This window comes from Erwinia artemisiae (genome assembly GCF_051400835.1).
In the GTDB taxonomy this organism is placed as follows: Bacteria; Pseudomonadota; Gammaproteobacteria; order Enterobacterales; family Enterobacteriaceae; genus Erwinia; species Erwinia aeris.
In genome coordinates this window covers 1-56,744 of record NZ_JBLFFM010000013.1, presented here as the reverse complement: position 1 = coordinate 56,744, position 56,744 = coordinate 1, and the positions used below count along the sequence as shown (strand labels likewise).

Sequence of the window (56,744 nt, the reverse complement as noted above, 5' to 3'; positions counted from 1 at the left end):
CCACGGCCTGAGCCAGCACGGCGCGTACGTCGTCGTCCTGTTCTGCGGCCAGGCGCCCGGTCAGCAGCGGCAGCTGATCGGCCTGCGCTTCGTTTTGCAGCTCGCGCGCGGCGGCCAGGCGCGTGGCGGCGCTGTCGCTGACCAGCTGATGGGCGGCCAGCGTGGTGGCGACCAGCACGCGCAGCCGGTTGTTCATAAAGAGTTTTTTGGTGCTGCCTTCGGGCGGCGCATCGCCATCAAGCGGCGTCAGCCTGCCGTCAACGCGGCTGAACGGCCGTTTGCTGGCGTCCAGCACCACGTTTTCCTGATGCAGCGCGGTCAGCAGCGCAAGACGCGAGGCGTCCGGCTGGGCTGCCCACTGCTGAAGCAGCGCGACCTGGCCCGGACGGCTGGCGGCGGCGAAATCCGCGGCCGGCCCGGCAAAGGCGGCGGGCAGCAGGCACAGCGTAATAAAGAGCGTTAGCAGTTGACGTAGAATCATCGCGATGCCCATTCAGTGAAAAAAAGATGACCGGGCGGCGGCTGCCATCCCGGCCACGAGGTTACTGCGCTGTTTTTACCGGCCGATCGGACTTTTTATCGTTGCCGGGAAGATAAGGGCTCCACGGCTGCGCGCGCACCGGCTTGTCGGTCTGCCACACCACGTTGAACTGGCCGTTCTCTTCAATCTCGCCAATCATCACCGGCTTGTGCAGATGGTGGTTGGTGGCATCCATGGTCAGCGTAAAGCCGTCCGGCGCGTTAAAGGTTTGATTCGCCATCGCTTCCCGCACCTTGTCCACATCGGTGGTTCCCGCTTTCTCGACCGCCTGCGCCCACATATGAATACCTACGTAGGTGGCCTCCATCGGATCGTTGGTGACGGCGGTCGCGGCGTTCGGCAGATTGTGCGCTTTGGCGTAAGCGCGATAGTCCGCGACAAACTTTTTATTGACCGGATTGTCCACCGACTGGAAGTAGTTCCAGGCGGCCAGGTTGCCGACCAGCGGTTTGGTATCAATGCCGCGCAGCTCCTCTTCGCCAACCGAGAACGCCACTACCGGCACGTCGGTGGCTTTAATGCCCTGATTCGCCAGCTCTTTATAGAAAGGCACGTTAGAGTCGCCGTTGATGGTGGAGATCACCGCCGTTTTTCCGCCCGCAGAGAACTTTTTAATGTTGGCGACGATGGTCTGGTAATCGCTGTAGCCAAACGGCGTATAGACCTCCTCTATATCGCTGTCCTTCACGCCCTTGACGTGCAGGAAAGCGCGCAGGATTTTATTGGTGGTGCGGGGATAGACATAGTCGGTGCCGAGCAGGAAAAAGCGTTTCGCGCCGCCGCCGTCTTCGCTCATCAGATACTCCACCGCCGGGATCGCCTGCTGGTTCGGCGCCGCGCCGGTGTAGAAGACGTTCGGCGACATCTCTTCGCCCTCGTACTGCACCGGATAAAACAGCAGGCCGTTCAGCTCTTCAAATACCGGCAGCACCGACTTGCGGGAAACGGAGGTCCAGCAGCCGAAGACCACGGCGGCTTTGTCCTGCGACAGCAGCTGGCGTGCTTTTTCGGCAAACAGCGGCCAGTTGGACGCCGGATCGACCACCACCGGCTGGAGCTTTTTACCCAGCACGCCGCCTTTGGCATTGATTTCGTCGATGGTCATCAGCGCCACGTCCTTCAGCGGCGTTTCGGAAATCGCCATTGTGCCGGACAGCGACGAGAGGATGCCGACTTTGATCGTCTCCGCCGCCTGCGCGCTCCATGCCGCGCCCATCGCGATGACCGAAGCCGAAAGCACAAAAGCTTTTAATAACGAACGTCTTTTCATCCGGTGAACCTCAAGAGTTAAGTGGATCGGGTAAAGTTCTGGCCTGCTGCAACCGATGCAGCGTTATTTTTCTGACCTCGGCCTTGCTGACGGCAATATGCGCCGTCAGGATGCGCCGGGCCGCTTCGCTTTGCTGCTGAAGTACCGCCAGCAAAATCTGTGCGTGTTCCTGATAAGTCGCGGCAATCCTGTCCTCACGGGTAAAATCGAGGCGGCGGATAATGCGGATTTTCTCGGTCAGCTCGGCATGGATAGCGGCCATTTCGCCGTTGCCCGCCGCCGCCACTATCGCCATATGAAACGCTTCGTCATGCAGCGACACCGCTTTACCGTCGGCCAGCTGCGGCGCCTCCAGCCAGAAGCGCCGCAGCGCGGCCAGCCGCTCGCCGGTCTGCGCCAGCGGCATCGCGCACAGGCGCTTAACGGCTTCGCACTCCAGCACGATGCGCAGATCGTACAGCTCCTCAAAACGGGTAAAGTCGAACTCGCATACCTGCCAGCCGCTGCGGAATTCGACCTCGACATAGCCTTCGCGCGCCAGCCGAAACAGCGCCTGGCGCACCGGCGTGCGGCTCACCGCCATCCGTCCGGCGATCTCGTTTTCGCTGAAGCGATCGCCGGGCATCAGGCGGAAATCGAAAATATCGTTTTTCAGCGTCTGATAGATTTTGTCCGCCAGCGGCAGGGGACGAGGCTTTGGTGTCTGCATCGCGCCGCGCCTTATTCCAGCCACAGCAGCGCGTCACCCGGCCTGACCGGCCGACCCGGCTGGCAGCCGATACGCCTGACGCGGCCCGCCTGCGGCGCGTTGACGGTCAGCTCCATCTTCATCGCCTCCACCACGATCAGCGGCTGGCCGACCACCACTTCGTCGCCCGGCTGCACCAGCACTTTCCAGATATTGCCGTTGAGATCGGCACTGACCAGCAGGCCATCCTCCTCTTCCTGCGGCAGCAGCGTCTCCTCGCTGGTCAGCGGCGCGCCTTCCTCTTCCTGCGCCCACAGCGCGACCTCGGTTTCGAAGGCGCTGGCCTGGCGCTGGCGGAAATCGGCGATATCGGCGGCGTTTTCCTGTAAAAAGCGCGTATGTTCGGCAAAATCAAAGAAGGTTTCTTCGATGGCGATGCGGCCCCGGCCTTCGCGGAAGTCTTCCCGCAGCCTGTCCAGCTCCGTCTCGCTGACCGGATAGAAACGCACCTGGTCGAAGAAGCGCAGCAGCCAGGGTTCATTCGCCGCAAACTGGTCGTTTTTCAGGAATTTGTTCCAGATCGGCAGCGTACGGCCCACCAGCTGATAGCCGCCGGGGGAATCCATGCCGTAGATGCACATATACATGCCGCCGATGCCGACGGTGCCTTCGGCGGTAAAAGTGCGGGCCGGGTTATATTTGGAGCTGAGCAGGCGATGACGCGGATCCACCGGCACGGCGCAGGGCGCGCCCAGATAGACATCGCCCAGCCCCAGGATCAGGTAGCTGGCGTCGAACAGCGTCTGGCGCACCGCCTCGCGCGTCGGTAGCCCGTTGATGCGTTGAATAAAATCAACGTTGTTCGGCAGCCACGGCGCGCTGGCGCGCACCGTTTCTTTGTAGCGTTCGACGGCGCCCAGCGTGGCGCTGTCCTCAAAGGCCATCGGCAGATGCACGATGCGGGAAGGCACCCGCAGCTGGCTGACGTCGCCCAGCTCTTTCTCCACGCGCAGCAGCAGCGCCAGCAGCTGTTTCTGGCTGAGGATGCGGCTGTCGTAGCGGATTTGCAGCGAGCGCACGCCCGGCGACAGCTCCTCCATGCCCGGCTGGCCGGTTTCGCGCAGGGCAATCATCAGCAGATGAACTCGCAGCCGCAGCGCCAGATCCAGCACGTTGTCGCCATACTCCAGCAGAATATAGTTATCGCCCGCCTGCCGATAAACGGCGGCTGGCGTGCTGGTTGTGGCTTCAAGCGCGGCCAGGATAGTGCCCGAACCGTGCGCGGTTTCCGCCAGCGACGGCACGGCAAAGGCGGGCGTGGTTATGTTATGTAGCGTGTTAATCCGCGCCTCCTGCGCTTTCTCCAGCGCCAGCGCCTCGTCAAAACTAATCGGATGGAAACGGATGCGGTCGCCCGGCTTGACCTGACCGACTTTCCACAGCTCCGCTTTGGCGATGGTCACAGGACAGACGAAGCCGCCGAGGCTTGGCCCATCGCGCGTCAGGATCACCGGAAAGTCGCCGGTAAAATTCACCGCGCCGATAGCGTATTCACAGTCGTGCACGTTAGAAGGATGCAGGCCCGCTTCGCCGCCGTTGGGGCGCGCCCAGTCCGGTTTTGGCCCAGCCAGCCGCACGCCAAGCCGGTTGGAGTTGTAGTGAACCTGCCACGACTGCGCGAAGAACTCATCAATGGATCGCTGGGTAAAAAAGTCCGGCGCGCCGTGCGGGCCATAGAGCACGCCGATGCGCCATTCGTCGCCGTAGGTGGGGATCAGCGCGGCGTCAACGGCCTGCGGCTCGCCGACCGGCGCTGGCGTGGTACAGGCGGCAAGCTGCGGCTGCGAAACGGGCAGCATATCAGCCACGCGCAGCGTGCGTCCGGCATGGCCGCCAAACTGGCCAAGGGCAAAGGTCGAACGGCTGCCGAGATAGTCCGGCACGTCAAAACCGTTGCGTACCGCCAGGTAGGTGCGGCAGCCCGTCTGCGCGCGGCCCAGCGTCAGCGTCTGTCCGGCTTTGACCGTCACCGGCTGCCAGTAGCCAACCGGCGCGTCGTCCAGCGTCGCCGGGCAATCCGCGCCGGTTAAGGCGATCACGGCGTCGGTGTGGAAGCGCAGCGTCGGGCCTTGCAGGGTAAACTCCAGGCCCGCCGCTTCTTCTGCGTTGCCAACGATGCGGTTCGCCAGCCGAAAAGCGAAGTCGTCCATCGGGCCGGACGGCGGCACGCCGATGTCCCAGTAGCCGGGACGGCCAGGGTAATCCTGAATGCTGCTCCAGGTGCCGGGTTGGATCACTTCAATGACGTGGGCCACAGGCGTAAAGCTGTCCAGCTGGCGCGTCCACACCTGGCCGCTGCGGAACTCGTCGGTGGCGATAACCTGACGCAGATAGTCGAGATTGGTGGCGATGCCGTGCAGCCGCGTTTCATTCAGCGCCTCGCGCATTTTTGCCAGCGCCGCCTCGCGGTTTTCCGCGTGAACGATCAGCTTGGCAATCATCGGATCGTAAAAGGCGGAAACTTCTGAACCCGTCGTCACGCCGCTGTCCACGCGCACCCCTTCCGGAAAGCAGACGTCCGTCAGCACGCCCGGACTGGGCTGAAAGTTTTTCACCGGATCTTCGGCATAGAGCCGCACTTCAATCGCCGCGCCCTGCGGCGCCTGCGCCATACGCGCCCAGTCCGGCTCCACGCCCGCCGCCACCTGCAACATGCACTCGACCAGATCCAGCCCGGTTACGCATTCAGTGACCGGATGTTCGACCTGTAAACGGGTATTCACTTCCAGAAAGAAGAATTCGTCGCGCTGCGCGTCGTAGATATATTCCACCGTGCCCGCGCTGCGATAGTTGACGCGCTCACCCAGCCGGACAGCTGATTCCAACAGGGCGCGACGCGTTGCTTCCGGCAGATTGGGCGCGGGCGTCTCTTCCACCACTTTCTGATTACGGCGCTGTAGCGAGCAGTCGCGTTCGCCCAGGGCGACGACTTTGCCTTTGCCGTCGCCAAAAATCTGTACTTCCACGTGGCGCGCACGATCGATGCAGCGTTCCAGAAAGACGCCCGCATCGCTGAAGAACTGCTCGCCCAGGCGGCGGACGCTTTCCCAGGCGTCGCGTAGCGCCTGTGCGTCGCCGCAGCGGGTTAAGCCGATGCCGCCGCCGCCCGCAGTACTTTTCAGCATCACCGGATAGCCGATGGCGTCCGCGGCGGTTAAGGCTTCCGCCAGCGAGTTCAGCAGCGGCGTGCCCGGCGTCATCGGCACGCCAGCCTCGGCGGCCAGCTCGCGGGCGCGGTGCTTGAGGCCGAATTCGCCGATTTGCTGCGCCGTGGGGCCGACGAAAACGATGTTCGCAGCTTCACAGGCCGCCGCAAACGGCAGGCTTTCGGAAAGAAAACCGTAGCCGGGCCAGATCGCCTGGGCGCCGCTCTGCTGCGCCGCTGCCAGGATCCTGTCGATACGCAGATAGCTGTCGGCGGCTTTTTCGCCGCCCAGCGCGATGGCGATATCCGCCTCTTTGACATGCTGCGCGTTTTTATCCGCGTCGGAATAGACCGCCACGCCGGTAATGCCCAGCTTTTTCAGCGTGCGCAGGGCGCGGCAGGCGATTTCGCCCCGGTTGGCGACAAGAACGGTATTAAACATGGGAAGCCTCCTTGCGCGCCAGCCAGTTGCGCCAGCCGCCAAACTCGGTGATGTCCCGGGCGTCGGCCAGCGCCGCCGGTTCGCAAATAAAGCCTTTTACCTGACGACCATCCTCCAGCGTCAGCGTGCCGATGCCGAGCGGCGCAGGGATTTCCGCTACGAATTCGCCAAAGCGCGCCAACGGAATGTCCCACAGCTCGACGGTAATGGCTTTGCCGCCGGTCGCTTTCGCCAGCCCCGGCTTGGGCGGCTGGGTGTTGGCCAACGCATAAAGGCGATAGGCGTCGGCGGTGCGGGTTTCTTCCACCAGCACCGCATTGCGGCGGGTTAACTGATGATTCAACGGCATTCCAGTCAGGTGCGCGCCAACGACCGCGACACGAACGTGGTGTGGCGAAGCGGGCAAAGCGGACGGCGCGGCGCAGGCTTTTCCGGTCGCGCCCAGGTCGAGCGCCAGGCTCTGCTGCCAGCGCTGTCCAAAGGTCGCCAGCGCGCGATCGTGCCACGCGGGCGCAATCAGCGTGATCCCGGCGGGCAGCCCGTCCTCACGGAATGGCCCTGGCAGGGCGAGCGCCGAGAGATCGGCCAGGTTAGTAAAGTTGGTATAGGTGCCAAACTGCGAGTTATAGCGCACCGGCTCCTGCCGCATCTCTTCCAGCGTGTGGATGGTCGGCGACGTTGGCACCACCAGCGCGTCAAACTGGGCAAGCGTCTGCTGGATCTGACGGCTCAGCTCCGCGCGCAGGTATTCCGCCTGATAAGCGTCAACCGCGCTGTAGTGCTGGCCGCTGGCGATAATGCCGTACACGGTCGCATCCATCTGTTCCGGATGGTGCAGTATCTCGCCGACGGCCGCGGTACGTTCGGCTACCCAGGGCCCCGAGTAAAGCTGTTCGGCCAGCTGGTGAAACGGCGCAAAATCGACAGGATGCAGCGTGGCGCCGCACGCCTGCAGCGCGGCCAGCGCTTTTTCCCAGGCGGCTTCGGCCTGTGCATCGTCAAAAAAGGTGGGATGAGAAGGAACAGCCAGGCGCGGCGCGGCAGGCAGGGCGGCGGGCGCCAGCGCCGGATTGTCGCGTGAATAGGCGTCGCTGGCGTCATAGCCGCCCGCACAGGTCGCGACCTGGAAAGCATCTTCCACCGTCAGCGCAAACACGGAAAGCGTATCGTTCAGGCGGCAGGCTGGCAGCACGCCGGTGGCCGACAGCCAGCCTTTGGTCGGCTTCAGGCCGACGATATTGTTAAAGCCGGCCGGGACGCGCCCTGAGCCAGCGGTATCGGTGCCCAGCGCAAAGCAGACCAGGCCACGAGCCGTCACGGAAGCCGAACCGGAGCTGGAGCCGCCGCTGACGTAATCCGCATTAAAGCTGTTTTTCACCGCGCCATAGGGCGACCGTGTGCCGACCAGGCCGGTAGCGAACTGATCGAGATTGGTTTTGCCGATGACCACGGCGCCCGCCGCCTTCAGCCTGGCGACCGCAACGGCATCGGTTGCGGCTTCGTGAGCGAAAGCAGGGCAGGCGGCGGTGGTCGGCCAGCCCGCCACGTCGATATTGTCTTTCACCGCAAAGGGCACGCCGAACAGCGGCAGCGACTGCGGATCCTTCTGCCAGGCCGCCAGCAGCGGTTCCGTCTGCGCCCGCAGCTGAGAAGGGGTGGCAAGATAAAGCCAGGCGTTATCTTCCAGGCTCAGCTCCGCCAGCAAAGAGGAAAGGGTAGCGAACAGCTCCTGCGGCTGCTGCTGATGGTAACGCCGCCAGTCATTCAGGGTAAAACCGGTGAAAGCCATAGGTTGAATTCCATCTGGTATACAAGATGGAATAAACAGAGCAAAAGCCGTGCCATACGGGTAACTTGCTGATTATTAACTATTTAAATAAATAATCAGGCGAGGGTGCACGTTATTTGGGCAGCGAATGAACAAAAAAGGGGCGATAAGGAAGCCGGCCGTGCGGGAACGTACAGCACCAGGGGCCGCAGCGAGCGGCGCCCAGGCCGTGCGCTATTATTCTGCCGGATGCCACTGTTTGATGGCGGACTGCTGTCGGCGCCGCGTCAGCATTTTTTCCAGCTCGAATACGGCAAACAGCAGCGCGCCGACGGCCAGCGTAAGCAGCCGGATTTCCTGCGGCAGCGGCACGGTGGCAAACAGGCTTTGCATCACCGGCAGGCCGAACAGAGCCAGCTGCAACAGCGCGAGCAGAGCGCTCGCCAGCCAGAAACCATAATCTTTCAGCAGGCCGGTATTGAGCGAAGATCGCGCCGGTTCGCGGCAGTTCAGCAGCCAGACCCACTGCGCCACGATCAGCGTTTGCAGCAGCACGGCGTGAATAAATTTTGGTTCGTAGCCGCGTGATTGCAGCCACAGCTCGGTTACGAAAGCGCTCAGCATAATGGTTACGCCTGTAAAGCCGAGGTGCCAGAACCGGCAGCCTTGTGCCGACCGGCTCGCTTCGCGCGGCCGGAAACAGACAGGCGTGGACGCTGTTTTTCCGCTGATAAGGCTAACGGCAAGCGTGACCGACGCCGCGACATTTATCCATAAAACCTGAAGAGGCGCGATCGGAATAAATTTTCCTGCCAGCAGGGCAGCGATAAACAGCAGCGTCTGCGCCAGGCAGATTGGCAGCATAAAGCGTCCCGCTTTTTTCAGGCCGTCACGAAGGCGCTGGCCTTCCTGTACGGCGCTGATAAGCGCGGCGAAATGATTATCGGGCAGCACGAGATCGGCGATCGCTTTTGTCGCGCTGCCGTTTGCAGCCTGTGTCGCTATTCCGACATCGGCCTGTTTGAGCGCGGGGATATCCTGAGCGCCGTTGCCGGTGATGCCGACCACTTCGCCCTGGCTTTGCAGCGCGGCGACCAGCCGTTGCCTGTGCGCGGGCGTCATGCCCACAAAGATGTCATAGCGATCCACCACCCGGGCCAGCTCGATATCGCTCATTCGCTCCAGCTGGCGGCCGGTCAACTCGCTATGGCTGCCGCCAATGCCTGTCATTCGACCAATGGCCAGCGCCGTTGCCACAGGGTCGTCGGCCAGCATTTTTACCCGGATCCCGGCACGCTGGCAGTCGGCAATCGCTCTGGCTGCTTCAGGACGCGGTGGATCTATCATGGCCGCTATGCCGCAGAAAACCAGGCCGTTTTGCAAATCGTCGTGGCAAAGCGCGGCCTGGGTTTTATCGGCCGGACGACAGGCGCTGGCAATAAGGTGCAGGCCTTCTGCAGCGTGGTGCGCTATTTGCTGCTGCCACCAGGCAACATCCAGCGCTTCCAGACCCTGTCCGGTCTGCTGGAAGTCGCATATCCGCAGCAGCGCTTCCGGCTCGCCGAGCGCCAGAATATAGCTTTCGCCGTCAACCAGATGGCGCGTTGCCTGATACTTTCTGAGCTCATCAAACGGCAGCTTATCCAGCAGCAGCGCCGCCCGTTCAGGCAGGTGCGCTTTGGCAGCCGCCATCTTAAGCGCGGCCTGCGTCGGCTCGCCGGTGATGCGCCAGTTTTTTCCCTCATCTTTTAGCAGCGTGCTGTCGCTGCACAGATCCATATTTCTTAGCAGGTCGCGGAGCCGGGCGTGTACGGCTGGCGCTATGACGCTACAGTCTTTGTCCTGTAAAAAGCGGCCTGTCGGCTGGTAGCCGTTGCCCTCTACGCGGATCGTTTCTTCGTGCAGGATCAGCGCCCTGACCGTCATTTCGTTCATCGTCAGCGAGTGGGTTTTATCGCAGCAGACGACGCTCAGCGCGCCCAGCGTTTCCGCCGTGGAGAGATGGCGGACGGCAATATTCATTTTCCTCAGGCGCCATATGCTCAACGCCAGCGCCAGCACGATAATCATCGGCAGCCCTGCCGGCACGGCGGCAACCGCCAGACCGGCCAGCGTCTGCATCAGTCCCTGCATCGGCAGGCTGTGCCGCAGCAGCGCATAGAAGAACAGAAAAGCGATCAGCGTGACCATCAGCAGCCAGAAGCCGTTGCCGAGCCTGTCGAACGATCTTAGCTGCGGCGTCCGGCGCGGTCTGACAGAGCACAGGGCCGCCTCGATGCGACCCAGCTGCGTTTTTGCTCCGGTGGCTACCGCAATACCGGTGGCGCAGCCTGAAACCAGCGTGGAGCCGCAAAAAAGCATATTGCTGCGGGCTTCCGCAGGCCGTTCGCCTTCGGTCGCGGCCGTTTGTTTGGCAACGGCGGTTGCTTCTCCCGTTAACATGCTTTCATCCACCCGCAGATTCTGCGCCTCGATCAGGCGAAGATCGGCAGGGACTTTATCGCCCGCGCCCAGCATAATGATGTCGCCCGGCACCAGGCTGCGGGTATCCACCTGCAGAATATTACCCTCGCGCCTGACGCTTGCGCGATCGGGAAAGCCGTCTGCAAGATTTGGCGAGCTTTGCGTGGCGTTTTGCTGTAGCCAGTTAGCCAGCAGGTTAAGCAGAATAACGACAAGGATGACGCCGGTATCCAGCCAATGTTCGGTAACGGCGGTTAACACCGAAGCCAACAGCAGAACGCAGATTGGCGCGGTCAGCAGGCGCATCAGCGGGCACCGACGCCTGCGCGGCGGCAGCGTATTGGGGCCGAGGCCGACCAGACGTTTCTGCGCCTCTTCTGCGGAAAGCCCCGATTCATGACTCTGCATTCTTTTTATTACGCCAGCCGCATCATAACGATACCAGGCAGGCGGCGATTTTAATTTTTGCATCACAGGTAATCCTTGCGGGGAGTGGATAACAGAACCCGCTACCAACGTCATAACATCAGTGAGTCAGATGGCTGTTCTCCGCCAGTCAGGCTAAAGGCGGGTAGCGTTGAGGCGAGCAAGGAAGGCTATGCTGAAGGAAAGCAGGGCAAGGATTGTTGATCGCAATTAACCTTTAGCCAGCCAAAATAGCCTGACGAAGCCCTGTTGACCCGGCGTTTAAAGAAGTCAGGTTAAGTAAATTTGCCGATGCGGCATAGCGGGAGTCGCCAGGCCTGGTTAGCATGTTAAGAGCTTTAATGGTAAGCACAGGACAAAGAGAGGCGTTAACGTGGGAAAAGTCATGGCGGACAAGTGGCGGTTTTGGGCGGCAGGCGTTTGCCTGGCGATAGTAACAGGCACGGCGCACGCGGATTCGCTGGATGCGCAGCGCACGCGCTACCTGCAAATCAAGCAGGCCTGGGACAATAAACAGATGGATCAGGTTGCGCAGCTGATGCCCACGCTGCGCGATTACCCGCTTTATCCCTATCTTGAATATCGCGAGCTGGCGCAAAGCCTCGATCAGCAGAGCAGCTTCGTTATCAACGATTTTATTAAAAAAAACCCGACGCTGCCGCCGGTTCGCGCGCTTTCCTCAAGCTTTATCAACGAGCTGGCGCGACGCGAAGACTGGCGCGGCCTGCTGGTGTTCAGCCCGACCGAACCTAAACCTGTTGCCGCACGCTGCAACTGGTACTACGCCAAATGGGCCACTGGCGAGGAGCAGGTGGCCTGGAAAGGCGCTAAAACGATCTGGCTACGCGGCACCTCGCTGCCGCCGGGCTGCGACAGGCTGTTCAGCGCCTGGCAGGCGGCAGGTGAACAGACGCCGATTACCACGCTGGAGCGTATTCGTCTGGCTATGGTGGCCGGCAACAGTAACCTGGTGAATTTCCTGGCGGATCAGCTTCCTGAGGATTATCAGACCATCGCCAGCGCGGTGAAAGATTTGCAAAACAATCCGCAAAACGTGGAGGCCTTCGCCCGTATCGCCGGCCCGACCGATTTTACCCGCCAGGCCACCGCCATCGCTTTCGCGCGCATGGCGCGTGAAGATGCCGAAAACGCCCGCGCGATGATCCCGACGCTGGTGCGGCTGCAAAAGATGAGCGAGCAGGAAGAGCAGAGCCTGAAAGAGGCGGTCGCGTGGCGATTAATGGGCAGCGACGTGACGACGGAACAGGCGCGCTGGCGCGATGACGTGGTGATGCGCAGCGATTCCGATGCGCTAATCGAGCGCCGCGTCAGGATGTCGCTGGGCAACAACGATCGTCGCGGGCTGAACACCTGGATCGCCCGACTGCCGGTAGAAACCAAGCAGAAAGATGAATGGCAGTACTGGCAGGCCGATCTGCTGCTGGAGCAGGGCCGCAAAGAGGAAGCCGATAAAATTCTGCGCGGCCTGATGCAGGAGCGCGGCTTCTATCCGATGGTCGCCGCCCAGCGTCTTGGCGTTGCCTATCCCCTACAGATTGACGAGGCGCCGTCGGTAGAGCGCAGCCTGACTCAGGGGCCGGAAATCGCCCGCGTGCGTGAACTGATGTACTGGAATATGGATAACCTGGCGCGAACCGAATGGAGCTACCTGGTCGGCAGCAAAAGCCGCAGCCAGCAGCAGCAGCTGGCGCGCTACGCCTACGAGCAGAACTGGTGGGTGCTCAGCGTGCAGGCGACCATTTCCGGCAAGCTGTGGAACAGCCTGAAGGAGCGCTTCCCGCTGGCCTATCAGGAACAGTTTAAGCGCTATACGGAAGGCAAAGCGATCCCTGTCAGCTACGCGATGGCGATTGCCCGCCAGGAGAGTGCCTGGAATCCGAAAGCCCGCTCGCCGGTTGGCGCATCCGGGCTGATGCAGGTCATGCCCGCGACCGCGCAGCATACGGTGAAGGTCTATAGTCTGCCGGGCTACAGCAACAGCAGCCAGCTGCTGGATGCGGAAACCAATATCCAGATCGGCACCCAGTATCTGGAATCGGTCTATCAACAGTTCGGCCAGAACCGCATTTTTTCTTCGGCGGCCTATAACGCCGGGCCGTCGCGGGTCAGAACGTGGCTGGGGAACAGCGCTGGCCGACTGGATGCGGTCGCTTTTATCGAAACCATTCCTTTTTCGGAAACGCGTAACTATGTAAAAAACGTGCTGGCTTACGATGCCTACTATCGTCACTTTATGCGGCAGTCGGACAATATTCTCTCTGACGGCGAGTGGCAGCGACGCTATTGATCCCGCCCGGCCTGTGCTAGACTGCTGTACTAGTTAAAGAGTATGGGCCACCTATGACTGAACCTTCCATTCCCGTAACGATGGAACCGCACAACGAAGAGTGGCAGCGCTTTGTTGTGCTGCTCCAGCACGCTTTTGACAACGGACTGCACCTGCCGCTACTTCAGCTGATGATGACGCCGGACGAACGCGAGGCGCTGGGCACGCGCCTGCGTATTATCGAAGAGCTGATGCGCGGCGAGATGAGCCAGCGCGAGCTGAAAAACGATCTGGGCGTCGGCATCGCTACTATCACCCGTGGCTCGAACAGCCTGAAAAGCGCGCCGCCTGCCCTGAAAACCTGGCTGGAGGCGCAGCTGCTGAACGGTTCAGATAAGATCTGATCCGTCGGCGCTTTGCTGGTATACCGCGTTATGGAAAGGGCAGAGCGCCAGGATCAGCGCCTGATGATAGACGCTGGTGCGGCTGAGCTGCCCGGCGGTAAAGGCGCCGATCGCGCCGCCCTTATGCTTGATGTTTTCAATGCCGGTCAGGCTCGCCATCACTTCGCCCAGTTCGCGTCCGGCCGCAATGCTTTTCAGCACCACCGGCGGCAGCGTAAAGCTGGCGGAGCGTGACTCGCCGCGCTGCTGACGGTTTTCAATCACCATCCAGGCAAACGCGCTTTCGCCTTCAATACCGGCTTCAATCGCCACCCAAAAATCCGCCTGCGGACGCAGCTGACGGGCATTTTGCACGCGCTGGCGTGCGCCAGTTCTCGTTTCTGCATCGGTAAGGGGCTGCAGGGCCACGCCGCTGTCGACCTCGACGCCCTCCATATGGCAGGATCCCTCACCGAAAATATCGCTGAAAGCCTGAGAAATTGCCTTAATTTTTGCCGGATTAATGGTTGCAGCGACAACATGGTACATAATTGTTTGAACCCCTTACGCAAATTTGCCGCAGTATAACGGAAAACAGCAATGTTACAGGTCTATCTTGTTCGCCACGGAGAAACGCTTTGGAATGCAGCGAGACGCATTCAGGGACAGTCGGACAGCGCGCTGACGGCTAAAGGAGAGCAGCAGGCGCAGCAGGTGGGTGAACGGATGAAACATCTGGGCATTACTCACGTCATCGCCAGCGACCTGGGCCGCACCAAACGCACGGCTGAAATCATCGCGGACGCCTGCGGCTGTGAAGTGACGCTGGAGCCGCGTCTGCGCGAGCTGAATATGGGCGTGCTGGAAAAGCGCCCGCTGGATTCGCTGACGCCGGAAGAAGAGAGCTGGCGCGCCACGCTGATCAACGGCACCGAAAACGGTCGTATCCCGAACGGCGAGTCGATGACGGAGCTGGCCGCGCGAATGCACGAGGCGCTGAACGCCTGTCTGAACCTGCCCGCCGGCAGCCGTCCGCTGCTGGTCAGCCACGGTATGGCGCTGGGCGTGCTGGTGAGTACGCTGCTGGGGCTGCCTGCGTGGGCCGAGCGTCGGCTACGGCTGCGCAACTGCTCCATTTCCCGCGTCGATTACCAAAAGAGCGCCTGGCTGGCGTCCGGTTGGGTAGTGGAAACGGCGGGAGACGTGTCGCATCTGGATGCGCCCGCGCTGGACGAGTTGCAACGCTAACGAAGACGCGAAGCCGGGCTGAACCGGCTTACTCCTCAGCCTGGCGGCGGATCGGGATCAGATATTCGCAGCGGATATCTTGTGGCGGTTCCGGCTGCCTTTTGCCGCCGTGCGTGTGGAAACGCTCAATATCCTGCCCGTGGCGGCGCGTCAGCTGTAGCGTCGGCATACAGGTACCGTAAAGCAGCAGGATAAACTCCTGCAGGCTGGTTCTCGGCCCTTCGTAGGTAAACTGCACGTACTCGCCGCCTTCCAGCAGCACCGTTTGCGTTGCCGGGACGGGATGGAAAAGCTTATCGGACGGCACGGCGGTGGTGTAGAGAATTTCCTGCTCGTCATCTTTTTCCACGCTGGGCCGCGACTGGTGCAGGCCGTACAGCACGGGCGGGATGGTGTCCGTTTCCGTCAGGAACTGCCGCCAGAAATGCAGGCGCATCTCATCGCGATAGCTGGAAATCTGCTCCAGCGTGCAGGTATAGCTTTGCGTTTGTCCCACCAGCACCGTTTCCGGCAGGGTGACGTAAGTGGCTTCGGGCAGCTGAAAGTCATCCAGCCGGATCGGCGGACGCAGGCCGAAGGAGTGCCAGTCGGAGGCGCGACGATACCAGGCCGGCGTCTGGTTAAACTGTTTTTTAAACGCGCGCGTAAAGGTCTGCTGCGAGTCGAAGCGATACTGCAGGGCAATATCCAGAATAGGGCGGCTGGTCAGGCGCAGCGCGACCGCGGCTTTTGACAGCCGACGTGCACGAATATAGGCGCCGATAGCATGACCGGTAACTTCTTTAAACATCCTTTGCAAATGCCATTTTGAATAGCCTGCTCTGGCTGCGACGTGATCCAGAGACAGCGGCTGGTCAAGGTGGCCTTCAAGCCAGACTAGCAAGTCGCGAATGATACCGGCTTGATCCATAAAACGTCCTCATCCTGGTTAATATTGGTGCAGCAGCAGTTCTGGGATTGCTGAGAGTGAACTTTCGTTTTGTTAGTCCGGTATGCTATACCGGGGCACGCCAGGTCCGCCAGCGTAAAAGCGCTAAGCGAGGTAACTTACAATGTCATCTATTTTCTATGCAATGGTAACGTTATGACAATGAAAAAAATGTTAATGGTCACGGCAATAATGCTCACCCCTCTTGCGGTGCGCGCCGAAGTGGTCGGCTCGGTCGATACCACCTTTAAAGTGTTTGGGCCCGATCATAAGATTATGGTCGAAGCCTTTGACGATCCCGATGTACAAAACGTGACCTGCTACCTCAGCCGGGCAAAAACCGGCGGGATCAAAGGCGGGTTAGGTCTGGCGGAAGATACGTCGGATGCCGCTATTTCCTGCCAGCAGGTTGGGCCGATAACGCTCAGCGACAAGATTGCCCAAGGGAAAGCAGAAGGTGAAGTGGTGTTTCGTAAGCGCACCTCGCTGGTGTTCAAAAAGCTGCAGGTAGTCCGCTTTTACGACCGCAAACGTAACGCGCTTATTTACCTTAGCTATTCCGACAAGGTGGTGGAAGGCTCGCCTAAAAATGCGCTAAGCGCCGTTCCCATCATGCCCTGGAGCCGCTAAGGCAAGCGAGAGGGGGCCGCGAAAAACGACCCCTCAACGCAGCACCGGCTTACTCCTGCAGGTCGCCGCAGAAACGGTAACCTTCACCATGAATAGTGGCGATAATTTCCGGCGTGTCCGGCGTGGACTCAAAATGTTTACGAATGCGGCGGATGGTGACGTCCACGGTGCGATCGTGCGGCTTCAGCTCGCGGCCGGTCATTTTTTTCAGCAGATCGGCGCGGGTCTGGATTTTGCCCGGATTCTCGCAGAAGTGCAGCATCGCGCGGAATTCGCTACGCGGCAGCTTGTACTGTTCGCCCTGCGGGCCAATCAGCGAGCGGCTGTTGATATCCAGCTCCCAGCCGTTAAAGCGGTAGCTTTCAACCAGCTTGCGCTCCTCGCTGTGCGGCGCCAGATTCATGGTGCGCGACAGCAGATTACGGGCGCGGATAGTTAGCTCACGCGGGTTGAAAGGCTTGGTGATATAGTCATCCGCCCCGATCTCAAGGCCGAGGATCTTATCGACTTCGTTGTCCCTGCCGGTCAGGAACATCAGCGCCACGTTGGCCTGTTCACGCAGTTCGCGCGCCAGCAGCAGGCCGTTTTTGCCGGGAAGGTTTATATCCATGATGACCAGGTTGACGTCGTTCTCTGTCAAAACCTGATGCATTTCTGCACCGTCCGTAGCTTCATAAACCATGTAGCCTTCGGCCTCAAAAATACTTTTGAGAGTATTGCGAGTAACTAATTCGTCTTCAACGATAAGTATGTGCGGGGTCTGCATGTGTTCGCTACCTAAAATTGCCAAAAAACGATATGGGCATACAGCAGTTACCGTATGGGTAATACGCGGGCGCCGATTGACGCGTAACGCGGGCTGTACGGAATATGTTCACAAGCCATTCATGGACCGGAAAATACCAGATAAAAAAGTATATTCCCTGTCTCGGCAAGGTCAAAAATGGCGTATATCCTAACCTCATTAACAGCAACATAACAGCACAAGCCACGACCAACAGCCAATAAATAAAGCTTAATTGACTTATATCAATCCAATTGTAGCACGTTGAGGTGCTGTTGAAAAACGCCCCGCCAAAGGGCGATTTAGCTGGATAAGCGCCGCGCAAAGATGAAAAAATAAACGGCTTTCTTTGCAAAGAGTATAGATAAAATTTAACAATTCTTAATTGCCTGAACTACATGAGATTATCGTCAGATAAATGTTTTTATCGCTAAAATCAGCGGAAAAAAGCCGTAGTTTATAATTATAGCTGGTCAGACAGGTCGTTAGTATGTTGTTGATTTGTTAAAATGATAGCAGAGGTTTCCCGTCCATCTTATGCCACGGGACCCTCAGGATATGTCCACACTGAACTTAAGAAGGCCCTTATGCGTTTTCCCCTGATACTTGTTTCACCTGCCCGACCTGAAAATGTGGGGGCGGCGGCCCGCGCCATGAAAACCATGGGATTTGATGAATTACGGATCGTAAACAGTCAGGCGCATCTGGAAGCGGGCGCACGACGGGTCGCGCATGGCGCAGGCGAGATCCTGGAACAGGCTACGCACTGGCCTTCGCTGGCTGCCGCGCTGGCGGATATCGACTTCAGCATCGCTACCACCGCGCGAAGCCGGGCAAAATTCCGCTATTACGCCACGCCGCAGCAGGTAGAAAGCCAGCTGGCGGAAAAGCAGCAGTGGATCGGCAGCGCGGCGCTGGTGTTTGGGCGTGAGGATACCGGCCTGACGAATGAGGAGTTAGACCAGGTGGATTTGCTGACCGGCATTCCGATGGCGGCGGACTATCCTTCGCTGAATCTTGGGCAGGCGGTGATGGTGTACTGCTATCAGCTGTCGGCGCTGCGTCAGGTCGCCGCCGTGCCGGCCGTCACGGCTGACGGTCAGCAGCTGAAGGCGCTGCGCCAGCGGCTCAGCCAGCTGGTTGAGCGGCTTGAGGTCAGCGACGATCGCAAACTGGTCGACTGGCTGGATCAGCGTCTGGGCACGCTGCAACAGCGCGACACCGCTATGCTGCACCGGCTGCTGCACGACATAGAAAAAAATCTTATAGATAAAAAAACTGGTTAACGCTTTATACATAGCAAGACATGCTAAGGGTAAGCGGCTTTCGCCTTGGTTAAGATCTGTTTTCAGGCCAAATCCCTGGCGGGCGTTTTGTCAGCCGATTTGCGCCTGCGGATAAAAAAATTGACTTAGCCAGGGCTTTGCTTTACTTCTGAAAGCGGACAAATTCAAGACAGACAGTAAAATCTAAAATGCGTACTTACAGCCTGATGACAACAATCATTATTACCACCACCACCATTACCACAGGTAACGGTGCGGGCTGACGCATACAGGAAAAAATAAAAAAAGCCCGCACCTTAAACAGTGCGGGCTTTTTTTTCGGCAAAAATTCAGGAGATGATTATGCGAGTGCTGAAATTCGGTGGAACCTCAGTCGCCAACGCGGAAAGATTTTTGCGCGTGGCGGATATTCTGGAGAGCAATGCTAAGCAGGGACAGGTCGCTACCGTATTGTCCGCGCCGGCCAAAATCACCAACCATCTGGTGGCGATGATTGAAAAAACCATCAGCGGGCAGGATGCGCAGGTAAACCTGCTCGATGCCGAAAAGATTTTTGACGTTTTGCTGCAAGGGCTGGCGGAAGCGGAGCCGAAATTTCCCTACGCCCGTCTGAAAGCCGTGGTGGATGCGGAGTTCGCTCAGCTGAAGCAGGTGCTGCACGGTATCGGCCTGCTCGGCCAGTGCCCGGACAGCGTCAATGCCGCCATTATCTGTCGCGGCGAGAAGCTGTCGATCGCCATTATGGAAGGGCTGCTCCAGGCGCGCGGCTACGGCGTCAGCGTAATCGATCCTGTTGAAAAGCTGCTGGCGGTTGGCCACTATCTTGAGTCCACCGTGGATATTCCTGAATCCACTCGCCGTATCGCCGCCGCGCAGATCCCTGCCGAAAATATGATCCTGATGGCGGGCTTTACTGCCGGAAACGAAAAGGGCGAGCTGGTGGTGCTGGGCCGTAACGGCTCCGACTACTCCGCCGCCGTGCTGGCTGCCTGTCTGCGCGCCGACTGCTGTGAAATCTGGACCGATGTCGATGGCGTTTACACCTGCGATCCGCGTCAGGTGCCGGACGCCCGCCTGCTGAAAACCATGTCCTATCAGGAGGCGATGGAGCTTTCCTACTTCGGCGCTAAAGTGCTGCATCCGCGCACCATCACGCCGATCGCCCAGTTTCAAATTCCCTGCCTGATTAAAAATACCGCCAACCCGCAGGCGCCCGGCACGCTGATCGGCGGCGACAGCGCCAGCGACGATAACCCGGTAAAAGGCATCACCAACCTGAATAACATGGCGATGTTTAACGTCTCCGGGCCCGGCATGAAAGGGATGATCGGCATGGCCGCGCGCGTGTTCGCCGCCATGTCCCGCAGCGGCATCTCCGTGGTGCTGATCACCCAGTCTTCTTCCGAATACAGCATCAGCTTCTGCGTGCCGCAAAGCGATCAGCTGCGCGCCCGTCGCGTGCTGGAAGACGAGTTCTTCCTGGAGCTGAAAGACGGGCTACTGGAGCCGCTGGACGTAATGGAAAATCTGGCCGTGATTTCGGTGGTGGGCGACGGAATGCGTACGCTGCGCGGTATCTCCGCGAAGTTCTTCTCGGCGCTGGCGCGGGCCAATATCAATATCGTGGCCATTGCGCAGGGCTCTTCAGAGCGCTCTATTTCCGTGGTGGTGCATAACGACGACGCCACGACCGGCGTGCGCGTGGTGCATCAGATGCTGTTCGCCACCGACCAGGTGATCGAAGTGTTTGTGATCGGCATCGGCGGCGTGGGCGCCGCGCTGATCGAACAGCTTTCCCGCCAGCAGGCGTGGCTGAAGAACAAGCATATCGATCTGCGCGTCTGCGGCATCGCCAACTCCAAAGCGCTGCTGACCAACGTGCACGGCATTCCGCTGGACAACTGGCAGGCCGCGCTCCAGGAAGCCAAAGAGCCTTTTAACCTGGCGCGCCTGAACCGTCTGGTGAAAGAGTATCATTTGCTTAACCCGGTGATTGTCGACTGTACCTCCAGCCAGGCCGTAGCCGATCAGTATGCGGATTTTCTGGCCGATGGTTTTCACGTGGTCACGCCTAACAAAAAGGCCAATACCTCATCCTGGCAGTACTATCAGCAGATGCGCGCGGCGGCGGCTAAATCGCGCCGCAAGTTCCTGTACGATACCAATGTGGGTGCGGGCCTGCCGGTGATTGAAAATCTGCAAAACCTGCTTAACGCCGGTGATGAGCTGCTGCGTTTCTCCGGCATTCTGTCCGGATCGCTCTCTTATATCTTCGGCAAGCTGGACGAGGGCGTGTCGCTGTCGGAAGCGACCCGTACAGCGCGCGAAATGGGCTTTACCGAGCCGGATCCGCGCGACGATCTCTCCGGGATGGACGTGGCGCGCAAGTTACTGATTCTGGCGCGTGAAGCGGGCTATCAGCTGGAGCTGAGCGATATCGAAATCGAAGCCGTGCTGCCGGAGGCGTTTAACGCGCTGGACGTGGAAACCTTTATGCAGCGGCTGCCGGAGCTGGACGACGCTTTTACCGCCCGCGTACGCCGCGCGGCCGATGAGGACAAAGTGTTGCGCTTTGTCGGCGTGATTGAAGAGGGCGGCCGCTGCCACGTGAAGATCGACGCCGTTGACGGCAACGATCCGCTGTATAAAGTCAAAAACGGCGAAAATGCTTTAGCTTTTTACAGCCGCTATTATCAGCCTATACCGCTGGTGCTGCGCGGTTACGGTGCCGGTAACGACGTGACCGCCGCGGGCGTGTTTGCCGATCTGTTACGCACCTTGTCATGGAAGTTGGGAGTTTAAACATGGTTAAGATCTATGCGCCAGCCTCAATTGGCAACGTCAGCGTCGGCTTCGACGTGCTGGGCGCGGCGGTTTCGCCCTTCGACGGAACGCTGCTGGGCGACTGCGTAACGGTGGAGGCGGCCAGCGAGTTCAGCCTGCGCAACGAGGGACGCTTCGTCAGCAAGCTGCCTGCCGATCCGCAGGAAAATATCGTCTGGCAGTGCTGGGATCGCTTTTGCGAGGCGACAGGCAAACGCGTACCGGTAGCGATGACGCTGGAAAAAAATATGCCGATCGGCTCCGGTCTGGGATCTAGCGCCTGTTCGGTGGTGGCCGGACTGATGGCGATGAACGAACATTGCGGCAGGCCGCTTGACGACAACCAGCTGCTGACGCTGATGGGCGAGCTGGAAGGCCGGGTTTCCGGCAGCGTCCACTTTGATAACGTGGCACCCTGTTTCCTGGGCGGCCTGCAGCTGATGCTGGAAGAGAACGGCGCGATCAGCCAGCCGGTGCCATGCTTTGATGACTGGCTGTGGGTGATGGCCTATCCCGGCATCAAGGTTTCCACCGCCGAGGCGCGGGCGATCCTGCCTGCGCAATATCGCAAAGAAGATATCATCAAACACGGCCGCTATCTGGGCGGCTTTATTCACGCCTGCCACACTCAGCAGCCGGAACTGGCGGCGAAGCTGATGCGCGACGTGATCGCCGAACCCTACCGCACTAAACTGTTACCGGGCTTCGCCAATGCCCGCCAGGCCGCCCAGGATATCGGCGCGCTGGCCTGCGGCATTTCCGGCTCCGGGCCGACGCTGTTCGCCGTCTGTAATCAGGCCGACACGGCGCAGCGCATGGCAGACTGGCTTCGCCAGCACTACCTGCAAAACGAGGAAGGCTTCGTCCATATTTGCCGCTTAGACACGGCTGGCGCACGTAAACTGGGATAACGCATGAAACTTTATAATCTGAAAGATCACAACGAGCAGGTCAGCTTTTCACAGGCGGTTAAACAGGGTCTGGGCAGCCAGCAGGGGCTGTTTTTCCCGCTGGAGCTGCCGGAGTTTGAGCTGACCGATATCGACGCCATGCTGGAGATGGATTTCGTCAGCCGCAGCAGCAAAATTCTCTCTGCTTTTATCGGCGACGAAATCGACGCGCATCATCTGCACGAGCGCGTGAAAAACGCGTTTGCGTTCCCCGCGCCGGTAGCGAGAGTCACCGACGATATTTCTGCGCTGGAGCTGTTTCACGGCCCGACGCTGGCTTTTAAAGACTTCGGCGGCCGCTTTATGGCGCAGATGCTCTCTTACGTCAGCGGCGCGGACGAGAAGATCACCATCCTGACCGCCACTTCTGGCGATACCGGTGCGGCCGTAGCCCATGCGTTTTACGGCATGGACAACGTGCGCGTGGTGATCCTCTATCCGCAGGGCAAAATTAGCCCGTTGCAGGAGAAGCTGTTCTGTACGCTGGGAGGCAATATCCAGACGATCGCTATCGACGGCGATTTCGATACCTGTCAGTCGCTGGTCAAGCAGGCCTTCGACGACGAGCTGCTGAAGAAGGCCATCGGCCTGAACTCGGCGAACTCGATCAATATCAGCCGCCTGCTGGCGCAGATTTGCTACTACTTTGAAGCGGTGGCGCAGCTGCCGCAGGAAAAACGCAATCAGCTGGTGGTGTCGGTGCCGAGCGGTAACTTCGGCGATCTGACGGCGGGCCTGCTGGCGAAATCACTGGGCCTGCCGGTGAAGCGTTTTATTGCCGCCACCAATGCCAACGACACCGTGCCGCGCTTCCTGAAAGGCGGTGAATGGCTGCCTGCCGCTACCGTTTCCACGTTGTCGAACGCCATGGACGTCAGCCAGCCGAACAACTGGCCGCGCGTTGAGGAGCTGTTCCGCCGTAAAACCTGGCGTCTGACCGACCTGGGCTTTGGCGCGGTAGATGATGAAACCACCCGCGCTACCATGCGCGAGCTGGCGGATCTGGGCTATATCTCCGAGCCGCACGCCGCTATCGCTTACCGACTGCTGCGCGATCAGCTACAGGAAGGCGAGTTCGGGCTGTTCCTGGGGACGGCGCATCCGGCCAAGTTCAAGGAGAGCGTGGAAGAAATCCTGGGCCAGACGCTGCCGCTGCCGCAGGAGCTGGCGGATCGCGCCGATCTGCCGCTGCTGTCGCACAAGATGGCCGCCGATTTCGCCGAGCTGCGCGACTTCCTGCTTTACAAATAACGCCTGCGGCCCTTATTCATAAGGGCCTGAGATTGTTGACACACTCATCCTCTGTCATCAAGTCGCATTGGGGCCGGTGGAAAGCAGCGGAGGCAGATCGGAACACGGACACGCCGTGAATACGTCCATGTAGGCTCGTTTCGCGCGTCCATGCGCGAAAACGGTCCGCTTATCCGCTCAGCCTCTGCCGCTGTGAAGCGGTTGTGTCGCTATCAAAAACGACAGTGTAGAGTCGCAGGCTTTTAAGTCTGTCATCAAACATTGGCCCTTACCCGTAAGGGTCTTTTCCTGCCTGTTATGCCGTCCCGCTGGTGGAGGGCTCTCCTGAGTTTCCGGTTGATTGTGGTGACCCTGAAGGCTGAATAGCGGCCGTTTGCTGCCCGGAAGGCGGCGCGGCTATCGTCTGCTGGCTACGGCTATCCGCTGCCGGATTCGGCTGTCCGGCAGCGGTGATATTCACCGGCCCGCTGGTGGCAGCTGCTACGGCGGCGCGCACTTTACTGTGCGCCTGATAGATCTGGTTCACCATCTTGTAGGTCAGGCCAAACGCGGCTGCGGTGCCGCCGTTGTTCAGCAGGCTGGAGAGCTGCGGCGACAGCGAGCCTTTGGTCGCCGCATTCAGCACCTGCTGCGCGGCCAGGGTGCTGGCATTGGCGAAGTTATTCCAGCTCAGGCGGGCAATGGAGTGATCCAGCAGGCGGCCATAATCTTTCATCGGCAGGGAAGGGGAGAACTTCTGCGAGTCGCCCGCGCGTTTGGCGTCATAATGCTTGCCCAGAAAGGCGTCGCCCGTCTCAATCACGGTGTTGCAGGCTGCCCGGATGCCGGAAACCAGCGCCGCCATCGCGTGCAGCTCTTTCCCGCTGAGCCGCTGCCCGGCCGCATCGCGAATTTCAGGGCCGGAAACGGTATAGCCCTGCGGCAGCGCTTTCTGGATCAGACCGTCCTGCAACATGCCCATCGCCAGCGTATTCAGCGTGTACCAGGCACCGTTGGTGCGCATATCGCCATCGCTGACGCCGTGGCTTGGTTTGCCGTCGCGCGAGGCCACCATGCTGCCGGTCGCCTGCAAAGATTCGCGCGAGGCCGCGTAAAGCACGTTGCGCAGCTGGGTGCTGAGCACGCGGGTGGTTAAGCCAGGGTTGCCGGTCAGCACGCCAGCCGCCGACATGCCTATATTCATCAGTTCGGCGGCGACCTGCTGCCCGGTTACGCGCTGTGAGTCCTGCTGGTGTTTGTCCGTCATATTTTGCCATTCCTGCGGCTTATCGCGCTGGATCACGTCTGCCTGGCCCGGACTCAGGCCAAACTGACCGCGCACGGCAACGGCATTGTTTTGCGGATCGCGTGCCAGACGCGGCTCCCTTATATGGTGATGCGCGGCGATGTTTGCCAGCGACACCGCGACCTGAAGCCCCACGGCGGCGGCCGGATGCTTCTCGGCCAGATGCGGCAGCATCATGTTATAGGCCTCGATAAATGCCTCTTCGCGCATCAGCGTCGGCAGCCCGCAGGTCACCATCTGCTGTAGCGCATGGCCGCCCAGCGCGCCCCAGGCTTTGTTTTGCAGCGGCGCAGAGGCGAATTTCCCCAGGGTGACGGCGGAGTGTTTGGTTTCGTTCCAGCCCGCTTTTCCGGCAATTTTTGCGCCTTTCCAGCTTTGATTACCAACATACTTCGTGCCCTGCCAGCCCGCTTTGCCCGCTACCGTCATTTTGTCGGCGGCGTAGCTGCCGCCGGTTTTTAAGCCGCCCCATGCCGCGTTGCCAACGGTTTGCAGGCCGCCCGAGGTCGTCTGTAACCCTTTTCTGGCGCCCTCCGCCAGGCCGGAAAAAAACTGGCCTGCCGCGTGGCTCGCCCTGGCCGCGCGCGCTGGCCCCGTGGGCAGCGGGCCGCTTTCAATATCGCCCCGGCTGTTCTGCACGGTCATCTGCTGTAGGGCGGGCGCGCGCTGGATTGAATCAGTCATAAGTCGCCTCTCTGTGTATCGCTACTGAAAGCCATGGTCAGGGTCATCAGATTTGCCAGCCATTCGGCTAAATCAAGGCCGTCCAGCCCCAGGGAATCCCAGCGGCAGAGCAGGCTGACCTCTTCCTGATAAAGCCCCAGCGAGCAGTGCGTCAGCGGCTGTAAATCCCCGTTGGCGACCAGCAGCCGACGGGCGTCATCCTTCTTCAGCTCAAGCGGCGTGGAAAGGAAAAGGTGGCGGCCGTCACCGTCGGCGGTAATGGCTATCTCACGCTCGGGAAAGCGTAGCGAACAGAGGCAGCCGTTGAGCTGGTATTGCGTTGCGGGCAGTTCTAACGCGGCGACAGCCTGCTGCACCAGCGGGTAGTGCCACCGGGCGGCCAGCGCCTGTGCCGCCAGCGCATCGATTTTTAAAGCCGTCTGCTGCTGCCAGCCCATGACCCAGCCGGGCAGTGCTGGCGTTTTGTCTGCTTGCTGCGTTGCCTCTGGCTGGCCGAGAGACAGCAGTAAATCGATCAGGCTGGCGGCAAGGGCGTCGATATCGTTAAGGATGGCCGCCAGCGCCAGCGCATCATCAACGGCGTCAAAAGCCAGGCGTCTGGTCAGCAGCGTCGTACCCTGTTCATCCAGCGAGAGGCTGATGCCGTTCATCGCCATCGCCACGCCGTTAGCGCGCAGCAACAGCTGCTGCCAGGTTTCAGAATGGATTGCCTGGGGCGTGCGCAAATAGCCAACGGCGAGCCACAGCGGGACGGGATCTTCGCTTTGGCAAATCATAACTACATGCAGCACGTCCAGGCGGAGCAGGCCGGTTGTGGCAAATTGCTGCTGCGCCTTTTCGTCTACGCCAAACTGCGCCGCTGCCGCTTGCAGCCAGGCATGCGAGCCAACGGGCAGCGGATTTTGCAGCGTGGGCGCGGCGGCGTTTACGGTGGGAGGATGCGTGGCGTGCCAGGCCCTGTCAGTGACGGTTTTAAGAAGCGCTTGCCGATCCATAATTACCTCAAGGCTGATGCAGATAAACCTTGAGTAGAGCGATCGGCGGCGCGGTTCGGCACCATAACAAAACGCTATGGCTGGATCTGAAAAGGCGGCTCGCCCGCGAAAGCGGTATCAGGCGATTTCGTGACGTTTAAACACCAGCTCGCGCTCGCTGCTTTCGTCAGCCACGAAAAAGTAGCCGTCAACGTCGAACGCTTTCAGCTGTTCCGGCTGCGTCAGGCGGCGCTCGATAATATAACGGCTCATCAGGCCACGGGCCTTTTTGGCGTAGAAGCTGATAACCTTAAACTTGCCGTTCTTCTCGTCCAGGAACACCGGCTTGACGATGCGGCCTTGCAGCTTCGCTGGCTTCACCGTTTTAAAATACTCATCGGAAGCCAGGTTGATCAGCACGTCGTCGCCCTGTTCCGCCAGCGCCGCGTTCAGCGCTTCGGTCAGCCTGTCGCCCCAAAAGGCATAAAGATCTTTGCCGGCAGGGTTGGTCAGCTTAGTGCCCATCTCCAGACGGTAAGGCTGCATCAGATCCAGCGGCCGCAGCAGGCCGTAAAGCCCGGAAAGCATGCGCAGATGCTGCTGGGCAAAGGTGAAGTCGTCTTCGCTGAAGGTCTCCGCCTGAAGTCCGGCGTAAACGTCGCCCTTAAAAGCCAGAATGGCCTGGCGCGCGTTATCCGGCGTAAAAGGCGTTTGCCATGCCTGAAAACGACCGGCGTTTAAATCGGCCAGCTTGTCGCTGATGCTCATCAGTGAGCCGATCTGCGCGGGCGTCAAGTCGCGCGCCACGTCAATCAGCTTTTTGGCATCATTCAGCAGCGCGGGCTGCGTAAAGCGGGCGGTCGCCAGCGGGCTTGCGAAATCCAGCGTCTTGGCCGGGGAGATCACCATCAACATGACAGAATCCTTATGTAATACGCCATCGGAGGGCAAAAAAAAGCGCAGGCAGTGTAGCAAAAAAGCGCCGTGGCACGACAAATCACTGCTATCGGCCCGGACAAATTAGCTAAATAAAGGGCGCGATTTAGCACTCAGTGGCCTGGCCGCAAGCTTACCTTGCATGGTCGGTCTCGCGTGATATTATCCGTGGCAGACAGTTTCAAGAACCCGATAACTCTTCTGAGAGAATGACAACCATGACGGACAAACTGACTTCCCTGCGCCAGCTCACCACCGTTGTTGCCGATACCGGCGACATCGCAGCGATGAAGCTGTATCAACCGCAAGACGCTACCACTAACCCTTCACTGATCCTGAATGCCTCACAGATCCCGGAATACCGTAAGCTGATCGATGAAGCCGTAACGTGGGCGCGCGAGCAGACCAGCAACAAAGAAGAGCAGATCCAGTACGCGGCAGATATGCTGAACGTCAAAATTGGTCTGGAGATCCTGAAGCTGGTGCCGGGTCGTATCTCTACGGAAGTCGATGCGCGTCTCTCTTACGACACCGAAGGCAGCATCAATAAAGCGCGCGCGCTGATCAAGCTCTATAACGATGCCGGTATCAGCAACGACCGCATCCTGATCAAGCTGGCCTCCACCTGGCAGGGCATTCGTGCCGCCGAGCAGCTGGAAAAAGAAGGCATCAACTGTAACCTGACGCTGCTGTTCTCCTTCGCTCAGGCCCGCGCCTGCGCCGAAGCGGGCGTCTACCTGATCTCTCCTTTCGTTGGCCGTATTCTGGACTGGTACAAAGCCAATACCGACAAGAAAGAGTACGCGCCGCATGAAGATCCGGGCGTGGTTTCCGTGTCTGAAATCTACCAGTACTACAAGCAGCACGGTTACGAAACCGTGGTTATGGGCGCAAGCTTCCGCAACGTAGGCGAGATCGTTGAGCTGGCCGGCTGCGACCGTCTGACCATCTCCCCGGCGCTGCTGAAAGAGCTGGCGGAAAGCGAAGGCACGCTGGAGCGTAAGCTCTCCTACACCGGCGAAGTCAAAGCGCGTCCCGCTAAAATGACCGAAGCGGAATTCCTGTGGGAGCACAACCAGGATCCAATGGCGGTTGATAAGCTGGCGCAGGGCATTCGCAACTTCGCGCTTGACCAGGCCAAGCTGGATAAGATGCTCGCCGAACTGCTGTAATTCCCTCACGCGGTCGGTTCGCCGGCCGCGTCCTGTACATCAAGCGTGGCAATGTTTATCCTTCCCCTGTTCCCCTTATAAAACCGCGCCCTCCCGCGGCCGGCCTCACAGTGACGACACAATGAATACTTTACGCATAGGATTGATCTCCGTTTCCGATCGCGCGGCTAACGGCATCTATCAGGACGAAGGCTTACCGGCGCTGGAAGCCTGGCTTTCTACGGCGCTGGCGACGCCTTTTACCGTTGAGAAACGGCTGGTGCCCGACGAGCAGCCGATGATTGAGCACGCCATTTGCGAGCTGGTGGACGAGCTGTTTTGCCATCTGGTGTTGACTACCGGCGGAACCGGGCCGGCCAGACGCGACGTGACGCCGGACGCCACGCTGGCTATCGCGGATCGCGAAATGCCGGGCTTTGGCGAACAGATGCGTCAGATCAGCCTGAATTTTGTGCCGACCGCTATCCTTTCGCGCCAGGTTGGCGTGATCCGCAAGCAGTCACTGGTGATTAATCTGCCGGGGCAGCCAAAATCGATCAAAGAGACGCTGGAAGGCTTAAAGGACGCGGACGGCAAAGCGAAAGTGCACGGTATTTTCGCCAGCGTGCCCTACTGCATCCAGCTGCTGGATGGCCCTTATGTGGAAACGCATGAGGCGGTAGTAGCAGCATTTCGTCCTAAAAGCGCCAGACGCGAAACAAACAGCTAAAAATTTCCGGATTCAGGCATAAAGTTCAGCGCTGCTGGTGTAGCGGAAAATGAACGGTATAGTCATGCTGGCTTTACACGCTCTTATTCCCTCACTTCTGGCTGCGCGACGATTATGCACAATAACAGCACTCGCCGATTGAACCGGCAGGATTACAAAACCCTCTCTCTGGCCGCCCTGGGCGGCGCGCTGGAGTTCTATGATTTTATCATCTTTGTTTTTTTCGCGGCGGTCATAGGCGAACGCTTCTTTCCGGCTGATATCCCCGACTGGCTAAGACAGATGCAGACCTTCGGCATCTTTGCCGCAGGCTATCTGGCGCGGCCGCTTGGCGGCATTATCATGGCCCATTTTGGCGACAGCAGGGGAAGGAAGAAAATGTTCAGCCTGAGCATCCTGCTGATGGCCCTGCCGACGCTGGCGATGGGGCTGCTGCCTGACTATGCGTCGCTGGGCGTGGCGGCACCCGTACTGCTGCTGCTGCTGCGCCTGTTACAGGGCGCGGCCATCGGCGGCGAAGTGCCCGGTGCCTGGGTTTTTGTGGCGGAGCACGTGCCGGAAAAACGGATCGGTTTCGCCTGCGGCACGCTGACCGCCGGACTGACGGCGGGTATTTTATTGGGATCGCTGGTTGCCACGCTGATCGCCACCACGCTGTCGGCCCAAAGCATCGCGACATTCGGCTGGCGCATTCCTTTTTTTCTGGGCGGGATTTTTGGCCTGATCGCGCTTTATCTGCGCCGCTGGCTGCATGAAACGCCGGTCTTTACGGAAATGCAGGCACGCAAGGCGCTGGCGCAGGAGCTGCCGCTGAAAACCATCGTCAGGGCGCATCGTCGGAGTGTGATCGTTTCCATGCTGCTTACCTGGCTGCTTTCCGCCTGCATTGTGGTGGTCATTTTGATGGCACCCGCGCTGCTGCAAAAAACCTATGGGCTACCGGCGGCGCAAACTTTACAGGCCAATAGCCTGGCGACCGTTATGCTACTTATCGGCTGCGTGGTGGCGGGCGCGGCGGCAGATCGTTTCGGCGCGGGTAAGACGTTGATGGTCGGCAGCCTGCTGCTGGCGGGCGGCAGCGCCTGCTTTTTTTACGTGGCCGCGGCTGCGCCACAGTATCTTTATGCCGCCTATGCGCTGGCTGGCCTGTGCGTAGGGGTAGTGGGCATCACGCCTTTTATCATGGTTAAAGCGTTTCCGGCGGACGTACGCTTCACCGGCATTTCGTTCTCCTATAACGTCGCCTACGCCATTTTTGGTGGGCTGACGCCCATTTGCGTCACTTTTATCATGAAGCTGACACCCATGGCGCCGCTCTGGTACGTGCTGAGCCTGGCGGCGATGGGCTTTGTGCTGGGCGGCTGGCTGCTGCGTAGCGACAGGCGACTGTTATTAAATCAGGTCAGCATTCGCTAAAAGACAGGCCCCGTGATTATCCACACGGGGCTTTTTTTATGCCCGCGTTACCTCGCCAATTGGCAGCGCCTTGCGCGCCAGCTGTTCGTTAATCACTTCCGCCACCGCCAGATAGATCGCGCTCGCGCCGCAAATAATGCCTTCGAAACCGGCCAGCGTCAGAATGCGCTCGCTGCCGGTAATATTGCCGACGGCCAGCAGCGCAAACAGCAGCGTCAGGCTGGCAAAAACAAACTGCAAGGCGCGGTTGGCCTGCAACGTGCCGAAGAACATAAACAGGGTGAAAATGCCCCACAGCGCCAGCCAGACGCCAAGGAAAACCGCATCCGTCGGCGCAGCCAGCCCCAGCGACGGCAGCAGCAGCATGCCGACCAGACTTAGCCAGAAGCAGCCATAGGCGGTAAACGCCGTCAGGCCGAAAGTGTTGCCTTTTTTATATTCCAGCAGGCCAGCCAGGATCTGTGCGAAGCCGCCAAAAAAAATGCCCATGCTGAGCACCACGGACGTTAACGGGAAAAATCCTGCGTTGTGCAGGTTCAGCAATATGGTGGTCATCCCAAACCCCATCAGGCCCAGCGGCCCAGGATTGGCCAGTTTGTTGTTATGCATAAGTCCTCAGCTATAACAGAAATTAAGAAGAGGCGCGGGCAGGGCGGCTGACCGCCGCTTTCCTGCAAAGCGCGCGGCATCATAAAGAGCCGCCGGGCGGGCGACATTGATCTGCCATAAGGATAAAAACGAAATTTTTTTTAACTCGCCCCTTGATGCCGGGCGCGCAGGCCCCATCTTATTTGGCATCCAGGGTTATGTAGCGAAAAAAAGCGTGAAGCCGGGAGTTGAAACGGCCAAAACCGCCCGCATTAAGTGTGCATAACCTGATTTGAAATGAATTTAAGTGGGAGACGTTTAGATGGGCAAGATTATTGGTATTGACTTAGGTACAACAAACTCTTGTGTCGCGATCATGGATGGCGGCAAAGCGCGTGTACTGGAGAATGCGGAAGGCGATCGCACTACGCCATCCATCATCGCTTACACCCAGGATGGTGAAACGCTGGTTGGTCAGCCTGCTAAACGCCAGGCCGTGACTAACCCACAGAACACCCTGTTTGCGATCAAGCGCCTGATTGGCCGTCGCTTCCAGGACGAAGAAGTGCAGCGTGATATTAAAATCATGCCTTACCAGATCGTTGGCGCCGACAACGGCGACGCATGGCTGGACGTAAAAGGCCAGAAAATGGCACCGCCGCAGGTTTCTGCTGAAGTGCTGAAAAAAATGAAGAAAACGGCGGAAGATTACCTGGGCGAGCCGGTAACCGAAGCGGTTATCACCGTACCAGCCTACTTTAACGATGCGCAGCGTCAGGCGACCAAAGATGCCGGCCGTATCGCAGGTCTGGACGTAAAACGTATCATCAACGAACCAACCGCAGCCGCGCTGGCTTACGGTATGGACAAAGGCCAGGGCAACCGTACTATCGCGGTATATGACCTGGGCGGCGGTACGTTCGATATCTCTATTATCGAAATCGATGAAGTTGACGGCGAAAAAACTTTCGAAGTGCTGGCGACCAACGGTGACACCCACCTGGGCGGCGAAGACTTCGACAGCCGTATGATCAACTATCTGGTAGCAGAATTTAAGAAAGATCAGGGCATCGATCTGCACAACGATCCGCTGGCGATGCAGCGTCTGAAAGAAGCGGCAGAAAAAGCGAAAATCGAGCTTTCTTCCGCACAGCAGACCGACGTTAACCTGCCGTACATCACTGCTGATGCAACAGGTCCTAAACACCTGAACATCAAAGTGACCCGTGCGAAGCTGGAATCGCTGGTAGAAGATCTGGTGAGCCGTTCTATCGAGCCGCTGAAAGTGGCTCTGCAGGATGCTGGCCTGTCTGTTTCCGACATCAACGACGTTATCCTGGTCGGCGGTCAGACTCGTATGCCAATGGTGCAGGCGAAAGTGGCCGAGTTCTTCGGCAAAGAGCCGCGTAAAGACGTGAACCCGGACGAAGCGGTAGCGGTAGGCGCAGCGGTGCAGGGCGGCGTACTGGCAGGCGACGTGAAAGACGTGCTGCTGCTGGATGTTACTCCTCTGTCCCTGGGTATCGAAACCATGGGCGGCGTGATGACCGCGCTGATTGCCAAGAACACCACTATCCCGACCAAGCACAGCCAGGTGTTCTCAACGGCGGAAGACAACCAGTCTGCGGTAACCATTCACGTGGTGCAGGGTGAGCGTAAGCGCGCGGCGGACAACAAATCGCTGGGCCAGTTTAACCTGGACGGCATTCAGGCAGCGCCACGCGGTATGCCGCAGATCGAAGTGACCTTCGATATCGACGCCGACGGTATTCTGCATGTCTCTGCGAAAGACAAAAACAGCGGTAAAGAGCAGAAGATCACCATCAAGGCTTCTTCTGGTCTGAACGACGATGAAATCGAAAAAATGGTGCGCGACGCCGAGGCTAACGCCGAAGCAGACCGTAAGTTTGAAGAGCTGGTACAGGTTCGCAACCAGGCCGATCATCTGTCGCACAGCACCCGTAAGCAGCTGGACGAAGCGGGCGACAAACTGCCTGCGGACGACAAAGCGCCAATCGAAGCCGCGCTGACCGATCTGAACACCGCGCTGAAAGGCGAAGACAAAGCGGAAATCGAAGCGAAAATGCAGGCGCTGATGGAAGTCTCCAGCAAGCTGATGGAGTTCGCTCAGCAGCAGCAGGCCGCTGGCGGCGCAGCTGATGCAGCCGACGCTTCCGCGAAGAAAGACGACGACGTGGTCGACGCCGAGTTCGAAGAAGTTAAAGACAAAAAATAATCGCCCTTGAGCGGGCACGGCGGGCCGCAAGGCCCCCAGTGAAACCTACGGGCGTCGGAGTGTTCTCCACGCCCGTTCACGCATATTTAGGGCAGGATCACCATAATGGCGAAGCAAGACTACTACGAGATTTTGGGCGTTTCGCGATCGGCGGACGAGCGCGAAATCAAAAAGGCCTATAAACGCCTGGCGATGAAGCATCACCCCGATCGCAATCCGGGCGACAAAGAATCAGAAGCAAAATTTAAAGAAGTCAAAGAAGCCTACGAAATTCTGACCGATGCGCAGAAGCGTGCGGCTTATGACCAGTACGGTCACGCAGCCTTTGAACAGGGCGGCATGGGTGGCGGCGGCGGCGGTTTTGGCGGCGGTGGCGCAGACTTCAGCGATATCTTTGGCGACGTGTTCGGCGATATCTTCGGCGGAGGACGCCGTCAGCAGCGTGCTGCGCGCGGCGCCGATTTGCGCTACAACATGGAGCTGACGCTTGAAGAAGCCGTCCGCGGCGTGTCCAAAGAGATCCGCATCCCTACGCTGGAAGAGTGCGACGTCTGCCACGGCAGCGGCGCCAAAGCGGGCACGCAGCCGCAAACCTGTCCGACCTGTCACGGTCAGGGTCAGGTCCAGATGCGTCAGGGCTTTTTCACCGTGCAGCAGGCGTGTCCGACCTGTCACGGTCGCGGTTCCGTTATCAAAGATCCCTGCAACGCCTGTCATGGACATGGCCGCGTAGAGCGTTCTAAAACGCTGTCGGTAAAAATCCCGGCAGGCGTGGATACCGGTGACCGCATCCGTCTTTCAGGCGAAGGCGAAGCGGGCGAGCACGGCGCACCAGCGGGCGATCTTTACGTTCAGGTGCAGGTGCGCAAGCATCCTATCTTTGAACGTGAAGAGAATAACCTGTACTGCGAAGTGCCGATCAACTTTGCAATGGCGGCGCTGGGCGGCGAAATCGAAGTGCCGACGCTGGACGGGCGCGTTAAGCTGAAAGTGCCTGCGGAAACGCAGACCGGTAAACTGTTCCGTATGCGCGGCAAAGGCGTTAAATCCGTACGCGGCGGCGCGCAGGGCGACCTGCTGTGTCGTGTGGTCGTGGAAACGCCGGTCAGCCTGAGCGAGAAGCAGAAAAGCCTGCTGCGCGAGCTGGAAGAGAGCTTTGGCGGCGTGGGCGGCGAGAAGAACAGTCCGCGTTCGAAAAGCTTTTTCGACGGCGTGAAGAAATTCTTTGACGATCTGACCCGCTAGCCTTTATAGCGTGCAGAACCAGACGGGCGGCTTAAACCGCCCGTTTTTTATGGCAAGCGCAAAGGGGTCAGCGCCGGGGCTACGCCGTTGGGTTAGCCGGGCTGAGGCTGGTGAGTTCCTGCTCCGACAGGCCGGTTGTTTTCGATACCGTGTCGGGGGCAATGCCATTCTGTAGCAAGGCGCGGGCAATTTTTAGCGTGGCCTCGCGCTCGCCTTCGGTTCGCCCTTTTTGAAGCCCTTTAGTTAATCCTTTTTGTTCAAGGTATTCTGCAATAGTCATCAACACGTCCTCCTGTGACGATAAATGGCTGGTCAGCTCCTGCAGCAGCTTTTCCGGATTACCCGCCGTGCCGGTTTGCATCATCCAGTTCATTGAGGTTACTAACTGCTCGTTCGTAGTATAACCTGCAAGCAACAGGGTCACCAACTGTTCCGTCAGCTCCGCCAGGTCGCGCGTTCTGGCGTGCTTCAGCAGCAGCTCCAGCATCGCCATCCGGCGGTGTTTCATGATATCCGCATCATCCATCGCGCCGACGTCAATCAGCGGAAAGCTTCGCGTATAGAACCGTCGGGCCAGCTCCGGCTCAGCGAACAGCGCCGTCCAGTCTGTGGTATAGGGCCAGGGCGTGGCGCGACCATGACAAAACAGCAGCGGGACGACCAAAGGCAGCGCCGCCGTGTGTCCCGCCTCTATATGTCGCTGCATAGCCGCTATCGCGTAGCGCATCAGGCGGAAGGCCATATGCTTATCCGAACTGCTCTGGTGCTCTATTAGCGTATAGATATAGCCCGTGCCGTTACTGGTCCGCAATGAATAGAGCATGTCGGCGAAATAAGTCCGCAAATTCTCTTCAATAAAGCTGCCCGACTCCAGCTGCAAGGTGGTGATATCGCAGATTTCAAGCAGCTCCGGCGGCAGATAGAACGACAGAAAATCCCGCGCAGTGTCGGTATTAGTCAGAAAAGTTTTAAATAGTCCATCATGCGGTACAGGCGAAAGGGTTTTCATCATCGATCCTGAATCAGAAAAATAATGCCGACATCATGTCATGCCCGTTTTATCCGGTTAAGGGCGTTAACAGCGCGATGCGGCGCGCCTCATAAATAATTTCTCCGGCAGCCTTTTTGCCCGATAAACCACCGCAAACCGTTTTTCCTGCCGTCAGAAACGCGTATGCTGTCAGGCCGCACGATTTGTTTATCAGGAAAGATTGCAATGAAATCCGCGATTAAGCGATTACTCAATAATGAAGCAACCGGCGGCGTGGTATTGATTATCGCTGCCGCTATCGCCATGTATCTGGCCAATTCGGCCGGCACCCAACAAGCCTACCAGTCTCTTCTTGCCATGCCGGTGGAATTCCGTTTTGGCTCGCTGGATATCAGCAAAAATCTGCTGCTGTGGATCAACGATGCGTTGATGGCGCTGTTCTTTTTGATGATTGGGCTGGAAGTCAAACACGAGCTGGTTTCCGGCTCGCTGGCCACGCGTGAACGGGCCATGTTCCCGCTGATTGCGGCTATTGGCGGCATGATCGCGCCCGGCGCGATTTTTGCCCTGCTCAATCATAACGATCCGCTGGCCGTTCACGGCTGGGCTATTCCTACCGCCACGGATATCGCTTTTGCTTTGGGTATTCTGGCGCTGCTGGGCAGCCGCGTGCCGCCAGCGTTGAAAATGTTTCTTATGGCGCTGGCGGTGATTGATGACCTGGGCGCTATCCTGATCATCGCCTTCTTTTATACGCAGGATCTGTCGCTGGCTTCGCTTGGCGTGGCCGCCGGGGCTATCGTGGTGCTGGCGTTACTGAACCGGCTGGGCGTGCGTAATATCGCTATTTATATGCTGGTTGGCATGGTGCTGTGGGTAGCGGTGCTGAAGTCGGGCGTGCACGCCACGCTGGCCGGCGTGATTGTCGGCTTCTTTGTGCCGCTGGAGAAACAGAACGGCCATTCTCCGGCTATCCACCTGGCTCACGGGCTTGCGCCCTGGGTCAGCTGGCTGATCCTGCCGCTGTTTGCCTTCGCCAATGCCGGCGTTTCGCTGAGCGGCGTCTCGCTGGACGGTTTGTTCTCCGCTGTGCCGCTGGGCATTATTTTAGGGTTGTTTATCGGCAAACCGTTAGGTATCACGCTAATCTGCTGGCTGGCCGTCAGGCTGCGCATCGCGGCGCTGCCGGAAAACACGCGTATGCAGGATATTTGCGCCATCGGCGTGCTGTGCGGGATTGGCTTTACCATGTCGATATTTATCGCCTCGCTGGCTTTCGATGCGCAGCATGAGGAGATGGTGACGCTGGCGAAGCTGGGTATTCTTACCGGCTCGATTGTTTCTGCGCTGGTAGGCTATACGCTGCTGCGTATCAAGCTGCGCTGATTGAGGACGACGGCAGGCTCACCGCTTGCCGTTGTCTCTTGCGGCTAAGGCCGGCGTTCAGGAGGCGGCAAACTCAGGCCGGGGCCGAATGGCGGACATAAAAAAGCCCGGAGCCAAACGCCGGGCATAAAAAAACCTGCCTGAGCAGGTTTCTTTATCAAAGCTGATTAACAGACGGGCGATTAAGCCAGTTTGTTGATCTGAGCAGTCAGGTTTGCTTTATGACGTGCCGCTTTGTTTTTGTGGATCAGGCCTTTAGCTGCCTGACGGTCCACAATAGGCTGCATTTCATTAAATGCAGTCTGCGCAGCTGCTTTATCGCCAGTAGCGATAGCCGCGTATACCTTCTTGATAAAAGTACGCAACATTGAACGACGGCTAGCGTTGTGCTTACGACGCTTCTCAGACGTTACGGCGCGTTTCTTAGCTGATTTGATATTAGCCAAGGTCCAACTCCCAAATAGTTCTATGAGGACAATTCAAAGGCCGAGGAATATGCCTCTTTAGCCCGTGGTTGTCAATGGATTTGTGCAAATAAGCGCCGCTGAAACAACGACACCTGGTTACGTTTCGATGGCGCAAGATTCTACCAGCTTCATGGCGATGAATACAGCTTATTCACAAGAAAAATGGTATCGCCCGTCAGCCGCGACAGAAAAAGCCCGCATTAACGCGGTAAAGGCGCATTCGCGGGTTAACCTTCCTGGTGGTAGTTGGTATAATCCGCCGATTTCCACGAACCTGAGCCAGCCATGAAGTTTATCCGCGGCATACATAACCTCCGGGAGCAGCATTGCGGCTGCGTTCTCACCATTGGCAATTTCGATGGCGTACATCGCGGCCATCAGGCGCTACTGTCCCGGCTGCGCGAGGAAGGGCGTAAACGTAATTTACCGGTGGTGGTGATGCTGTTCGAGCCGCAGCCGCTGGAACTGTTTGCGGCCGATAAAGCGCCTGCGCGGCTGACGCGACTGCGCGAAAAACTTCGCTACCTGGACGAGGCGGGCGTGGACGCGGTGCTTTGCCTGCGTTTCGACCGACGCTTTGCCGCGCTGTCGGCACACAGTTTTGTCGCCGATCTGCTGGTCGATAAGCTGGGCGTACGGTTGCTGGCGGTCGGCGACGATTTCCGCTTTGGCGCTGGTCGCGAAGGGGATTTCCTGTTATTACAGAAAGCGGGCGCCGACTACGGTTTTGACGTTATCAGCACCCAGACTTTTTGCGACGACGGCAAGCGCATCAGCAGCACGGCGGTGCGCCAGGCGCTGGCGGAAGACAATCTGCCGCTGGCGGCCACGCTTCTGGGGCACCCTTTCAGCATCTCCGGCCGCGTAGTGCACGGCGACGCGCTGGGCCGCACCATCGGCTTTCCCACCGCTAACCTGCCGTTAAGACGCTATGTTTCGCCGGTAAAAGGCGTGTATGCCGTCGAGGTCCGCGGCCTGGGCGACAAGCCGCTGCCCGGCGTCGCCAATATCGGCACGCGCCCCACGGTAGCGGGCATACGTCAGCAGCTGGAAGTGCATCTGCTGGACGTTGCAATTGACCTGTACGGGCGCCATATAGAAGTGGTGCTGTGCGAAAAAATACGAAACGAGCAGCGTTTTTCCTCGCTTGACGCGCTCAAAGAGCAAATTGCTAAAGACGTGGTGGCGGCCCGAACTTTTTTTGGGCTGAGCGCACCGGTTTAAACAGAAGCGGAATACGGAATCGAGAATCTGATGAGTGACTATAAATCTACCCTGAATTTGCCGGAAACGGGGTTCCCGATGCGTGGCGATCTGGCCAAACGCGAACCGGGAATGCTGCAACGTTGGTATGCTGACAATCTGTACGGCATCATCCGCGAAGCCAAAAAAGGGAAAAAAACCTTTATCCTGCATGACGGCCCTCCCTACGCGAACGGCAGCATTCATATTGGTCACTCCGTCAACAAGATTCTGAAAGACATTATCGTTAAGTCCAAAGGCCTGGCGGGCTTCGATTCGCCTTATGTGCCGGGCTGGGACTGCCACGGTCTGCCTATCGAACACAAGGTCGAGCAGATGATCGGCAAGCCGGGCGAGAAGGTCACGGCGGCTGAATTCCGCGAGGCGTGCCGTAACTATGCGGCAGAGCAGGTTGAAGGCCAGAAAAAAGACTTTATCCGTCTTGGCGTGCTGGGCGACTGGGATCGTCCTTACCTGACGATGAATTTCCAGACCGAAGCCAATATCATTCGCGCGCTGGGCAAAATCATCGGCAACGGCCACCTGCATAAAGGCGCCAAGCCGGTGCACTGGTGCCTGGACTGCCGCTCCGCGCTGGCGGAAGCAGAAGTGGAGTACTACGACAAAACCTCGCCTTCTATCGACGTGATGTTCAACGCGGTAGATGCCGACGCCGTGCGTGCTAAATTCGGCGCTGACAGCGTAGAAGGCCCGATCTCGCTGGTTATCTGGACCACCACGCCGTGGACCATGCCGGCTAACCGCGCTATCTCTCTGCACCCTGAATTTGACTACCAGCTGGTGCAGATCGAAGGGCGCGCGCTGATCCTGGCGAAAGATCTGGTGGCAAGCGTGATGAAACGTGCCGGCGTCAGCGACTGGCAGGTGCTGGGCGAAGCCAAAGGCGCGGCGCTGGAGCTGCAGCCTTTCCGTCATCCTTTCCTCGACATCACTTCTCCGGTGGTGCTGGGCGAGCACGTAACGCTGGAAGCGGGTACCGGTGCGGTGCATACGGCACCAGGCCACGGCCCGGACGACTACGTTATCGGACAGAAATACGGTATCGAAGCGGCCAACCCGGTCGGCCCGGATGGACGCTACCTGCCGGGCACTTACCCGACGCTGGATGGCGTAAACGTCTTTAAAGCCAACGATATGATCGTTGAGCTGCTGCGTGAAAAAGGCGCGCTGCTGCACGTGGAAAAACTGCTGCACAGCTATCCGCACTGCTGGCGTCACAAAACGCCCATCATTTTCCGCGCCACGCCGCAGTGGTTTATCAGCATGGATCAGAAAGGCCTGCGCGAGCAGTCGCTGAAAGAGATCAAAGGCGTGCAGTGGATCCCGGACTGGGGCCAGGCGCGGATCGAATCTATGGTTGCCAACCGTCCCGACTGGTGTATTTCACGCCAGCGCACCTGGGGCGTGCCGATGGCGCTGTTCGTGCATAAAGAGACCGAGCAGCTGCATCCGGATACGCTGGCGCTGATGGAAAAAGTGGCGCAGCGCGTCGAGCAGGACGGCATCCAGGCCTGGTGGGATCTGGACGCGAAGGAGCTGATGGGCGACGACGCGGAAAACTACGTCAAGGTGCCGGATACGCTGGACGTATGGTTCGATTCCGGCTCCACCAGCTATTCGGTGGTGGATGCGCGTCCGGAATTTGAAGGCCACACGCCGGATATGTATCTGGAAGGCTCGGATCAGCATCGCGGCTGGTTTATGTCCTCGCTGATGATTTCCACGGCGATGAAAGGCAAGGCGCCTTATCGCCAGGTGCTGACGCACGGTTTTACCGTGGACGGTCAGGGCCGCAAGATGTCCAAGTCGATCGGCAACACCGTGTCGCCGCAGGACGTAATGAACAAGCTGGGCGGCGATATTCTGCGCCTGTGGGTGGCTTCTACCGACTACTCCGGCGAAATGGCAGTATCGGACGAAATCCTGAAGCGCTCTGCGGATGCCTATCGTCGTATCCGTAACACCGCGCGCTTCCTGCTGGCTAACCTGAACGGCTTCAACCCGGAAACGGATATGGTCAGCCCGGAAGAGATGGTGGTGCTGGATCGCTGGGCCGTAGGCCGCGCGAAAGCCGCGCAGGATGCGATTGTCGCCTCTTACGACAGCTACGACTTCCACGAAGTGGTGCAGCGTCTGATGCAGTTCTGCTCGGTTGAGATGGGCTCCTTCTACCTGGATATCATCAAAGACCGTCAGTACACCGCCAAAGCCGACGGCCTGGCGCGTCGCAGCTGCCAGACCGCGCTCTACTACATCGCGGAAGCGCTGGTGCGCTGGATGGCGCCGATCATGTCGTTTACCGCGGATGAAATCTGGAACGAGCTGCCGGGCAAACGTGAGAAGTATGTCTTTACCGAAGAGTGGTTCGACGGGCTGTTTGGTCTGGCGGAAAGCGAGTCGATGAACGATGGTTTCTGGGCGGAGCTGCTGAAAGTGCGCGGCGAAGTCAACAAGGTCATTGAGCAGGCGCGCGCCGACAAGCGCGTGGGCGGCTCGCTGGAAGCGACCGTCACGCTGTATGCCGACGCCGACCTGGCGCAGAAGCTGACCAGCCTGGGCGACGAGCTGCGTTTCGTGCTGCTGACTTCCGGCACCCAGGTCGCGGATTATGCGCTGGCCACGTCCGAAGCTCAGCAAAGCGAGCTGGTAAAAGGCCTGAAGATCGCGCTGCATAAAGCGGAAGGCGAGAAGTGCCCGCGCTGCTGGCACTACGCGACCGATATCGATCGGGAAGCGCAAATCTGTGGCCGCTGCGTCACCAACGTCAGCGGCGCTGGCGAACAGCGTAAGTTCGCCTGATGAACAGGCCGATTTTTTCGACCGGACTGCGCTGGCTGTGGCTGGTGCTGGTGGTGATCGCCGTCGACTTCGGCAGCAAGCAGTGGATTATGAATACGCTGATGCTGCACGAGTCGATGTCGGTGATGCCGTTCTTTAACTTTTTCTACGCGCACAACTACGGTGCGGCGTTCAGCTTCCTGGCGGATAAAGGCGGCTGGCAGCGTTGGTTCTTCGCCGCGATTGCGGTGGCGATTGCCGTCGCGCTGCTGGTGATGATGTACCGCACCGAAGCCAGCAAGAAGCTGAACAATATCGCTTACGCGCTGATTATTGGCGGCGCGTTGGGCAATCTGTTCGATCGCGCTTACCACGGCTTTGTGGTCGATTTTATCGACTTCTACGTGGGCGACTGGCATTTTGCCACGTTTAATATTGCAGACTGCGGCATCTGTATCGGTGCCGCGCTGATCGTGCTGGAGGGCTTTTTAACGCCCGCCGGCAAAGCGAAAAGGGCAGGGCATGACTGATTCTGTACAGCGTAACAGCGCGGTGCTGGTGCATTTCACCTTAAAACTCGCCGACGGCTCCACGGCGGAATCAACGCGGGATAACGGCAAGCCCGCGCTGTTCAGCCTGGGCGACGGCAGCCTGTCCGGCGAGCTGGAAGAGCAGCTGCTGGGCCTGAAGCCCGGCGACAAAAAAGCGTTTTCGCTCGGCCCGGATGCCGCTTTCGGCCAGGCCAGCCCGGATCTGATCCAGTATTTTTCGCGCCGTGACTTTACGGAAGCGGGCGAACCGGAAGTCGGCGCCATCATGCTGTTCAGCGGCATGGACGGCAACGAAATGCCGGGCGTAATCCGCGAAATCTCCGGGGATTCGATTACCGTGGACTTTAACCATCCGCTGGCCGGACAAACGATTCACTTTGATGTAGAAGTGCTGGAAATCGATCCGGTACTGGAGGCGAACCATGCAAATCCTGCTGGCTAATCCACGCGGCTTTTGTGCCGGCGTCGATCGCGCCATCAGCATCGTAGAGCGCGCGCTGGAGATGTACGGCGCGCCTATCTACGTGCGGCATGAAGTGGTGCACAACCGTTACGTGGTTAACAGCCTGCGCGAGCGCGGCGCTATCTTCATTGAAGAAATCAGCGAAGTGCCGGACGACTCGATCCTGATCTTCTCCGCGCACGGCGTTTCTCAAGCGGTGCGGGCGGAAGCCAAAGCGCGCAACCTGACCATGCTGTTTGACGCCACCTGTCCGCTGGTGACCAAGGTGCATATGGAAGTGGCGCGCGCCAGCCGTAAGGGCACGGAAGCGATCCTGATTGGTCATGCCGGGCACCCGGAAGTGGAAGGCACCATGGGTCAGTACAGCAATCCGGCTGGCGGCATGTATCTGGTGGAGTCGCCTGCGGACGTATACAAGCTCCAGGTCAAAAACGAAGATAACCTTTGCTTTATGACCCAGACCACGCTTTCCGTGGATGACACTTCCGAAGTGATCGATGCGCTGCGCGATCGCTTCCCGAAGATCGTCGGGCCGCGTAAAGATGATATCTGCTACGCCACCACTAACCGTCAGGAAGCGGTACGCACGCTGGCGAAGGATGCGGACGTGGTGCTGGTGGTCGGTTCACGCAACTCTTCCAACTCCAACCGTCTGGCCGAGCTGGCCCAGCGCGCGGGCAAACTGGCGCGGCTGATCGATTCGGCGGACGATATTCAGGAAGCCTGGATCAAGGACGTCGGCTGCGTGGGCGTCACGGCGGGCGCTTCCGCACCGGATATTCTGGTGCAGCAGGTTATCCAGCGTCTGCGCGAGCTGGGCGGCGAAGCGGCCATCGAGCTGATCGGCCGTGAAGAGAATATTGTGTTTGAAGTGCCGAAAGAACTGCGCGTGGACGTTAAGCAGGTCGACTAACGCCTGACCGTTCGCTACAGCCCGAAGGGAAACATTAATACCGTTTTCGCTTCGGGCTTTTTTTATTCTGCCTCATCACGCCTCTTATTCAGTCTCTCCGACTTTCTCTGCGTAATAAAAAGTTAAACAGATCAACTTTTCTAATGTTTTGGCTTGATTCCGTGAGCGAAGCTGTTTGTTATAGCGTCAGGAACAGTAAAAACAGGAGGGAAATATGGGTCACTACGAAGTAAGAAAATCAGACAAGCAGACGGATCAGCCCTGGTATTTTGTGCTGGTCGCCAACAATCATGAAATTATCGCCACCAGCGAGATGTACGCCAGCAAGCAGGGCGCGCTGAACGGCATTAAGTCCGTACGGGCCAATGCGCCTTCCGAAGAGGTGCGCGACAGGAGCTAACCCCGGCGGAGGCGATTTTTCTGCCTCCGCTGTTCAACTTCGCTATGCTTACCCCTTGCCGTTATTGTAAGGAGTCCGCATTGAATATTATCGCGATTATGGGACCGCACCACGCGTTCTATAAGGATGAACCCATCCGCGAACTGGATGGCGCGCTGGCCGCCCAGGGTTTTCAAACTATTTATCCTAAAGACGCTGGCGATCTGCTCAAGCTGATTGAACACAATCCGCGTATCTGCGGCGTAATTTTCGACTGGGACGAGCACGGCTTCGATCTGTGCAGCGAAATAAATCAGCTGAATGAATATCTGCCGCTGTACGCGTTTATTAATACGCACTCGACGATGGACGTCAGCGTTAATCAGATGCGCATGGCCATCTGGTTTTTTGAATATGGTCTGGGCGCGGCGGAAGATATCGGGCAGCGTATCCGCCAGTACACCAATGAATATATCGATACCATTACACCACCGCTGACGAAGGCCCTGTTCACCTATGTGAAAGAAGGGAAATATACCTTCTGCACGCCGGGCCATATGGCGGGCACCGCGTTTCAGAAAAGCCCGGTCGGCAGTTTGTTTTACGATTTCTTCGGCGGCAACGCGTTAAAAGCGGACGTGTCGATTTCGGTCACGGAGCTGGGCTCGCTGCTTGACCACACCGGCCCGCATCTGGAGGCGGAAGAGTATGTCGCCCGCACCTTCGGCGCCGAGCAAAGCTATATGGTGACCAACGGCACCTCGACCTCCAACAAAATCGTCGGCATGTACGCCGCACCGTCGGGCAGCACGGTGTTGATCGATCGCAACTGCCATAAATCCTTAACGCACCTGCTGATGATGAGCGATATCGTACCCATCTGGCTGAAGCCAACGCGCAACGCGCTGGGCATTCTTGGCGGCATCCCTAAGCGGGAGTTTACCCGCGAGAGCATAGCGCAAAAGGTGGAGCAGACCGAACGCGCCAGCTGGCCGGTGCACGCGGTTATCACTAATTCCACCTATGACGGGCTGCTCTACAGCACCCGCTACATCAAAGAGACGCTGGACGTGCCGTCGATCCACTTTGATTCCGCCTGGGTGCCGTACACCAATTTCCATCCTATCTATAACGGGCTGAGCGGCATGAGCGGCGACCGCACGCCGGGTAAGATCATCTACGAAACCCAGTCCACCCATAAGCTGCTGGCCGCTTTTTCGCAGGCCTCGCTGATCCATATTAAAGGGGAGTACGACGAACAAACCTTTAATGAAGCCTATATGATGCACACCACCACCTCGCCGAACTATCCCATCGTGGCGTCGATAGAAACGGCGGCGGCGATGCTGCGCGGCAATCCGGGCAAGCGGCTGATTAATCGCTCCGTAGAGCGCGCGCTGCATTTCCGGCGCGAAGTTCAGCGGCTGCGAGAAGAATCCGAAGGCTGGTTCTTCGATATCTGGCAGCCGGAAGGCGTCGACGAGCCGCAGTGCTGGCCGATCCAGCCGGGCGAGGAAGACTGGCACGGCTTTAACGATGCCGATGCCGATCATATGTACCTCGATCCTATTAAGGTAACGATCCTGACGCCGGGCATGAGCGAGCAGGGCGTGATGGCGGATGAAGGGATCCCGGCGGCGCTGGTGGCGAAATACCTCGACGAGCGCGGCGTGGTGGTGGAAAAAACCGGGCCTTACAATCTGCTGTTCCTGTTCAGCATCGGCATTGATAAAACCAAGGCGATGAGCGTGCTGCGCGGCCTGACCGAGTTCAAGCGCGCTTACGACCTTAATCTGCGGGTCAGAAACATGCTGCCGGATCTTTATGCGCAGGCGCCGGAGTTTTATCGCAATATGCGCATTCAGACGCTGGCCCAGGGCATTCATAATCTGATCCGCGATCACGATTTGCCAAGGCTGATGCTTCAGGCCTTCGATAAGCTGCCGGAAATGAAGCTGACGCCGCACCAGATGTTCCAGCAGCAGGTGAAAGGCAATGTGGAAACGGTAGACCTCAGCAAATTAGTCGGGCGAGTATCGGCCAATATGATCCTGCCTTATCCGCCGGGCGTGCCGGTGGTGATGCCGGGCGAGATGATCACCGAAGAGAGCCGCGCGGTGCTCGACTTCCTGCTGATGCTCTGCACCATCGGTCGTCACTATCCCGGTTTCGAAACCGATATTCATGGCGCCACCCTGACCGACGAAGGGCAGTATCTGGTTCGCGTGCTGAAAGCGTAGTTCCGGAATTGTGCCATTGTCCTGTGCTTCCGGTCTGCGTAAGGTAGCCGGAAGCTTTTATTCAGGAGAAAGACATGTTTATCAGGAAAGTGCACCATATCGCTATTATCGCCAGCCATTATGAAACCAGTAAGGCTTTCTATTGCGACGTGCTGGGTTTTACGCTGATGGGTGAAGTGTATCGGGAAGCGCGGGATTCCTGGAAAGGCGATCTGGCGCTGAACGGCGAGTACGCTATTGAACTGTTTTCGTTTCCTTTTCCGCCTGCGCGGCCGGACGGCCCGGAAGCCTGCGGCCTGCGCCATCTGGCGTTCAGCGTGGAGGATATCGAGGCGGCAAAGCAGCATCTTGAAGAGAAGGGCGTCAGCTGCGAGGCGATCCGCGTCGATCCGCTGACCGACAAGCGCTATACCTTCTTTAAAGATCCGGACGGTTTGCCGCTGGAGCTGTATCAGGCGTAAAATAGCGCCTGGCCGCTGTCGGCCGGGCCTTTTTGCTTCAGGGATTTGCATGTCACTGTCCGATCTTCAACACCATCTTGCCGGACAACGGCAGCTGCTGGTGGCCTTCAGCGGCGGCCTGGATTCCAGCGTGCTGCTGCACCAGCTGGTCTGCCTGCGTCAGCAGCACGCCCTCACTTTACGCGCCATTCATATTCATCACGGCCTTAATCCGCTGGCGGAAAGCTGGGCGACGCACTGTCGGCAGCAGTGCGCGCGCTGGCAGGTGGCGCTGGAAGTGGTGTATGTGCAGGTCGACGGGCGGGAAAAAGGCATAGAGGCGGCTGCCCGCGAGGCGCGCTATCAGGCGTTTCGTCAGCACCTTCAGCCCGGCGAATGTCTGTTGACCGCGCAGCATCTGGACGATCAGTGCGAAACGCTGCTGCTGGCGCTGAAAAGAGGCAGCGGGCCGGCCGGGCTGGCCGCTATGCCCGTCAGCGTCAGACTTGATTCGCATCTGCACCTGCGGCCGCTGTTGACGCAGACGCGAGCGCAGCTGGAGCAGTGGGCGGCAGAACATCAGCTGAGCTGGGTTGAGGACGACAGCAATCAGGATACGCGCTACGACCGTAATTTCCTGCGTCAGGTTATTCTGCCCGAACTGAGCGCGCGCTGGCCTCATTTTGCCCGCGCGGCGGCGCGCAGCGCGGCCCTGTGCGGCGAGCAGGAACAGCTGCTGGATGAGCTGCTGGCTGAATCGCTCCGTTCGCTAATGGATGAAAAGGGCGCGCTGGCGATAGCGCCGCTGGCCGCGATGAGCGACAGCCGACGCGCCGCGCTGCTGCGACGCTGGATAGCGCAGCATCAGGGGCTGATGCCTTCGCGGGATGCGCTGGCGCGTATCTGGCAGGAAGTGGCCTGTAGCCGTGAAGATGCGGAGCCGCGCCTGCTGTTGGGCAATGTTGAAATCCGGCGCTTTCGCGGCCGCCTGTACTGGCTGCCGGTCGCCGTATCTGTCCGTGATGAGGTGCTTGCCTGGCCTTTGACGTCTTTATCGCTGGCGCTGCCGGCTAAAATGGGCAGGCTGGTACGCGGTGACACAGGCACAAAAGTGCGGGTGCCGCAGGCTGACGAGGCGGTCAGCGTGCGCTTCCAGGCGCAGGGGAAAATACATATTGTCGGACGCGCGGGCAGCCGGCCGATAAAAAAAATCTGGCAGGAGCTTGGTGTGGCCCCGTGGCTGCGCGAGCGTACGCCGCTGCTGTTTTATGGCAATCAGCTGATTGCCGCCGTGGGCGTCTTTGTTACCCGTGAAGGCGATCCGAAAGAGCAACCCGGCTGGCAAATCAGCTGGCAACAGGATGAGCAATGAAAAAAGTAATCGCGTCGGCGCTGCTGCTGGCGATCAGTTTCTCCGCGCTGGCGGGCAACGCGCAGAGCGGCCAGCAAAAAGCCGCCAGCTGTCAGGGCTGTCACGGCGCCGCAGGCAAAGCCGCCGTGTCGCTGTATCCCAATCTGGCGGGCCAGAATGCAGACTATCTCGATCACTCGCTCCACGCCTATCAAAAAGGCGAGCGCAGCGGCGGCCAGGCAGAGGTGATGAAAGCTTTCGTAGCGGGACTGAGCGATGAGGATATGGCGGATCTGGCGGCTTACTATGCGGGCCTGAAGCCCTGACAACGGAGGGCGGAATAGCTTCCGCCCGATTGGGGGTTAGTCAGACTCGCTGACCACGACGGTACCCAGTTCAGGGTGGCTGAAACTGGCGATATGATCCAGACGCAGCTCGCGGATCTCGCCTGAGAGATCGACGACCAGGTATTCCACCTTCTTGCGCAACAGCATATCTATGGCCTTTGCCTTCAACTGCTCGCCGTCCTTCAGCGCCAGCGCCAGCGTCAGCTGTTTCTGGCAGGCAAGTTCCAGATTGTCGTAATCATCGCAGTTGATCGGTTGGTATTCATTCGTCAACATAATCGCTCACCAATAAGTTAGCAGCAGCAAAAGCTGCCTGTTCCCTGATTGAAGAGTGTAGCTCAGGATTTGCGGCTACCTCATTCAGTGCTTTTAAAACGCAAGCTATCGCGTCCGGCACGTATCCCAGATCGCCGCTGCCGATTTCAGCATATTTACGACGAACTAATTCACAATACTTTTGCACATGCACCTCAAGAATTTTCTTTGGCGACCTGACGACTATAACACAGGATTTCACGGGAAATCAGCCAGGCGGAGCGTGATTTGCTGCCCGCACGGGTTACAATGCCCGACAACGACTATAAGGAATACCATGGCACTTAAAGCGACAATTTATAAAGCCACCGTCAACGTGGCCGATATGGACAAAAACGTGTTTCTGGACAGCGTGCTGACGCTGGCCCGACATCCTTCCGAAACGGAAGAAAGGCTGATGCTGCGTCTGCTGGCATGGCTGGTTAACGCGCATGAAAGGCTGACCTTTACGCGCGGCCTGAGCGCGGAAGACGAGCCGGAAATCTGGCTGATGAACGATCACAACGGCATTGAGGTCTGGATAGAGCTGGGGCTGCCGGACGAGCGGCGGTTAAAAAAAGCGTGCAATCGCGCAGCCCGCGTATACTTGTATACTTATAACGCCCGCGCCGCGCAGATTTGGTGGCTGCAAAACCAGAATAAGCTTCAGCAGGCGAACCTGACCGTGCGTTTCCTGGATGATGAGCAGCTGAAGGCGCTGACGCAGCTTGCCTCACGCTCCATGACGCTCCAGGCGACCATTCAGGACGGCACCATCTGGCTTTCCGACGAGCAGCAGCATCTGGAACTGCGCTTTACCGACTGGCTGCTCGACGGTAAACCGGCATGATCGTCCTGTCACGCCACGCGACCATTCCCGATAGCGAGCTGGAATTAACCGCTATCCGAGCGCAGGGGAACGGCGGTCAGAACGTGAATAAAAGCTCTACGGCGATCCATTTACGGTTTGATATTCGCGCCTCCAGCCTGCCGGAGTTTTATAAAGAGCGGCTGCTGTCGGCCAGTCACCATCTGATTACGCCGGAAGGGATAGTGATTATCAAGGCGCAGGAGTATCGCAGCCAGGAGATGAATCGTGAAGCGGCGCTGAAAAGGCTGGAAAACCTGATCCAGGAGCTGACGGTAGTCGAAAAAACAAGGCGGGCCACGCGGCCCACGCTGGCGTCTAAAAAGCGGCGGCTGGAGGGCAAGGCGCGCAAAGCCACCACCAAATCGCTGCGCGGCAAGATGCGACGCGTGCCTGACTGATCGTATGACAGAGGAGGGAAAGTGAAAAAGGTTCTGATTGTTCTGGTGATATCGCTGTTCTTTGGCCCGCTGATGGGCTGTCAGAACTACGATGCGGCGGCAACGGTGCAGCCGCGCGAGGCACAGGTGCAGAACTATCGCGGCGTTATTCCCTGCGCCGACTGTGGAGGCATCCAGGTCACGCTCTCTTTAGAGCAGGGCGGGCGCTACCGTTTGCAGGAGCGCTATCTGACCGACGAACACGTTGAAAATCAGCAGCAGGGCCACTGGTCGCGCACGGCGGAAAAACTGGTGCTGGTATCGGATCAGGGAGAGAAGCGCTATTTTCGGCCGCGCGACAGCGGGCTGGAGATGACGGACGCGAGCGGCGAAGCGCTATCGACCACGCTGAACTATCGGCTGGCGCCGGTAGAAACGGGCAGCTGAAGCGGCGGACAGAACGCCCGCCGCCTGATGACTACTTGTTGATTTCGGCCAGCAGGAAATCCAGGATTTCGCCTGTTTTAATCATCTGCTTCTCGCCCGCGCGGCGGGATTTGTACTCCACTTCCTCGCTGTCGAGATTACGGTCGCCGATCACCACGGTATGCGGCACGCCAATCAGCTCCATATCGGCAAACATCACGCCAGGACGCTCTTTGCGATCGTCAAGGATCACGTCGATGCCTTTAGCGCGCAGCTGAGCGTACAGCTCTTCCGCCAGCTCCTTCACGCGGAAGGATTTGTGCATATTCATCGGCAGAATAGCCACCTGGAACGGCGCCAGCGCCGCAGGCCAGATAATGCCGCGCTCGTCATGGTTTTGCTCGATAGCGGCAGCCACGATACGCGTGATGCCGATGCCGTAACAGCCCATGGTCAGCACCTGATTGCGGCCGTCTTCGCCCTGCACGGAGGCTTTCATCGCTTCGGAATACTTGGTGCCGAGCTGGAAGATATGACCAACTTCGATGCCGCGCTTGATCAGCAGCGTGCCTTTTCCATCCGGGCTGGCGTCGCCTTCCACCACGTTGCGCAGATCGGCCACGCGCGGCAGCGGCAGATCGCGCTGCCAGTTGATGCCGGTCAGGTGCTTGCCGTCCTGGTTCGCACCGGCGCAGAAATCGCTCATCATCGCGACGGTGCGGTCAACCACGATTGGCAGCGTCAGGCCGACCGGGCCAAGGGAGCCAGGGCCTGCGCCCGTTGCCGCGCGAATCTCCTCTTCGCTTGCAAAGGTCAGCGGCGCGGCGACGATATCAATTTTTTCGGCTTTGATTTCGTTAAGCTCATGGTCGCCGCGCACAATCAGCGCAACCAGCGAATGGCCGCTCTCTTTGGTTGCCTGTACCAGCAGCGTCTTCACGGTCTTCTCAATCGGCAGCTTATGCTGTTCAACCAGCGCCGCGATGGTTTTCGCGTTCGGCGTGTCGATTTCCACCATTGGCTGGGTGGCGTCTGCACGGCTGCCGGCTGGCGCAACGGCCTCGGCCAGTTCGATATTCGCCGCGTAGTCGGAGCCGGTAGAGAACACGATATCGTCTTCGCCGCTCTCGGCCAGCACCTGGAACTCATGCGAGGCGCTGCCGCCGATGGAGCCGGTATCGGCCTGCACGGCGCGGAAATCCAGGCCCATGCGCGCAAAGCTCTGGCTGTAAGCGCGATACATATCATCGTAGGTCGCCTGCAGCGATTCCTGCGAAGTATGGAACGAATAGGCATCTTTCATGATGAACTCGCGCGAGCGCATTACGCCAAAGCGAGGGCGTACCTCATCGCGGAACTTGGTCTGGATCTGGAAAAGATTCAGCGGTAGCTGCTTATAAGAGCTCAGCTCGTTGCGGATCAGATCGGTGATCACTTCCTCGTGCGTCGGGCCAAGTACAAAAGGGCGGTCGCCGCGATCGACCAGGCGCAGCAGCTCCGGTCCGTACTGCTCCCAGCGTCCGCTTTCCTGCCACAGATCGGCGGGCTGCACGACCGGCATAGAGATTTCGATAGCACCGGCGTTGTTCATCTCTTCACGCACGATGTTTTCGACTTTTTTCAGAACGCGCAGGCCGGTTGGCAGCCAGGTATACAGCCCGGAAGCCAGTTTGCGGATCATTCCGGCGCGCAGCATCAGCTGGTGGCTGATCACTTCAGCGTCGGCAGGCGTCTCCTTCTGGGTGGAGAGCAGATATTGAGTAGTACGCATGAGTTACGATTCCAGTTAAGCAGAAAGCTACATTAAGCCAGGCTAAATAATTGCTGGCGGCTAGTGTACCAGCGTGGTCAGAGACTCAAAAGAGACAGAAGATAAATTAACGACGCTCTACGGCGGTCACCAGCGTGCCGGAGGCGTCGACGCGCCAGCGCACGTTGAAATCCAGCAGCCAGGCGGCGTATTCCCGTTCCGGCTCTTCGCCTTTGCGGTAGGCCGGACGCGGATCCTGGGCCAGCACTTCGGCGATAAAACGTTGCAGATGCGGATAGCGCGCGCCGTGCTGCGCAATCTGCTGGACGGCCTGCGGCGAAAACGCTACCGGCATAGAGGCTTCCGGCGCCTCCTGCGCGAAACCCGCGCGCGCGGCAGGGATCGACTCGGCGAAAGGCAGGTAGGGCTTGATATCCACTATCGGCGTGCCGTCAACCAGATCCAGACTGCCCAGTTCCAGCACCACTTCGCCTTTTCCCGTCCGGATGCCCTTCAGCTCTACCAGCGACATGCCGATCGGGTTGGGACGAAAGGTGGATCGGGTGGCGAAGACGCCCATGCGCGCATTGCCGCCCAGCCGGGGAGGGCGAACGGTGGGTCGCCAGCCGCCTGCCATCGTCTGGTGAAACACAAACAGCAGCCACAGATGGCTGAACGCTTCCAGCCCGCGCACCGCTTCCGGCTGATTATAGGGCGACAGCAGCCGCAGCTCGCCGCCGCCGTCCTGGATCAGGCCTGGCTGACGCGGAACCGCGAACTTCTCTTTCCACGGCGAATGGATAGTGCCAATTGGCTGGAAGGTAAAACTCATTGGCCGCTGACTTTCAGGGCCGAACCCTGGCACACCGCCTGGCGGTAGCAGCCCTGGGAATTGGTGACGATTTCACACTTGTGCAGCAGCACCGCATTGGCTTTCATCGCGGAGGCGCGGATCTGCATTCTTTTACGGGCGGTGGCGATAGCCGGCGGCGAGCTTTGTCTGCTGCTCTGGCAATCTTCGCCATAGACTTCGCCCAGATCGCGGAAAGGCTTGCTGACCAGATCGCTGGCGTCGCTGTAAAGTTTTACCGGTGCGGGACGCGGCGCGGGTTTGCTCCTGACTGGCTCAGTTTGTGCAGGCTGCTTAAAAGGCTCTACGGGCTTATAAGGCTTATGCAGCAATGAACACCCTGTCAGCGAAAGGGCTAACAAACAGAGCGGTACAACACGCATGGGAACATCCTCATTGTCGGTAAAAGAGGCGTTATTGAAGCAAGCCCGGCGGCAAATAACAAGCGCGCATAAATGAACAAAGCGGGCTATTGCCCGCTTTGCTGAGGTGACGGCCAGGTGACCGCCAGAATAGTGTGGTACTGAAAGGAAATTACCAGCCTTTCACCGCGCCGCCGTTGAAAATCTTATTAGCCGCTTCGCTGACTTCGTCGGACTGATAGGCTTCAACGAATTTCTTCACGTTTTCAGCATCTTTGTTATCTTCACGCGCCACGATCAGGTTCACGTAAGGAGAATCTTTATCCTCAACGAAGATGCCGTCTTTGGCCGGCGTCAGGTTGATCTGGCTGGCATAGGTAGTGTTGATCACCGCCAGCGCAATTTGCTGATCGTCCAGTGAACGTGGCAGCTGCGGCGCTTCCAGCTCAACCAGCTTAATGTTTTTCGGGTTTTCTACCACGTCCAGCACGGTCGGCAGCAGGCCGATGCCGTCTTTCAGCTTAATCAGACCTACTTTCTGCAGCAGCAGCAGTGAGCGGCCAAGATTAGTGGGATCGTTCGGAATGGCAACCTGCGCGCCATTCTGCAGCTCGTCCAGCGACTTGATCTTTTTCGAGTAGCCCGCAATTGGATAAACGAAGGTGCTGCCAACAGGCACCAGCTTATAGTTGCGATCTTTGATCTGCTGATCCAGATAAGGCTTGTGCTGGAAAGCATTAACGTCGATATCGCCCTTGCTCAACGCTTCGTTCGGCAGGACATAATCATTAAAGGTGACCAGCTCTACATCCAGACCATATTTATCTTTGGCGACCTTTTTGGCGACTTCGGCAACCTGCTGCTCGGAACCTACAATCACGCCGACCTTAATATGGTTAGGATCCTTCTCTTTCTGATCGCACCCGACCAGCGCCAGCGAACCAATCAGCGCACCCACAGCGGCAATCGTTTTAAAATTAAACATATCCTTTCCTTAATCTGTAAGAAGCGTTATTTACTTGTGGGTGACAGCACGAACAATGCGGTCGCCACAGAACTGAATCAAATAAACCAGAACCACTAACAGCACCAATACGGTATTCATCACGGTGGCGTTGTAGCCGATATAACCATACTGAATACCGATTTGTCCCAGACCGCCCGCGCCGACGGCGCCGCCCATGGCCGAATAGCCGACCAGGGTAATAAGCGTAATGGTCGCCGCATTAATCAGGCCGGGAAGGGCTTCCGGCAGCAGCACTTTTTTCACGATCTGCAACGGCGTCGCGCCCATCGCCCGCGAGGCCTCAATCAGGCCATGCGGCAGCTCCAGCAGCGTGTTCTCTACCATGCGCGCGATAAAAGGCGCGGCGCCGATGGTTAACGGTACGATAGCCGCCTGTAAGCCAATCGAGGTGCCGACGATCATGCGGGTAAACGGGATCATCCAGACCAGCAGGATAATAAAAGGAATGGCGCGGAAAATATTCACCAGCGCGGATAAAAAGCGATACAGCCCGCGGTTTTCGATAATCTGGCCCGGACGCGTTACGTACAGCAGCACGCCAAGCGGCAGGCCGAGCACGAAGCCAAAGAAACCGGAAACAAAAGTCATGACCAGCGTTTCCCATACGCCACGGCAGAGCAGCAGAATCATTGCCTCAGACATAACCTAATACCTCTACCTTTACATGGTGTTCCTGCAGAAAAGCGATTGCTGTCTGCGTATCAGCCGCTGCGCCGTGCATTTCCGTCAGCATAATGCCGAACTTAACGCCGCCCGCGTAATCCATCTGCGCGCTGATAATATTGTTGTTAACGTTAAAACGGCGGGCTGCTTCCGACAGCAGCGGAGCATCTACGGACTTGCCGGTAAATTCCAGACGTAATAAAGGGACGCTTTCCGGTTTCGCCGTTGCCGACAGCCGCGCGGCATAATCCTCCGGAATATCCAGATGCAGCGTGGACTGAATAAACTGCTGTGCCAGCGGCGTCTTGGGATGAGAAAAGACTTCGCTGACCGTGTCCTGTTCAATCAGCTTGCCGTTGCTGATCACGGCGACGCGATCGCAGATGCGTTTCACCACGTCCATTTCATGGGTGATTAGCAGGATAGTGATCCCCAGGCGACGGTTGATATCTTTCAGCAGCTCCAGAATCGCTCTGGTCGTCGCCGGATCGAGGGCGCTGGTGGCTTCGTCGCACAGCAGCACTTTAGGATTGGTGGCCAGCGCGCGGGCGATAGCGACGCGCTGCTTTTGTCCGCCGGAAAGATTGGCAGGCCAGGCGTCCTTTTTATCCGCCAGACCAACCAGTTCCAGCAGCTCGTTAACCCGCGAGTCGATCTCGCTGCGGGAAAGCTTGCCCAGCTCCAGCGGCAGCGCGACATTGCCCGCAACGGTACGGGAGTTCAGCAGGTTAAAGTGCTGGAAGATCATACCGATTTGGCGGCGCGCCTGGGTCAGCTGGCTTTCTGAAAAGGCGGTTAAATCCTGGCTATCCACTAACACGGTGCCTGAGGTAGGACGCTCAAGCAGATTCACGCAGCGGATAAGCGTGCTTTTCCCGGCGCCGGACGAGCCGATTACGCCATAAATTTGTCCGGCGGGCACTTCCAGGCTGACATCCGTCAGCGCGGTAATAGTGCGGGTGCCCTGTCGGAACACTTTGCTGATATTTTGAAGTTTTATCATTTTATTATCGTAATAGAGTGGGCCGTGGCAAATATTCGTCTGCACTTTCCTGCAGAGAGCTGCGAGTGGATGGTAAGGCATCCAGACGTCTGAATCAATCAATGCGCGCTTAAGGGGCATTCTCTCTGCGGATACAAACGTGCGATACTCTGTCTTAACATTAGTAGCAGGAGTTTCCACGTGACGAACAAAGTCCCCGCAATATTTCTCGACCGTGACGGTACCATGAATATCGATCGCGGCTATGTCCATGAGATCGACAACTTTCAGTTTATCGACGGTGTTATCGAAGCGATGCAGGAACTGAAAAAAATGGGTTTCGCGCTGGTGGTGGTCACCAACCAATCTGGTATCGCTCGCGGCCTCTTTACGGAAGATACCTTTATGCAGTTAACGGAGTGGATGGACTGGTCGCTGGCCGATCGCGAAGTCGACCTGGACGGCATCTATTATTGTCCTCACCATCCGGAAGGCGTAGTGGAAGAGTATCGTCAGGAATGCGACTGCCGTAAGCCGCAGCCGGGCATGCTGCTCTCTGCCCAAAAAGAGCTGAATATCGATATGGCGGCTTCTTATATAGTAGGCGACAAAATTGATGACCTGCTGGCAGGTAAAGCGGCAGGTGTAGGCACAAAGGTATTAGTGCGCAGCGGCAAGCCGGTAACGGAAGAGGGCGAAAATGCAGCAGATTGGGTGATAGATAGCCTTGCTGACCTGCCTTCGCGCATCAAAAAGCGCTAAAAAGCAGCGTTGCGAGCAAAAATAGAGCGAACGATAAAAAAGTTCATTTTTACGCTTGCCTTTCCGCGGCGCCTCCCTATAATGCGCAACCACTGAGACGGCACAACGGCTTACAGGCCAGCGGCTCAGGAGGTTCAGGAAGCTGAATCGCCGGAGAAAAACTTCTGAAAAAGAGGTTGACTCTGAAGGAGGA

52 protein-coding genes and 1 other annotated feature (1 of these 53 running past the window's edge) are annotated in these 56,744 nt (G+C 58.5%); of the genes, 29 read left to right on the top strand and 23 right to left on the bottom strand.

What is annotated here, in order from left to right:
- From urtB to ACMGEE_RS20430, 6 genes are all read right to left on the bottom strand, one after another.
- On the bottom strand, positions 1–481 hold the beginning of the coding sequence (urtB, locus tag ACMGEE_RS20455; RefSeq protein ID WP_436830556.1) for an urea ABC transporter permease subunit UrtB. Its footprint begins 1,082 nt before the window's first position; 481 of the gene's 1,563 nt are visible here — the first part of the coding sequence; it begins with the start codon at positions 479–481; its stop codon lies beyond the left edge, outside the window.
- Positions 482–542: 61 nt separating this feature from the next.
- Positions 543–1,811 carry an urea ABC transporter substrate-binding protein gene (gene urtA / locus ACMGEE_RS20450; RefSeq protein WP_370734739.1) on the bottom strand — a complete coding sequence of 423 codons (1,269 nt, stop codon included), beginning with the start codon at positions 1,809–1,811 and terminating at the stop codon, positions 543–545.
- A 10-nt stretch (positions 1,812–1,821) separates the two neighbouring features.
- The gene (locus tag ACMGEE_RS20445; protein WP_253455409.1) at positions 1,822–2,520 is read right to left on the bottom strand and encodes a GntR family transcriptional regulator; all 699 of its coding nucleotides are present in this window, start codon (positions 2,518–2,520) and stop codon (positions 1,822–1,824) included.
- Positions 2,521–2,531: 11 nt separating this feature from the next.
- The gene (gene uca / locus ACMGEE_RS20440) at positions 2,532–6,146 is read right to left on the bottom strand and encodes an urea carboxylase (RefSeq protein ID WP_436830555.1); all 3,615 of its coding nucleotides are present in this window, start codon (positions 6,144–6,146) and stop codon (positions 2,532–2,534) included.
- Positions 6,139–7,935, bottom strand: coding sequence for an allophanate hydrolase (gene atzF, locus ACMGEE_RS20435; RefSeq protein WP_253455405.1), 1,797 nt, complete (start codon positions 7,933–7,935; stop codon positions 6,139–6,141). The genes uca and atzF overlap by 8 nt, the downstream gene beginning before the upstream one ends.
- A gap of 216 nt (positions 7,936–8,151) precedes the next feature.
- Positions 8,152–10,848, bottom strand: a complete 2,697-nt coding sequence (locus tag ACMGEE_RS20430; protein ID WP_436830554.1) for a P-type ATPase actuator domain-containing protein — start codon at positions 10,846–10,848, stop codon at positions 8,152–8,154.
- Positions 10,849–11,188: 340 nt separating this feature from the next.
- On the opposite strand from ACMGEE_RS20430, the gene sltY reads away from it, so the two are divergent.
- Positions 11,189–13,111, top strand: a complete 1,923-nt coding sequence (gene sltY, locus ACMGEE_RS20425; RefSeq protein ID WP_436830563.1) for a murein transglycosylase — start codon at positions 11,189–11,191, stop codon at positions 13,109–13,111.
- A gap of 53 nt (positions 13,112–13,164) precedes the next feature.
- Complete coding sequence (gene trpR / locus ACMGEE_RS20420) at positions 13,165–13,494, top strand: trp operon repressor (RefSeq protein WP_125290501.1); 330 nt, start codon at positions 13,165–13,167, stop codon at positions 13,492–13,494.
- Here the strand turns inward: trpR and yjjX are convergent.
- Positions 13,480–14,022 (bottom strand): inosine/xanthosine triphosphatase, encoded by a 543-nt coding sequence (yjjX, locus tag ACMGEE_RS20415; RefSeq protein WP_436830553.1) that lies wholly within the window; start codon positions 14,020–14,022, stop codon positions 13,480–13,482. The two genes, trpR and yjjX, sit on opposite strands and share 15 nt — an antisense overlap.
- Before the next feature lie 51 nt (positions 14,023–14,073).
- Between yjjX and gpmB the strand changes: the two genes are divergently transcribed.
- The gene (gene gpmB, locus ACMGEE_RS20410; RefSeq protein WP_253455399.1) at positions 14,074–14,721 is read left to right on the top strand and encodes a 2,3-diphosphoglycerate-dependent phosphoglycerate mutase GpmB; all 648 of its coding nucleotides are present in this window, start codon (positions 14,074–14,076) and stop codon (positions 14,719–14,721) included.
- Positions 14,722–14,749: 28 nt separating this feature from the next.
- Here gpmB and robA read toward each other — a convergent pair whose 3' ends face one another.
- On the bottom strand, positions 14,750–15,631 hold the full coding sequence (gene robA / locus ACMGEE_RS20405; RefSeq protein ID WP_253455397.1) for an MDR efflux pump AcrAB transcriptional activator RobA: 882 nt from the start codon (positions 15,629–15,631) through the stop codon (positions 14,750–14,752).
- 174 nt (positions 15,632–15,805) lie between these two features.
- Here robA and creA point away from each other — a divergent pair, with 174 nt between their 5' ends.
- Complete coding sequence (gene creA / locus ACMGEE_RS20400; RefSeq protein WP_253455395.1) at positions 15,806–16,279, top strand: protein CreA; 474 nt, start codon at positions 15,806–15,808, stop codon at positions 16,277–16,279.
- A 49-nt stretch (positions 16,280–16,328) separates the two neighbouring features.
- Here the strand turns inward: creA and arcA are convergent, their stop codons facing one another.
- A complete protein-coding gene (gene arcA, locus ACMGEE_RS20395) occupies positions 16,329–17,045 on the bottom strand; it encodes a two-component system response regulator ArcA (protein WP_125290506.1) in 717 nt (238 codons plus the stop codon).
- Positions 17,046–17,650: 605 nt separating this feature from the next.
- On the opposite strand from arcA, the gene ACMGEE_RS20390 reads away from it, so the two are divergent.
- From ACMGEE_RS20390 to thrC, 5 genes are all read left to right on the top strand, one after another.
- Positions 17,651–18,349, top strand: coding sequence for a tRNA/rRNA methyltransferase (locus tag ACMGEE_RS20390; protein ID WP_253455393.1), 699 nt, complete (start codon positions 17,651–17,653; stop codon positions 18,347–18,349).
- 188 nt (positions 18,350–18,537) lie between these two features.
- Positions 18,538–18,612 carry a thr operon leader peptide gene (gene thrL / locus ACMGEE_RS20385; RefSeq protein WP_301252455.1) on the top strand — a complete coding sequence of 25 codons (75 nt, stop codon included), beginning with the start codon at positions 18,538–18,540 and terminating at the stop codon, positions 18,610–18,612.
- Positions 18,545–18,669: a sequence feature (Thr leader region), on the top strand. Its footprint overlaps the gene before it by 68 nt.
- A gap of 22 nt (positions 18,670–18,691) precedes the next feature.
- Positions 18,692–21,151, top strand: coding sequence for a bifunctional aspartate kinase/homoserine dehydrogenase I (gene thrA, locus ACMGEE_RS20380; protein ID WP_253455391.1), 2,460 nt, complete (start codon positions 18,692–18,694; stop codon positions 21,149–21,151).
- A gap of 2 nt (positions 21,152–21,153) precedes the next feature.
- Positions 21,154–22,083 (top strand): homoserine kinase, encoded by a 930-nt coding sequence (gene thrB, locus ACMGEE_RS20375; RefSeq protein WP_436830552.1) that lies wholly within the window; start codon positions 21,154–21,156, stop codon positions 22,081–22,083.
- 3 nt (positions 22,084–22,086) lie between these two features.
- On the top strand, positions 22,087–23,373 hold the full coding sequence (thrC, locus tag ACMGEE_RS20370) for a threonine synthase (RefSeq protein ID WP_301252432.1): 1,287 nt from the start codon (positions 22,087–22,089) through the stop codon (positions 23,371–23,373).
- A gap of 295 nt (positions 23,374–23,668) precedes the next feature.
- On the opposite strand, the gene ACMGEE_RS20365 is transcribed toward thrC, so the two are convergent.
- From ACMGEE_RS20365 to yaaA, 3 genes are all read right to left on the bottom strand, one after another.
- Positions 23,669–25,342, bottom strand: a complete 1,674-nt coding sequence (locus tag ACMGEE_RS20365) for a hypothetical protein (protein WP_436830551.1) — start codon at positions 25,340–25,342, stop codon at positions 23,669–23,671.
- Positions 25,339–26,337, bottom strand: coding sequence for a type III secretion system chaperone (locus ACMGEE_RS20360; protein WP_436830550.1), 999 nt, complete (start codon positions 26,335–26,337; stop codon positions 25,339–25,341). Before ACMGEE_RS20360 ends, ACMGEE_RS20365 begins: the two co-directional genes overlap by 4 nt.
- 117 nt (positions 26,338–26,454) lie before the next feature.
- On the bottom strand, positions 26,455–27,231 hold the full coding sequence (yaaA, locus tag ACMGEE_RS20355; RefSeq protein ID WP_301730176.1) for a peroxide stress protein YaaA: 777 nt from the start codon (positions 27,229–27,231) through the stop codon (positions 26,455–26,457).
- A 239-nt stretch (positions 27,232–27,470) separates the two neighbouring features.
- On the opposite strand from yaaA, the gene tal reads away from it, so the two are divergent.
- The 3 genes from tal to ACMGEE_RS20340 all read left to right on the top strand — a co-directional run bounded on the left by tal (position 27,471) and on the right by ACMGEE_RS20340 (position 30,549).
- Positions 27,471–28,424, top strand: a complete 954-nt coding sequence (gene tal, locus ACMGEE_RS20350) for a transaldolase (RefSeq protein WP_253455383.1) — start codon at positions 27,471–27,473, stop codon at positions 28,422–28,424.
- Positions 28,425–28,545: 121 nt separating this feature from the next.
- Positions 28,546–29,133 carry a molybdopterin adenylyltransferase gene (gene mog / locus ACMGEE_RS20345; RefSeq protein ID WP_125290515.1) on the top strand — a complete coding sequence of 196 codons (588 nt, stop codon included), beginning with the start codon at positions 28,546–28,548 and terminating at the stop codon, positions 29,131–29,133.
- Positions 29,134–29,247: 114 nt separating this feature from the next.
- Positions 29,248–30,549: an MFS transporter gene (locus tag ACMGEE_RS20340; RefSeq protein ID WP_436830549.1), complete on the top strand. Its 1,302-nt coding sequence runs from the start codon at positions 29,248–29,250 to the stop codon at positions 30,547–30,549.
- A gap of 36 nt (positions 30,550–30,585) precedes the next feature.
- On the opposite strand, the gene satP is transcribed toward ACMGEE_RS20340, so the two are convergent.
- Entirely contained in the window at positions 30,586–31,158 is a 573-nt protein-coding gene (satP, locus tag ACMGEE_RS20335) for an acetate uptake transporter (protein WP_436830548.1), read from the bottom strand.
- Between the two features lie 301 nt (positions 31,159–31,459).
- On the opposite strand from satP, the gene dnaK reads away from it, so the two are divergent.
- Together dnaK and dnaJ are read left to right on the top strand one after the other, a co-directional pair.
- Entirely contained in the window at positions 31,460–33,373 is a 1,914-nt protein-coding gene (gene dnaK, locus ACMGEE_RS20330; protein ID WP_253455380.1) for a molecular chaperone DnaK, read from the top strand.
- Positions 33,374–33,478: 105 nt separating this feature from the next.
- Positions 33,479–34,618: a molecular chaperone DnaJ gene (gene dnaJ / locus ACMGEE_RS20325; protein ID WP_125290517.1), complete on the top strand. Its 1,140-nt coding sequence runs from the start codon at positions 33,479–33,481 to the stop codon at positions 34,616–34,618.
- A 79-nt stretch (positions 34,619–34,697) separates the two neighbouring features.
- Here dnaJ and ACMGEE_RS20320 read toward each other — a convergent pair whose 3' ends face one another.
- Complete coding sequence (locus ACMGEE_RS20320) at positions 34,698–35,630, bottom strand: Rpn family recombination-promoting nuclease/putative transposase (RefSeq protein WP_436830547.1); 933 nt, start codon at positions 35,628–35,630, stop codon at positions 34,698–34,700.
- A gap of 204 nt (positions 35,631–35,834) precedes the next feature.
- Between ACMGEE_RS20320 and nhaA the strand changes: the two genes are divergently transcribed.
- On the top strand, positions 35,835–36,995 hold the full coding sequence (gene nhaA / locus ACMGEE_RS20315) for a Na+/H+ antiporter NhaA (RefSeq protein WP_253455378.1): 1,161 nt from the start codon (positions 35,835–35,837) through the stop codon (positions 36,993–36,995).
- 182 nt (positions 36,996–37,177) lie between these two features.
- Here nhaA and rpsT read toward each other — a convergent pair whose 3' ends face one another.
- Entirely contained in the window at positions 37,178–37,441 is a 264-nt protein-coding gene (gene rpsT / locus ACMGEE_RS20310; protein WP_125290520.1) for a 30S ribosomal protein S20, read from the bottom strand.
- A gap of 306 nt (positions 37,442–37,747) precedes the next feature.
- Here rpsT and ribF point away from each other — a divergent pair, with 306 nt between their 5' ends.
- The 10 genes from ribF (at position 37,748) to ACMGEE_RS20260 (ending at position 48,166) form a co-directional block, all read left to right on the top strand.
- A complete protein-coding gene (gene ribF, locus ACMGEE_RS20305) occupies positions 37,748–38,686 on the top strand; it encodes a bifunctional riboflavin kinase/FAD synthetase (RefSeq protein WP_436830546.1) in 939 nt (312 codons plus the stop codon).
- Between the two features lie 30 nt (positions 38,687–38,716).
- The gene (gene ileS / locus ACMGEE_RS20300) at positions 38,717–41,524 is read left to right on the top strand and encodes an isoleucine--tRNA ligase (RefSeq protein ID WP_301252443.1); all 2,808 of its coding nucleotides are present in this window, start codon (positions 38,717–38,719) and stop codon (positions 41,522–41,524) included.
- Entirely contained in the window at positions 41,524–42,033 is a 510-nt protein-coding gene (lspA, locus tag ACMGEE_RS20295) for a signal peptidase II (RefSeq protein ID WP_253455375.1), read from the top strand. Before ileS ends, lspA begins: the two co-directional genes overlap by 1 nt.
- Positions 42,026–42,496 (top strand): FKBP-type peptidyl-prolyl cis-trans isomerase, encoded by a 471-nt coding sequence (gene fkpB, locus ACMGEE_RS20290; RefSeq protein ID WP_253455374.1) that lies wholly within the window; start codon positions 42,026–42,028, stop codon positions 42,494–42,496. Before lspA ends, fkpB begins: the two co-directional genes overlap by 8 nt.
- Positions 42,477–43,430: a 4-hydroxy-3-methylbut-2-enyl diphosphate reductase gene (ispH, locus tag ACMGEE_RS20285; protein WP_253455373.1), complete on the top strand. Its 954-nt coding sequence runs from the start codon at positions 42,477–42,479 to the stop codon at positions 43,428–43,430. Before fkpB ends, ispH begins: the two co-directional genes overlap by 20 nt.
- Positions 43,431–43,644: 214 nt before the next feature.
- Entirely contained in the window at positions 43,645–43,830 is a 186-nt protein-coding gene (locus ACMGEE_RS20280; RefSeq protein WP_125290526.1) for a YegP family protein, read from the top strand.
- A gap of 80 nt (positions 43,831–43,910) precedes the next feature.
- Complete coding sequence (locus tag ACMGEE_RS20275; protein ID WP_253455372.1) at positions 43,911–46,049, top strand: lysine decarboxylase LdcC; 2,139 nt, start codon at positions 43,911–43,913, stop codon at positions 46,047–46,049.
- 74 nt (positions 46,050–46,123) lie between these two features.
- Positions 46,124–46,510 (top strand): VOC family protein, encoded by a 387-nt coding sequence (locus ACMGEE_RS20270; RefSeq protein WP_125290528.1) that lies wholly within the window; start codon positions 46,124–46,126, stop codon positions 46,508–46,510.
- A 49-nt stretch (positions 46,511–46,559) separates the two neighbouring features.
- Positions 46,560–47,861, top strand: coding sequence for a tRNA lysidine(34) synthetase TilS (gene tilS, locus ACMGEE_RS20265; RefSeq protein ID WP_253455371.1), 1,302 nt, complete (start codon positions 46,560–46,562; stop codon positions 47,859–47,861).
- Positions 47,858–48,166, top strand: a complete 309-nt coding sequence (locus ACMGEE_RS20260; protein ID WP_436830545.1) for a c-type cytochrome — start codon at positions 47,858–47,860, stop codon at positions 48,164–48,166. Before tilS ends, ACMGEE_RS20260 begins: the two co-directional genes overlap by 4 nt.
- Positions 48,167–48,202: 36 nt before the next feature.
- Here the strand turns inward: ACMGEE_RS20260 and rof are convergent, their stop codons facing one another.
- Positions 48,203–48,463 carry a Rho-binding antiterminator gene (gene rof / locus ACMGEE_RS20255; RefSeq protein ID WP_301289610.1) on the bottom strand — a complete coding sequence of 87 codons (261 nt, stop codon included), beginning with the start codon at positions 48,461–48,463 and terminating at the stop codon, positions 48,203–48,205.
- The gene (locus tag ACMGEE_RS20250; RefSeq protein WP_125290532.1) at positions 48,450–48,650 is read right to left on the bottom strand and encodes a YaeP family protein; all 201 of its coding nucleotides are present in this window, start codon (positions 48,648–48,650) and stop codon (positions 48,450–48,452) included. The genes rof and ACMGEE_RS20250 overlap by 14 nt, the downstream gene beginning before the upstream one ends.
- A gap of 129 nt (positions 48,651–48,779) precedes the next feature.
- Here ACMGEE_RS20250 and ACMGEE_RS20245 point away from each other — a divergent pair, with 129 nt between their 5' ends.
- Genes ACMGEE_RS20245 through ACMGEE_RS20235 form a run of 3 tightly spaced genes read left to right on the top strand, consistent with a single transcriptional unit; the run spans position 48,780 to position 50,176 of the window.
- Entirely contained in the window at positions 48,780–49,331 is a 552-nt protein-coding gene (locus tag ACMGEE_RS20245; RefSeq protein WP_253455369.1) for a YaeQ family protein, read from the top strand.
- Positions 49,328–49,750, top strand: a complete 423-nt coding sequence (arfB, locus tag ACMGEE_RS20240) for an alternative ribosome rescue aminoacyl-tRNA hydrolase ArfB (RefSeq protein WP_253455368.1) — start codon at positions 49,328–49,330, stop codon at positions 49,748–49,750. The genes ACMGEE_RS20245 and arfB overlap by 4 nt, the downstream gene beginning before the upstream one ends.
- 21 nt (positions 49,751–49,771) lie before the next feature.
- Positions 49,772–50,176 (top strand): copper resistance protein NlpE N-terminal domain-containing protein, encoded by a 405-nt coding sequence (locus ACMGEE_RS20235; protein WP_301252447.1) that lies wholly within the window; start codon positions 49,772–49,774, stop codon positions 50,174–50,176.
- Positions 50,177–50,207: 31 nt separating this feature from the next.
- Here the strand turns inward: ACMGEE_RS20235 and proS are convergent, their stop codons facing one another.
- The 6 genes from proS to metN all read right to left on the bottom strand — a co-directional run bounded on the left by proS (position 50,208) and on the right by metN (position 55,810).
- On the bottom strand, positions 50,208–51,926 hold the full coding sequence (gene proS, locus ACMGEE_RS20230; protein ID WP_301252448.1) for a proline--tRNA ligase: 1,719 nt from the start codon (positions 51,924–51,926) through the stop codon (positions 50,208–50,210).
- A gap of 106 nt (positions 51,927–52,032) precedes the next feature.
- The gene (gene tsaA / locus ACMGEE_RS20225) at positions 52,033–52,737 is read right to left on the bottom strand and encodes a tRNA (N6-threonylcarbamoyladenosine(37)-N6)-methyltransferase TrmO (RefSeq protein ID WP_301252449.1); all 705 of its coding nucleotides are present in this window, start codon (positions 52,735–52,737) and stop codon (positions 52,033–52,035) included.
- Complete coding sequence (rcsF, locus tag ACMGEE_RS20220; protein ID WP_253455364.1) at positions 52,734–53,138, bottom strand: envelope stress sensor lipoprotein RcsF; 405 nt, start codon at positions 53,136–53,138, stop codon at positions 52,734–52,736. The genes tsaA and rcsF overlap by 4 nt, the downstream gene beginning before the upstream one ends.
- A 151-nt stretch (positions 53,139–53,289) precedes the next feature.
- A complete protein-coding gene (locus tag ACMGEE_RS20215) occupies positions 53,290–54,102 on the bottom strand; it encodes a MetQ/NlpA family lipoprotein (protein WP_253455363.1) in 813 nt (270 codons plus the stop codon).
- A 30-nt stretch (positions 54,103–54,132) separates the two neighbouring features.
- A complete protein-coding gene (locus ACMGEE_RS20210; protein WP_125290540.1) occupies positions 54,133–54,786 on the bottom strand; it encodes a methionine ABC transporter permease MetI in 654 nt (217 codons plus the stop codon).
- Complete coding sequence (gene metN, locus ACMGEE_RS20205) at positions 54,779–55,810, bottom strand: methionine ABC transporter ATP-binding protein MetN (RefSeq protein ID WP_253455361.1); 1,032 nt, start codon at positions 55,808–55,810, stop codon at positions 54,779–54,781. Before metN ends, ACMGEE_RS20210 begins: the two co-directional genes overlap by 8 nt.
- Positions 55,811–55,990: 180 nt before the next feature.
- Between metN and gmhB the strand changes: the two genes are divergently transcribed.
- Complete coding sequence (gene gmhB / locus ACMGEE_RS20200) at positions 55,991–56,551, top strand: D-glycero-beta-D-manno-heptose 1,7-bisphosphate 7-phosphatase (protein WP_253455360.1); 561 nt, start codon at positions 55,991–55,993, stop codon at positions 56,549–56,551.
- The last annotated feature ends 193 nt before the right edge of the window (positions 56,552–56,744 follow it).

Excerpts from the sequence above, each read along its gene's own strand:
- urtA (WP_370734739.1), bottom strand. The coding sequence starts at position 1,811 with ATGAAAAGACGTTCGTTATTAAAAGCTTTTGTGCTTTCGGCTTCGGTC.
- ACMGEE_RS20445 (WP_253455409.1), bottom strand. The coding sequence starts at position 2,520 with ATGCAGACACCAAAGCCTCGTCCCCTGCCGCTGGCGGACAAAATCTAT.
- uca (WP_436830555.1), bottom strand. The coding sequence starts at position 6,146 with ATGTTTAATACCGTTCTTGTCGCCAACCGGGGCGAAATCGCCTGCCGC.
- atzF (WP_253455405.1), bottom strand. The coding sequence starts at position 7,935 with ATGGCTTTCACCGGTTTTACCCTGAATGACTGGCGGCGTTACCATCAG.
- ACMGEE_RS20430 (WP_436830554.1), bottom strand. The coding sequence starts at position 10,848 with ATGCAAAAATTAAAATCGCCGCCTGCCTGGTATCGTTATGATGCGGCT.
- sltY (WP_436830563.1), top strand. The coding sequence starts at position 11,189 with ATGGCGGACAAGTGGCGGTTTTGGGCGGCAGGCGTTTGCCTGGCGATA.
- trpR (WP_125290501.1), top strand. The coding sequence starts at position 13,165 with ATGACTGAACCTTCCATTCCCGTAACGATGGAACCGCACAACGAAGAG.
- yjjX (WP_436830553.1), bottom strand. The coding sequence starts at position 14,022 with ATGTACCATGTTGTCGCTGCAACCATTAATCCGGCAAAAATTAAGGCA.
- gpmB (WP_253455399.1), top strand. The coding sequence starts at position 14,074 with ATGTTACAGGTCTATCTTGTTCGCCACGGAGAAACGCTTTGGAATGCA.
- robA (WP_253455397.1), bottom strand. The coding sequence starts at position 15,631 with ATGGATCAAGCCGGTATCATTCGCGACTTGCTAGTCTGGCTTGAAGGC.
- creA (WP_253455395.1), top strand. The coding sequence starts at position 15,806 with ATGACAATGAAAAAAATGTTAATGGTCACGGCAATAATGCTCACCCCT.
- arcA (WP_125290506.1), bottom strand. The coding sequence starts at position 17,045 with ATGCAGACCCCGCACATACTTATCGTTGAAGACGAATTAGTTACTCGC.
- ACMGEE_RS20390 (WP_253455393.1), top strand. The coding sequence starts at position 17,651 with ATGCGTTTTCCCCTGATACTTGTTTCACCTGCCCGACCTGAAAATGTG.
- thrA (WP_253455391.1), top strand. The coding sequence starts at position 18,692 with ATGCGAGTGCTGAAATTCGGTGGAACCTCAGTCGCCAACGCGGAAAGA.
- thrB (WP_436830552.1), top strand. The coding sequence starts at position 21,154 with ATGGTTAAGATCTATGCGCCAGCCTCAATTGGCAACGTCAGCGTCGGC.
- thrC (WP_301252432.1), top strand. The coding sequence starts at position 22,087 with ATGAAACTTTATAATCTGAAAGATCACAACGAGCAGGTCAGCTTTTCA.
- ACMGEE_RS20365 (WP_436830551.1), bottom strand. The coding sequence starts at position 25,342 with ATGACTGATTCAATCCAGCGCGCGCCCGCCCTACAGCAGATGACCGTG.
- ACMGEE_RS20360 (WP_436830550.1), bottom strand. The coding sequence starts at position 26,337 with ATGGATCGGCAAGCGCTTCTTAAAACCGTCACTGACAGGGCCTGGCAC.
- yaaA (WP_301730176.1), bottom strand. The coding sequence starts at position 27,231 with ATGTTGATGGTGATCTCCCCGGCCAAGACGCTGGATTTCGCAAGCCCG.
- tal (WP_253455383.1), top strand. The coding sequence starts at position 27,471 with ATGACGGACAAACTGACTTCCCTGCGCCAGCTCACCACCGTTGTTGCC.
- mog (WP_125290515.1), top strand. The coding sequence starts at position 28,546 with ATGAATACTTTACGCATAGGATTGATCTCCGTTTCCGATCGCGCGGCT.
- ACMGEE_RS20340 (WP_436830549.1), top strand. The coding sequence starts at position 29,248 with ATGCACAATAACAGCACTCGCCGATTGAACCGGCAGGATTACAAAACC.
- satP (WP_436830548.1), bottom strand. The coding sequence starts at position 31,158 with ATGCATAACAACAAACTGGCCAATCCTGGGCCGCTGGGCCTGATGGGG.
- dnaK (WP_253455380.1), top strand. The coding sequence starts at position 31,460 with ATGGGCAAGATTATTGGTATTGACTTAGGTACAACAAACTCTTGTGTC.
- dnaJ (WP_125290517.1), top strand. The coding sequence starts at position 33,479 with ATGGCGAAGCAAGACTACTACGAGATTTTGGGCGTTTCGCGATCGGCG.
- ACMGEE_RS20320 (WP_436830547.1), bottom strand. The coding sequence starts at position 35,630 with ATGATGAAAACCCTTTCGCCTGTACCGCATGATGGACTATTTAAAACT.
- nhaA (WP_253455378.1), top strand. The coding sequence starts at position 35,835 with ATGAAATCCGCGATTAAGCGATTACTCAATAATGAAGCAACCGGCGGC.
- ribF (WP_436830546.1), top strand. The coding sequence starts at position 37,748 with ATGAAGTTTATCCGCGGCATACATAACCTCCGGGAGCAGCATTGCGGC.
- ileS (WP_301252443.1), top strand. The coding sequence starts at position 38,717 with ATGAGTGACTATAAATCTACCCTGAATTTGCCGGAAACGGGGTTCCCG.
- lspA (WP_253455375.1), top strand. The coding sequence starts at position 41,524 with ATGAACAGGCCGATTTTTTCGACCGGACTGCGCTGGCTGTGGCTGGTG.
- fkpB (WP_253455374.1), top strand. The coding sequence starts at position 42,026 with ATGACTGATTCTGTACAGCGTAACAGCGCGGTGCTGGTGCATTTCACC.
- ispH (WP_253455373.1), top strand. The coding sequence starts at position 42,477 with ATGCAAATCCTGCTGGCTAATCCACGCGGCTTTTGTGCCGGCGTCGAT.
- ACMGEE_RS20280 (WP_125290526.1), top strand. The coding sequence starts at position 43,645 with ATGGGTCACTACGAAGTAAGAAAATCAGACAAGCAGACGGATCAGCCC.
- ACMGEE_RS20270 (WP_125290528.1), top strand. The coding sequence starts at position 46,124 with ATGTTTATCAGGAAAGTGCACCATATCGCTATTATCGCCAGCCATTAT.
- tilS (WP_253455371.1), top strand. The coding sequence starts at position 46,560 with ATGTCACTGTCCGATCTTCAACACCATCTTGCCGGACAACGGCAGCTG.
- ACMGEE_RS20260 (WP_436830545.1), top strand. The coding sequence starts at position 47,858 with ATGAAAAAAGTAATCGCGTCGGCGCTGCTGCTGGCGATCAGTTTCTCC.
- rof (WP_301289610.1), bottom strand. The coding sequence starts at position 48,463 with ATGTTGACGAATGAATACCAACCGATCAACTGCGATGATTACGACAAT.
- ACMGEE_RS20245 (WP_253455369.1), top strand. The coding sequence starts at position 48,780 with ATGGCACTTAAAGCGACAATTTATAAAGCCACCGTCAACGTGGCCGAT.
- arfB (WP_253455368.1), top strand. The coding sequence starts at position 49,328 with ATGATCGTCCTGTCACGCCACGCGACCATTCCCGATAGCGAGCTGGAA.
- proS (WP_301252448.1), bottom strand. The coding sequence starts at position 51,926 with ATGCGTACTACTCAATATCTGCTCTCCACCCAGAAGGAGACGCCTGCC.
- tsaA (WP_301252449.1), bottom strand. The coding sequence starts at position 52,737 with ATGAGTTTTACCTTCCAGCCAATTGGCACTATCCATTCGCCGTGGAAA.
- rcsF (WP_253455364.1), bottom strand. The coding sequence starts at position 53,138 with ATGCGTGTTGTACCGCTCTGTTTGTTAGCCCTTTCGCTGACAGGGTGT.
- ACMGEE_RS20215 (WP_253455363.1), bottom strand. The coding sequence starts at position 54,102 with ATGTTTAATTTTAAAACGATTGCCGCTGTGGGTGCGCTGATTGGTTCG.
- ACMGEE_RS20210 (WP_125290540.1), bottom strand. The coding sequence starts at position 54,786 with ATGTCTGAGGCAATGATTCTGCTGCTCTGCCGTGGCGTATGGGAAACG.
- metN (WP_253455361.1), bottom strand. The coding sequence starts at position 55,810 with ATGATAAAACTTCAAAATATCAGCAAAGTGTTCCGACAGGGCACCCGC.